The sequence below is a fragment of the Streptomyces hawaiiensis genome (assembly GCF_004803895.1).
Taxonomy (GTDB): domain Bacteria; phylum Actinomycetota; class Actinomycetes; order Streptomycetales; family Streptomycetaceae; genus Streptomyces; species Streptomyces hawaiiensis.
This window is the reverse complement of the sequence record NZ_CP021978.1, coordinates 284,637-340,987: the sequence shown is the minus strand read 5'-3', so window position 1 is coordinate 340,987 and position 56,351 is coordinate 284,637. Positions and strand designations below refer to the sequence as shown.

Annotated in this window: 51 protein-coding genes and 3 pseudogenes (1 of these 54 only partly in view); 29 read left to right on the top strand and 25 right to left on the bottom strand. The window is 69.9% G+C overall.

From position 1 onward, the window contains the following. From CEB94_RS01635 to aztA, 3 genes are all read right to left on the bottom strand, one after another. A protein-coding gene (locus CEB94_RS01635) for a Fur family transcriptional regulator (RefSeq protein ID WP_175430436.1) crosses the window boundary here: on the bottom strand, window positions 1–158 show its beginning. The gene continues 274 nt to the left of window position 1, outside the view; only the first 158 of its 432 coding nucleotides appear in the window; its start codon is at window positions 156–158; its stop codon lies off the left edge, out of view. Window positions 159–230: 72 nt separating this feature from the next. Further along, window positions 231–1,400: a GTP-binding protein gene (locus CEB94_RS01630; protein WP_175430435.1), complete on the bottom strand. Its 1,170-nt coding sequence runs from the start codon at window positions 1,398–1,400 to the stop codon at window positions 231–233. Between the two features lie 123 nt (window positions 1,401–1,523). Next, window positions 1,524–2,264 carry a zinc ABC transporter ATP-binding protein AztA gene (gene aztA, locus CEB94_RS01625; protein WP_175430434.1) on the bottom strand — a complete coding sequence of 247 codons (741 nt, stop codon included), beginning with the start codon at window positions 2,262–2,264 and terminating at the stop codon, window positions 1,524–1,526. A 16-nt stretch (window positions 2,265–2,280) separates the two neighbouring features. Between aztA and aztB the strand changes: the two genes are divergently transcribed. The 4 genes from aztB to aztD all read left to right on the top strand — a co-directional run bounded on the left by aztB (window position 2,281) and on the right by aztD (window position 6,643). Further along, window positions 2,281–3,144: a zinc ABC transporter permease AztB gene (gene aztB / locus CEB94_RS01620; RefSeq protein WP_175430433.1), complete on the top strand. Its 864-nt coding sequence runs from the start codon at window positions 2,281–2,283 to the stop codon at window positions 3,142–3,144. 4 nt (window positions 3,145–3,148) lie between these two features. After that, window positions 3,149–4,396 carry a hypothetical protein gene (locus CEB94_RS01615; protein WP_175430432.1) on the top strand — a complete coding sequence of 416 codons (1,248 nt, stop codon included), beginning with the start codon at window positions 3,149–3,151 and terminating at the stop codon, window positions 4,394–4,396. After that, window positions 4,393–5,352, top strand: a complete 960-nt coding sequence (gene aztC / locus CEB94_RS01610) for a zinc ABC transporter substrate-binding protein AztC (RefSeq protein ID WP_175430431.1) — start codon at window positions 4,393–4,395, stop codon at window positions 5,350–5,352. The genes CEB94_RS01615 and aztC overlap by 4 nt, the downstream gene beginning before the upstream one ends. A gap of 91 nt (window positions 5,353–5,443) precedes the next feature. Then, entirely contained in the window at window positions 5,444–6,643 is a 1,200-nt protein-coding gene (gene aztD / locus CEB94_RS01605) for a zinc metallochaperone AztD (protein WP_175430430.1), read from the top strand. 88 nt (window positions 6,644–6,731) lie between these two features. Here aztD and CEB94_RS01600 read toward each other — a convergent pair whose 3' ends face one another. Together CEB94_RS01600 and CEB94_RS01595 are read right to left on the bottom strand one after the other, a co-directional pair. Beyond that, on the bottom strand, window positions 6,732–9,197 hold the full coding sequence (locus tag CEB94_RS01600; protein WP_175436842.1) for an ATP-binding SpoIIE family protein phosphatase: 2,466 nt from the start codon (window positions 9,195–9,197) through the stop codon (window positions 6,732–6,734). Between the two features lie 287 nt (window positions 9,198–9,484). Beyond that, window positions 9,485–10,450 (bottom strand): glycoside hydrolase family 6 protein, encoded by a 966-nt coding sequence (locus CEB94_RS01595; RefSeq protein ID WP_175430429.1) that lies wholly within the window; start codon window positions 10,448–10,450, stop codon window positions 9,485–9,487. A 372-nt stretch (window positions 10,451–10,822) separates the two neighbouring features. Here CEB94_RS01595 and CEB94_RS01590 point away from each other — a divergent pair, with 372 nt between their 5' ends. Next, complete coding sequence (locus tag CEB94_RS01590; RefSeq protein ID WP_175430428.1) at window positions 10,823–11,836, top strand: LacI family DNA-binding transcriptional regulator; 1,014 nt, start codon at window positions 10,823–10,825, stop codon at window positions 11,834–11,836. A 155-nt stretch (window positions 11,837–11,991) separates the two neighbouring features. On the opposite strand, the gene CEB94_RS01585 is transcribed toward CEB94_RS01590, so the two are convergent. Together CEB94_RS01585 and CEB94_RS01580 are read right to left on the bottom strand one after the other, a co-directional pair. After that, a complete protein-coding gene (locus CEB94_RS01585) occupies window positions 11,992–12,669 on the bottom strand; it encodes a GntR family transcriptional regulator (protein WP_175430427.1) in 678 nt (225 codons plus the stop codon). A 106-nt stretch (window positions 12,670–12,775) separates the two neighbouring features. Then, window positions 12,776–13,456, bottom strand: a complete 681-nt coding sequence (locus tag CEB94_RS01580; RefSeq protein ID WP_175430426.1) for a haloacid dehalogenase type II — start codon at window positions 13,454–13,456, stop codon at window positions 12,776–12,778. A 296-nt stretch (window positions 13,457–13,752) separates the two neighbouring features. Between CEB94_RS01580 and CEB94_RS01575 the strand changes: the two genes are divergently transcribed. After that, on the top strand, window positions 13,753–15,030 hold the full coding sequence (locus tag CEB94_RS01575; protein ID WP_175430425.1) for an NAD(P)/FAD-dependent oxidoreductase: 1,278 nt from the start codon (window positions 13,753–13,755) through the stop codon (window positions 15,028–15,030). Here CEB94_RS01575 and CEB94_RS41835 read toward each other — a convergent pair. The 9 genes from CEB94_RS41835 to CEB94_RS01535 all read right to left on the bottom strand — a co-directional run bounded on the left by CEB94_RS41835 (window position 15,003) and on the right by CEB94_RS01535 (window position 23,868). Next, window positions 15,003–15,263: a hypothetical protein gene (locus tag CEB94_RS41835; protein WP_342789370.1), complete on the bottom strand. Its 261-nt coding sequence runs from the start codon at window positions 15,261–15,263 to the stop codon at window positions 15,003–15,005. The genes CEB94_RS01575 and CEB94_RS41835 overlap by 28 nt on opposite strands. A gap of 124 nt (window positions 15,264–15,387) precedes the next feature. Continuing rightward, window positions 15,388–16,488 (bottom strand): ABC transporter substrate-binding protein, encoded by a 1,101-nt coding sequence (locus CEB94_RS01570; protein ID WP_175430424.1) that lies wholly within the window; start codon window positions 16,486–16,488, stop codon window positions 15,388–15,390. 414 nt (window positions 16,489–16,902) lie between these two features. Then, on the bottom strand, window positions 16,903–17,637 hold the full coding sequence (locus tag CEB94_RS01565) for an SDR family NAD(P)-dependent oxidoreductase (RefSeq protein WP_175430423.1): 735 nt from the start codon (window positions 17,635–17,637) through the stop codon (window positions 16,903–16,905). A 67-nt stretch (window positions 17,638–17,704) separates the two neighbouring features. Beyond that, a complete protein-coding gene (locus tag CEB94_RS01560; RefSeq protein ID WP_175430422.1) occupies window positions 17,705–18,811 on the bottom strand; it encodes an alanine racemase in 1,107 nt (368 codons plus the stop codon). Window positions 18,812–18,938: 127 nt separating this feature from the next. Further along, window positions 18,939–19,424, bottom strand: coding sequence for a RidA family protein (locus CEB94_RS01555; RefSeq protein ID WP_175436841.1), 486 nt, complete (start codon window positions 19,422–19,424; stop codon window positions 18,939–18,941). 344 nt (window positions 19,425–19,768) lie between these two features. Beyond that, entirely contained in the window at window positions 19,769–20,800 is a 1,032-nt protein-coding gene (locus CEB94_RS01550) for a LacI family DNA-binding transcriptional regulator (RefSeq protein ID WP_175430421.1), read from the bottom strand. A 64-nt stretch (window positions 20,801–20,864) separates the two neighbouring features. Then, entirely contained in the window at window positions 20,865–21,701 is an 837-nt protein-coding gene (locus CEB94_RS01545) for an ATP-binding cassette domain-containing protein (protein ID WP_175430420.1), read from the bottom strand. Next, entirely contained in the window at window positions 21,698–22,711 is a 1,014-nt protein-coding gene (locus tag CEB94_RS01540) for an ABC transporter permease (RefSeq protein WP_175430419.1), read from the bottom strand. The genes CEB94_RS01545 and CEB94_RS01540 overlap by 4 nt, the downstream gene beginning before the upstream one ends. A gap of 134 nt (window positions 22,712–22,845) precedes the next feature. After that, the gene (locus CEB94_RS01535) at window positions 22,846–23,868 is read right to left on the bottom strand and encodes a sugar ABC transporter substrate-binding protein (protein WP_175430418.1); all 1,023 of its coding nucleotides are present in this window, start codon (window positions 23,866–23,868) and stop codon (window positions 22,846–22,848) included. A gap of 228 nt (window positions 23,869–24,096) precedes the next feature. Between CEB94_RS01535 and CEB94_RS01530 the strand changes: the two genes are divergently transcribed. The 4 genes from CEB94_RS01530 to CEB94_RS01515 all read left to right on the top strand — a co-directional run bounded on the left by CEB94_RS01530 (window position 24,097) and on the right by CEB94_RS01515 (window position 29,298). Beyond that, window positions 24,097–25,059: a carbohydrate kinase family protein gene (locus CEB94_RS01530; RefSeq protein WP_175430417.1), complete on the top strand. Its 963-nt coding sequence runs from the start codon at window positions 24,097–24,099 to the stop codon at window positions 25,057–25,059. A gap of 220 nt (window positions 25,060–25,279) precedes the next feature. Next, on the top strand, window positions 25,280–27,841 hold the full coding sequence (locus tag CEB94_RS01525; RefSeq protein ID WP_175430416.1) for a glycoside hydrolase family 32 protein: 2,562 nt from the start codon (window positions 25,280–25,282) through the stop codon (window positions 27,839–27,841). A gap of 13 nt (window positions 27,842–27,854) precedes the next feature. Then, complete coding sequence (locus CEB94_RS01520; RefSeq protein ID WP_175430415.1) at window positions 27,855–28,148, top strand: putative quinol monooxygenase; 294 nt, start codon at window positions 27,855–27,857, stop codon at window positions 28,146–28,148. Between the two features lie 292 nt (window positions 28,149–28,440). After that, complete coding sequence (locus CEB94_RS01515; RefSeq protein WP_175430414.1) at window positions 28,441–29,298, top strand: MBL fold metallo-hydrolase; 858 nt, start codon at window positions 28,441–28,443, stop codon at window positions 29,296–29,298. A gap of 60 nt (window positions 29,299–29,358) precedes the next feature. On the opposite strand, the gene CEB94_RS01510 is transcribed toward CEB94_RS01515, so the two are convergent. Further along, window positions 29,359–30,333 carry an oxidoreductase gene (locus tag CEB94_RS01510; RefSeq protein WP_175430413.1) on the bottom strand — a complete coding sequence of 325 codons (975 nt, stop codon included), beginning with the start codon at window positions 30,331–30,333 and terminating at the stop codon, window positions 29,359–29,361. Window positions 30,334–30,514: 181 nt separating this feature from the next. Here CEB94_RS01510 and CEB94_RS01505 point away from each other — a divergent pair, with 181 nt between their 5' ends. Next, window positions 30,515–31,072, top strand: a complete 558-nt coding sequence (locus CEB94_RS01505) for a TetR/AcrR family transcriptional regulator (RefSeq protein WP_175430412.1) — start codon at window positions 30,515–30,517, stop codon at window positions 31,070–31,072. 152 nt (window positions 31,073–31,224) lie between these two features. Here CEB94_RS01505 and CEB94_RS01500 read toward each other — a convergent pair whose 3' ends face one another. Next, entirely contained in the window at window positions 31,225–31,683 is a 459-nt protein-coding gene (locus CEB94_RS01500) for an SRPBCC family protein (protein ID WP_175430411.1), read from the bottom strand. A 344-nt stretch (window positions 31,684–32,027) separates the two neighbouring features. After that, a complete protein-coding gene (locus CEB94_RS01495) occupies window positions 32,028–33,437 on the bottom strand; it encodes an acyltransferase family protein (RefSeq protein ID WP_342789352.1) in 1,410 nt (469 codons plus the stop codon). Between the two features lie 837 nt (window positions 33,438–34,274). Between CEB94_RS01495 and CEB94_RS01490 the strand changes: the two genes are divergently transcribed. Next, entirely contained in the window at window positions 34,275–35,075 is an 801-nt protein-coding gene (locus CEB94_RS01490) for a COG4705 family protein (RefSeq protein WP_175430410.1), read from the top strand. Between the two features lie 208 nt (window positions 35,076–35,283). Beyond that, window positions 35,284–35,904 (top strand): DM13 domain-containing protein, encoded by a 621-nt coding sequence (locus tag CEB94_RS01485; RefSeq protein ID WP_175430409.1) that lies wholly within the window; start codon window positions 35,284–35,286, stop codon window positions 35,902–35,904. 51 nt (window positions 35,905–35,955) lie between these two features. On the opposite strand, the gene CEB94_RS01480 is transcribed toward CEB94_RS01485, so the two are convergent. Next, entirely contained in the window at window positions 35,956–37,014 is a 1,059-nt protein-coding gene (locus CEB94_RS01480; RefSeq protein ID WP_175430408.1) for a PucR family transcriptional regulator, read from the bottom strand. Between the two features lie 247 nt (window positions 37,015–37,261). Here CEB94_RS01480 and CEB94_RS01475 point away from each other — a divergent pair, with 247 nt between their 5' ends. From CEB94_RS01475 to CEB94_RS01455, 6 genes and pseudogenes are all read left to right on the top strand, one after another. After that, window positions 37,262–37,696, top strand: coding sequence for a hypothetical protein (locus CEB94_RS01475; RefSeq protein WP_175430407.1), 435 nt, complete (start codon window positions 37,262–37,264; stop codon window positions 37,694–37,696). Continuing rightward, a pseudogene (locus CEB94_RS01470) lies at window positions 37,611–38,961 on the top strand (flotillin family protein); the annotation flags it as partial. The gene CEB94_RS01475 and the pseudogene CEB94_RS01470, both read left to right, overlap by 86 nt. Before the next feature lie 92 nt (window positions 38,962–39,053). Then, complete coding sequence (locus CEB94_RS01465; protein WP_175430406.1) at window positions 39,054–39,452, top strand: hypothetical protein; 399 nt, start codon at window positions 39,054–39,056, stop codon at window positions 39,450–39,452. Window positions 39,453–39,722: 270 nt separating this feature from the next. Further along, window positions 39,723–40,208: a GNAT family N-acetyltransferase gene (locus CEB94_RS01460; RefSeq protein WP_175430405.1), complete on the top strand. Its 486-nt coding sequence runs from the start codon at window positions 39,723–39,725 to the stop codon at window positions 40,206–40,208. Then, window positions 40,169–40,288 (top strand): annotated as a pseudogene (locus CEB94_RS42115) (IS982 family transposase); the annotation flags it as partial. The gene CEB94_RS01460 and the pseudogene CEB94_RS42115, both read left to right, overlap by 40 nt. 11 nt (window positions 40,289–40,299) lie before the next feature. Beyond that, window positions 40,300–40,800: a family 78 glycoside hydrolase catalytic domain gene (locus tag CEB94_RS01455; protein ID WP_246111672.1), complete on the top strand. Its 501-nt coding sequence runs from the start codon at window positions 40,300–40,302 to the stop codon at window positions 40,798–40,800. Here the strand turns inward: CEB94_RS01455 and CEB94_RS01450 are convergent. The 3 genes and pseudogenes from CEB94_RS01450 to CEB94_RS01440 all read right to left on the bottom strand — a co-directional run. After that, entirely contained in the window at window positions 40,694–40,972 is a 279-nt protein-coding gene (locus tag CEB94_RS01450) for a hypothetical protein (protein WP_175430403.1), read from the bottom strand. The two genes, CEB94_RS01455 and CEB94_RS01450, sit on opposite strands and share 107 nt — an antisense overlap. Before the next feature lie 563 nt (window positions 40,973–41,535). Next, window positions 41,536–41,691, bottom strand: a complete 156-nt coding sequence (locus CEB94_RS01445; protein ID WP_175430402.1) for a hypothetical protein — start codon at window positions 41,689–41,691, stop codon at window positions 41,536–41,538. Window positions 41,692–41,756: 65 nt separating this feature from the next. Next, a pseudogene (locus CEB94_RS01440) lies at window positions 41,757–41,986 on the bottom strand (IS5/IS1182 family transposase); the annotation flags it as partial. A gap of 121 nt (window positions 41,987–42,107) precedes the next feature. On the opposite strand from CEB94_RS01440, the gene CEB94_RS01435 reads away from it, so the two are divergent. Next, window positions 42,108–43,355: an MFS transporter gene (locus CEB94_RS01435; protein ID WP_175430401.1), complete on the top strand. Its 1,248-nt coding sequence runs from the start codon at window positions 42,108–42,110 to the stop codon at window positions 43,353–43,355. Window positions 43,356–43,610: 255 nt separating this feature from the next. Here CEB94_RS01435 and CEB94_RS01430 read toward each other — a convergent pair whose 3' ends face one another. After that, window positions 43,611–44,351, bottom strand: coding sequence for a class I SAM-dependent DNA methyltransferase (locus CEB94_RS01430; RefSeq protein ID WP_175430400.1), 741 nt, complete (start codon window positions 44,349–44,351; stop codon window positions 43,611–43,613). A gap of 357 nt (window positions 44,352–44,708) precedes the next feature. Between CEB94_RS01430 and CEB94_RS01425 the strand changes: the two genes are divergently transcribed. The 5 genes from CEB94_RS01425 (at window position 44,709) to CEB94_RS01405 (ending at window position 51,373) form a co-directional block, all read left to right on the top strand. Beyond that, window positions 44,709–45,167, top strand: a complete 459-nt coding sequence (locus CEB94_RS01425) for a MarR family winged helix-turn-helix transcriptional regulator (protein WP_175430399.1) — start codon at window positions 44,709–44,711, stop codon at window positions 45,165–45,167. Between the two features lie 192 nt (window positions 45,168–45,359). Continuing rightward, window positions 45,360–48,059 (top strand): MFS transporter, encoded by a 2,700-nt coding sequence (locus CEB94_RS42110; RefSeq protein WP_175430398.1) that lies wholly within the window; start codon window positions 45,360–45,362, stop codon window positions 48,057–48,059. Window positions 48,060–48,225: 166 nt separating this feature from the next. Next, a complete protein-coding gene (locus CEB94_RS01415; RefSeq protein WP_246112113.1) occupies window positions 48,226–49,917 on the top strand; it encodes an MFS transporter in 1,692 nt (563 codons plus the stop codon). A gap of 67 nt (window positions 49,918–49,984) precedes the next feature. Next, window positions 49,985–50,545, top strand: coding sequence for a cysteine hydrolase family protein (locus CEB94_RS01410; protein ID WP_175430396.1), 561 nt, complete (start codon window positions 49,985–49,987; stop codon window positions 50,543–50,545). A gap of 312 nt (window positions 50,546–50,857) precedes the next feature. After that, window positions 50,858–51,373, top strand: a complete 516-nt coding sequence (locus CEB94_RS01405) for an NUDIX hydrolase (protein WP_246111671.1) — start codon at window positions 50,858–50,860, stop codon at window positions 51,371–51,373. A gap of 362 nt (window positions 51,374–51,735) precedes the next feature. Here CEB94_RS01405 and CEB94_RS41625 read toward each other — a convergent pair whose 3' ends face one another. Continuing rightward, window positions 51,736–51,864 carry a hypothetical protein gene (locus CEB94_RS41625; protein ID WP_281292489.1) on the bottom strand — a complete coding sequence of 43 codons (129 nt, stop codon included), beginning with the start codon at window positions 51,862–51,864 and terminating at the stop codon, window positions 51,736–51,738. Between the two features lie 542 nt (window positions 51,865–52,406). On the opposite strand from CEB94_RS41625, the gene CEB94_RS01400 reads away from it, so the two are divergent. From CEB94_RS01400 to CEB94_RS01385, 4 genes are read left to right on the top strand one after another with little or no spacing between them, the layout of a single operon-like run. Further along, the gene (locus CEB94_RS01400) at window positions 52,407–52,880 is read left to right on the top strand and encodes a DUF6230 family protein (RefSeq protein ID WP_175430395.1); all 474 of its coding nucleotides are present in this window, start codon (window positions 52,407–52,409) and stop codon (window positions 52,878–52,880) included. Next, window positions 52,873–53,265, top strand: a complete 393-nt coding sequence (locus CEB94_RS01395; RefSeq protein ID WP_175430394.1) for a DUF6114 domain-containing protein — start codon at window positions 52,873–52,875, stop codon at window positions 53,263–53,265. Before CEB94_RS01400 ends, CEB94_RS01395 begins: the two co-directional genes overlap by 8 nt. Further along, a complete protein-coding gene (gene uppS / locus CEB94_RS01390) occupies window positions 53,262–55,178 on the top strand; it encodes a polyprenyl diphosphate synthase (RefSeq protein WP_175430393.1) in 1,917 nt (638 codons plus the stop codon). Before CEB94_RS01395 ends, uppS begins: the two co-directional genes overlap by 4 nt. A 41-nt stretch (window positions 55,179–55,219) precedes the next feature. Next, complete coding sequence (locus tag CEB94_RS01385; RefSeq protein ID WP_175430392.1) at window positions 55,220–55,957, top strand: VOC family protein; 738 nt, start codon at window positions 55,220–55,222, stop codon at window positions 55,955–55,957. Window positions 55,958–56,351: the final 394 nt, after the last annotated feature.

Below are 56,351 nucleotides of genomic sequence, written 5' to 3'. Positions count from 1 at the left end.
GCGCGGTAGACGGTGGTCAGCCCCACCGCCACGCCGTCCGCGACCAGAGTGGCGTGCAGGGCCTGCGCCGAGACGAAACCGTCGCCGGCCCGAAGTGCCCGCAGGACCGCGGCTCGTTGCGGGGTGGGACGCCACTCGCCGCGGGCCGTTTCGTGCATGCGTGTGCCTCCCCTCGCGCCTGGAAGGCCGTCCGGGCGCCGACGTGGTGCCCGGACGTCCCGGTGATCCGGCTAGACCGCCGACGGACTCGCGTGCTGGTGTTCGAGGTCGCAGACGTCCCCGGTGTCCCACAGGGGGAAGGGGCCGTCGTCGGCGGGGGCCCGCTCGCCGCCGGCCATCAGGCACACGGCCAGGGCGGCGCGCAGGCTCGCCTCCCGCAGGCCGACACCGATGAACACGAGCTCCTGCGCGTGGGGCGCGTCGGTGTCCCGGACCCCGGACGGCTCGAAGCGGGCCACGGATCCGGCCTGTGACCACAGGCCGGTCACGCCCTCACGGCCGGCCAGGGTGAAGAAGCCCTTGGAGCGCAGCACTTGGCCGTGCGCTCCACTGTCGAGGCCTTCGGTGACGAAGGCCCACAGCCGCCCGGGGTGGAACGGCACGGAGGACCGGAAGACCAGGGAGGAGATGCCGTACTCCTCGGTCTCGGGAACGTGGTCGCCGTTGAGTTCCCGAACCCAGCCGGGCGCCTGTTGCGCGCGCTCCAGGTCGAAGCGCCCGGTTTCCAGGACGTCGCGCACACCGACCCGGCCGTGCACCGCCGGGATCAGACGGGCGGTCGGATTCAGCCGTGCCAGCACCCCGCGCACCCGGTCGGCGTCGGCATCGCCGACCAGGTCCAGCTTGTTGAGGACGAGCACGTCGGCGAACTCGACCTGGTCGATCAGCAGGTCGCTCACGGTGCGTTCGTCGTCCTCGTAAGGAGCCAGGCCCCGTTCGGCCAGGTCGTCGCCGGTGCCCAGTTCGGCGAGGAAGTTGGCGGCGTCGACGACGGTGACCATGGTGTCCAGCCGGGCCACGTCCTCCAGAGTGGCGCCGTCGTCGCGGGCGAAGGCGAAGGTGGCGGCCACCGGCATCGGCTCGGAGATGCCGCTGGACTCGATGAGGAGATAGTCGAAGCGGCCGTCCCGGGCGAGCCGGTCGACCTCCTCCAGCAGGTCGTCCCGCAGGGTGCAGCAGATGCAGCCGTTGGTCATCTCCACCAGCCGCTCCTCGGTGCGGGAGAGGGCCGCTTCGCCGCCGCGCACGAGGGCGGCGTCGATGTTGATCTCGCTCATGTCGTTGACGATCACGGCCACCCGCAGGCCTTCGCGGTTGGTGAGGACGTGGTTGAGGAGGGTCGTCTTTCCGGCGCCGAGAAAGCCCGACAGCACGGTGACGGGGAGACGCTGCGAGGGCATGGGCGGTTCCTCTGGGTCAGGAGGTCGGGCGGCGTGGATACGCCTCAGCATACGACAACGGTTTTCATGTGCGATACCTGCCGTATCCGGTGAACGGCCGCGAGGTCATGTGCCGACGGGGCCTCAGGCCGGTTGCCACATTCCGGTGAGCGCCGAGGGCGTGAGGAGTTGCCCAGGTTCTCCTTGTCCGGCCACGCGCCCCTCGCGGAGCAGGAGGCAGGCATGTGCCGAGCGGGCGGCGTCCAGGTCGTGTGTGGCGTGGATGACGGTCACGCCGTCGGCGACCAGGTCCGTCAGCAGCCCTCCTATGCGCTCACGGGCCTCGGGGTCGAGTCCGGTGGTCGGCTCGTCCAGCAGGAGGAGGTCCGATTCCTGGGCGAGTCCCTGGGCGATCAGGGCGCGCTGCCTCTGCCCGCCGGATAGTTCACCCAGTTGGCGAGGGGCGAGGTCGGCGATGCCCAGGCGCTCCAAGGCCGTGTCGACCGTGGCCCGGTCGCGGCGGGTGAGCCGACGCCACGGGCCGCGAGCGCCCCAACGCCCCATCTCCACGGCCTGCCGGACCGTCAACGGCAGAGCGTCGCCGATCGCGCCACGCTGGGGCACGAAGGCCGGCGGCCGGTTGCTGCTGTGGCGGACCGTGCCTGACGTGGGCTGGATGACGCCGGACAGAACGCCGAGCAGAGTGGACTTCCCGCTTCCGTTCGGTCCGACCAGTGCGGTGATCGCCAACGCCGGTATGTCCGCGTCGAGTTGCCGGAGCACCGGGCGTCCGCTGTAGCCGGCGGACAGGCCGGTGAGCCGCACGCGAAACGCGCTCTCGGTGGCGGCCGGCACGGGGACGTGTTTTTTGAACATGGTTTTCATTGTAGTGTGCTGCCCCATGGACTGGTTGACGGGCCCTTTCGAGGTGACCTTCGTGCAGAGGGCCCTCTGGGGCGGAGTTCTGGTGTCGGCGATCTGCGCCCTGGCGGGCACCTGGGTGGTGCTCAGGGGGATGGCCTTCCTCGGCGACGCCATGTCCCACGGGCTGCTGCCCGGCGTCGCGCTGGCCGCGCTCCTCGGCGGCAACCTGCTGATGGGAGCGCTGCTGAGCGCGGCCGTCATGACCGCGGGCGTCACCGCCCTCGGCCGCACCCCGCGGCTGTCCCAGGACACCGGAATCGGCCTGCTCTTTGTGGGGATGCTGTCACTCGGCGTCATCATCGTGTCGCGGTCGCAGTCCTTCGCGGTGGACCTGACCGGTTTCCTCTTCGGTGACGTCCTCGCCGTCCGGGAACAAGATCTGGCGCTGCTGGGTGTGGCCCTGCTGCTCGCGCTGGCCGTCTCGGTTCTCGGCCACCGGGCCTTCCTCGCCCTGGCGTTCGACCCGCGCAAGGCCCACACGCTCGGCCTGCGCCCCCGCCTGGCTCACGCCGTGCTGCTCGGCCTGCTGGCGCTGGCCATCGTCGCCTCGTTCCACATCGTGGGCACACTGCTGGTGCTGGGCCTGCTCATCGCTCCGCCGGCGGCCGCGCTGCCCTGGGCGCGCAGCGTGCGGGGCGTGATGGTCCTCGCCGCGATCCTCGGCGTCACCGCCACCTTCTGCGGACTGCTGCTGTCGTGGCACCTGAGCACCGCGGCCGGCGCGACCGTCTCGGCCCTGGCCGTGGGCCTGTTCTTCCTCTCCCACCTGGCATCCGTTCTCAGCCACCGCCGCACACGCCCGGCCGGCATCCGTCCGGCCCCGACCGACCGAAAGACCTGAGGCGATGTCCTTGTCCCTCCGAAGAAACGTCACTGCCGGGATGCCTGCCGCACTCGCGGCCCTCGCGCTGCTCACCGCGGGCTGCGGAGGGCAGGACGACAACAAGCCCGCCTCCGGGGCGGATCGAGCGACCTCCGCCACCCCGCACGGCTACGTCGCAGGGGCGCAGGAGGCAGCCGAACAACAGTCCCGGCTGGTGCTCAACGACCCGCGAACCGGTGCCACCCGCGTACTGGACCTGATCACGGAGAAGGTGCACGACGTGCCCCGGGCGAGGGGCACCGCGGAACTCACCACGGACGGCCGGTTCGGCTACTTCCACGCCGCGGGCGGTACGCGGATCCTCGACACCGGTGCCTGGACAGTGGACCACGGCGACCACGTGCACTACTACCGCGCGGCGATACGTGACGCCGGCCGGCTGCCCGCCGCGACCGGCGCGCGCGTCCGCAGCGACGCGGCCGTGACCGCAGTGGTCGACGAAAACGGCCGGGCCGTCACCTACCGCCGGGCCGGACTGGAAAAGGGGCGTGCCGACTCCCCCCGCACGCTTCCCGGTAAGCACGCGGGGGCGGTGGTGCCGTATGCGGAGCACCTGCTGACCCTCACCGACGACGGGAAGACGGCCCGGCTCGAGGTGTACGACCGTGAGGGCAGGCGCGTCGCTTCACCGCACGCACCGTGCGAGGAACCGAGCGGTGACGCCGTCACCCGGCGCGGGGTGGTGTTCGGATGTGCCGACGGCGCCCTGCTGGTCAGTGCGGACGACGGCGGCTTCACAGCAGCCGAGATCCCGTACGGCGCCGACGTGCCCGCGGGGGAGCGGGCGTCGTCCCTCCGCCACCGCGCGGGCAGCGACACGCTGACATCACCGGCCGGGGATGCTGCCGTGTGGGTCCTGGACGTCACCGAACGCACGTGGACCCGGACGGAGACCGGCCCCGTCGTCGCCGCCAACACCGCCGGAGAGGGCTCCGCGCTCCTCGTTCTGGAGACCGACGGGGCGCTCCACGGATACGACATCGCCACCGGCAAGCACCTGTCGAAGACGAAACGGCTGCTGACCGAGGTCCCCAAGACCCCCGCCGCCGACAGCACAGGGCCTCTGATCGAGGTCGACCGCAGCCGCGCCTACGTCAACGACCCCGAAGGCAGGCGCGTGTACGAGATCGACTACAACGACGGCCTGCGCATCGCCCGCACCTTCGACCTGGACATGAAGCCGGCGCTGATGGCGGAGACCGGACGATGACGGCACCGAAGCGATCCGTTCTGCGGCTGCGCCGCCTGCCGGCCGCACTCGCCGCGCTCGCCTGCGCGGGCACGGCCACCGCCTGCGCCGATGCTGACGACCGGCCCCGGGTCGTGGTGACGACCAACATCCTGGGCGACGTCACGCAGCAGATCGTCGGTGACGAGGCCGAGGTCACCGTGCTGATGAAACCGAACGCCGACCCGCATTCCTTCGGTCTCTCCGCCGTACAGGCGGCCCAGCTGGAGCGTGCCGACCTGGTGGTCTTCAACGGGCTGGGCCTGGAGGAGAACGTACTACGGCACGTGCAGTCCGCCCGTGATGCCGGGGCGGCCACCTTCGAGGCCGGCAAGGCGGTGGACCCGCTCACCTTCCAGGCCCACGACGAGGGAGGCCCCGAGGAGGAGGCCGGACAGCCCGACCCGCACTTCTGGACCGACCCGGACCGCGTGCGCAAGGCCGCCGGCCTGATCGCCGAGCAGGTCGTCGAGCACGTGGACGGCGTGGACGACAAGGCGATCCGCGCCAACGCCGACCGCTACGACGACCAACTCGCCGACCTCACCGCCTGGATGGACAAGTCCTTCGACCGCATACCCGAACAGCGGCGCGCGCTGGTGACCAACCACCATGTCTTCGGCTACCTCGCCGACCGCTTCGGTTTCCGGGTGATCGGCGCGGTCATCCCGAGCGGTACGACACTGGCCTCGCCCAGCTCTTCCGACCTGCGCTCCCTCACCCAGGCGATGCGCAAGGCAGGCGTACAGACCGTGTTCGCGGACTCCTCCCAGCCCAAGCGGCTGGCCGAGGTCCTGCGCACCGAACTGGGCGGCCGGGTCCGCGTCGTCGAGCTCTACTCCGAATCCCTGACCGCAAAGGGCGAAGGCGCCGACACCTACCTGCGGATGATGCGCGCCAACACCACCGCCATGACGGACGGCCTGACCGGCGCCTGACCCCGGCCCAAGCACCCCGGACACCGGCCGACCGGCCATCAGGCACCCACACCCGACGCCGCGCCCGCGCGGCCCAGAAAGGAACACACCGGTGGACAAGTCGATACGCAACAGAGCCCTCTCGGGCACGGCCCTCGCCCTGGCGGCTTCCGTGGTCCTGACCGCCTGCGGAGGCGAGGACGGCTCCTCGTCCGACGCGAAGGCCGAGGCCGCGCCGGGCACCAAGGCCGTAGCGGTCAAGGACCCGCTGGTCGCCACGTTCGACGGCGGTCTGTACGTCCTGGACGGAGAGAGTCTGAAGCTCGCCGACACGGTCGAGCTGCCCGGCTTCAACCGGCTCAACCCCGCCGGCGACAACTCCCACGTCATCGTCTCCACCGACGCCGGTTTCCGCGTCCTGAACGCCGCCGAGCAGGCCTTCACCGGTATCGAGTACCAGGGAGCCAAGCCTGGGCATGTCGTACGGCACGCGGGCAAGACGGTGCTGTTCACCGACGGCACCGGCGAGGTCCACGTCTTCGGCCCCGACGACCTCAAGGGCGGCGAGAAGCCGCAGGGCCGCACCTACACCTCCGCCGAGCCGCACCACGGCGTCGCCATCGAACTGAGCAACGGCGAACTCCTCAGCACCCTCGGCACCGAGGAGAAGCGCACCGGCGCTCTCGTCCTCGACAAGAACAACAGGGAGATCAAGCGCAACGAGCAGTGCCCCGGCGTCCACGGCGAGGCCGCCGCCAAGGGCGAGGCCATCGGCATCGGCTGCGAGGACGGCCTCCTGATCTACAAGGACGGCAAGTTCACCAAGGTCGACGCCCCCGACGACTACGGCCGCATCGGTAACCAGAGTGGCAGCGACGCGTCGCCCATCCTCCTGGGCGACTACAAGACCGATCCGGAGGCAGAACTGGAGCGGCCGACCCGCATCTCCCTCATCAACACCGAGACCGGGAAACTGCGCCTCGTCGACCTGGGCACCAGCTACTCCTTCCGCTCGCTGGGCCGCGGGCCCCACGGCGAGGCGCTTCTCCTGGGCACGAACGGCGCCCTCCACGTCATCGACCCGGAATCGGGCAAGGTCGAGAAGAAGATTCCCGTCGTGGACGCGTGGCAGGAGCCGCTGGACTGGCAGCAGCCCCGGCCCACGCTCTTCGTCCGCGACCACACCGCGTACGTCTCCGAACCGGGCAAGCGCAAGCTGCACGCCGTCGACATCGAGGCGGGCAAGAAGGTCACGTCCGTGACCCTGCCGAAGAGCACGAACGAGCTGTCCGGAGTGGTCACCGGCCACTGATCGTCCGGCACCGGTCCATACCACAGCGGGCCGGTGCCGCCCCACGCCTGTCCCCACGAGGTGCGCAGGGTCGGCTCACAGCCGCCCCTCACCACGGCTCGGACTGCTGCAGGGTCTGCGCGCACCAGATCGTCTTGCCGTTGGTGCTGTGCCGGGTGCCCCAGCCCTGGGTGAGCTGGGCGACGAGCAGCAGGCCCCGGCCGCCTTCGTCGAAGACTCGTGCCCGGCGCAGGTGCGGGGCGGTGTCGCTGGCGTCGGAGACCTCGCAGATCAGGGAGGTGTCGCGGATCAACCTCAGCCTGATGGGCGGTGCGCCGTATCTGATGGCATTGGTGACCAGCTCGCTGACGACCAGTTCGGTGACGAACGCCGCCTCCTCCAGGCCCCAGGCCTCCACCTGGTCGACGGCGAACTTCCTGGCGTGCGGTACCTGCGCGGTGTCGGGCTCGACGTCCCAGTCGGCGACGTGGTCGGGAGCGAGTGCATGGGTGCGGGCGAGCAGCAGGGCGGCGTCGTCCGTGCGGTCGTCGGGCAGGACCGTCTCCATCGCCGTGTCGCAGACGGCTTCCAGTGAGGTGGCCGCATGGTTCAGGACCCGCAACAGCTCGGAGACACCCTCATCGGCGCCACGCTCCCGGCCGCCTACCAGTCCGTCGGTGTAGAGGGCGAGCAGGCTGCCCTCGGGCAGCTCGAGCTCGGTCGCCTCGAAAGGCAGGCCGCCGATGCCGAGCGGTGGTCCCGGGTGGGCGGGTACCGGGGTCCTGGTCCCGTCCGGGGAGATGATGAGCGGCAGCGGATGGCCGGCGCTCGCGAGTGTGCAGCGCCGGGAGACCGGGTCGTAGACGGTGTACAGGCAGGTGGCCCCGGACTCGCCGCTCGGCTGGAACCGGCTGTCGGGCTGGAGGTCGCCGGCGAGGTGGATGACCAGGTCGTCCATGTGGGTCAGCAGTTCGTCCGGTGGCAGGTCCACGTCGGCGAGGGTGCGCACCGCCGTACGCAGCCGGCCCATGCTGGCCGAGGCGTGCAGACCGTGGCCGACGACGTCGCCGACGACCAGGGCGACCCGGGCGCCGGACAAGGGAATGACGTCGAACCAGTCACCGCCCACCTCCGCGCCGGTTCCGGCGGGCAGATAGCGGGATGCCACCTCGAGTGCCTCCTGTCTCGGCAGTCGCTGCGGCAGGAGGCTGCGCTGCAGGGTCAGCGCGGTCGTGCGCTCGCGCGAGTACCGGCGGGCGTTGTCGATGGCGACGGCGGCCTTGGCGGTCAGTTCTTCGGCGAGGATCAGGTCGTCGGCGGTGAAGGCCTCGGGCCGCTCGCTGCGGGAGAACGCGACGACGCCGAGCAGCGCGCCGCGCGCCCGGAGCGGGACGGTGATCCTGCCGGTCAGCCCATCGACGGTGATGGTCTCGTCGATCAGCGGGTTGCCGGGCGGCCAGTGGGCCGGGTCGGCGGCCAGCCCGGGTCCGAAGGCCCATTCGCCGCCCTGGCCGGGTTCGCCGGCGAGCTGAACCATGGACCTGCCCGTGGCCATGCAGCGGGCGGCGACGGAATCGGGAGCGCGGGTGATCCTCAGGGGGTGCCCGGAAGGCCGGTCGGTGTCGCTGCCCTCCTTGGCGCCGTGCTCGGCGGCCCGGGTGAGCGTCATGGTGTCGCCGGGGATGTGCGCGGGGGAGGAGGGCGGTTCCTCTCCGCGCAGCACTTCGTCGAAGAGATCCACGGTGACGAGATCGGCGAATCCCGGCACCGGGGTCCTGGCCAGCTCCTGGGCGGTGCCGATGACGTCGAGTGTCCGGCCGATGCCGCCGGTGGCCTCATTGAGGATGAGCAGGCGCTGCCGGGCCCAGTACTCGGCGCTCATGTCGAATCCCCAGTTGGCGACCGCGCGGACCGTGCCCTCGGCGTCCCGGACGGGCCACATGCTGGTGGCCCAGGCGTTGGCGTAGTTGCTGCCGAGCGGGCGGAAGACGGTGATGAGGCGCGCGGGCTCGCCCGTCCTCGCGACTTCGGCGAGCGCGTCGGTGTAGGGCTTGTCGTCCCTTTCGGGAAACAGCGAGCGGTCGAATTCGGGAAGCACCTCGCGGTACTTCTTGCCGAGCACCTGCTCCTCGGAGTGCGCTATCACCCGGCCCGAGGAGGCGTTGATCCACTGGAACCGCAGCTCAGGGTCGTAAACGCCCAGAGCGAAGGGGCACTGCTCGAAGGCCCGGTCGGCGATGACCGGGCGGCGTCCCCAGCGCTGGACCGTCACCACGTGTCCCAGCGCCCGCCCGTCGGAGCCGGACAGCGGATGGGCCGCCACCACGGCGTCCACCGTGGAACCGTCCCGGTGACGCAGGCGGATGAACTCCGTGGGGTGGGGGCCGGGGTCGGTGCCGTAGCTCCCGGGGAAGCCGGCTGGTGGGGGGTCGGCCAGCAGGCCGGTCACGGGGCGCCCGACGGTGTCCTCCGCCGTCCAGCCCAGGAGTAGTCGCCCTGCCTCGCTCCAGCCGCTCACGACGCCGTCCGGGTCCACGACGACAGCGGCAGTGGGGAAGTCCCGCTTCCCGGCCATGTCCACGCGTCACACCTCCGTCCGGACAGCCGTGCCCCCCAGGGCTGGTTTCCAGCGGCTGTTTCCAGCCTAGATCCGCCCCCGCTGCACGGCGCTCCGGCCGCCGCAGGAGCGCCAGCCGGCGGGGGCGGTGCCTGCCGAGGAGGCGTGCGGGCCGCCTCCGGCAGACGATCTGCCGCACGCTCCGCGGCGCGAAGCAGACCACCTGGGGACGCGGCCCGACAGCGGTGCGCGGCGCGGAGAGCGCCTGCAACCGGAGCCGAAGTGGCGGTGAATCCCCTCCGGGTTCAGTAGCCGTAGATCATCTTGTAGGCGACCTCGGGAAGGAACTGCCCGGCCGAGGAGCCGCCTCCGACGCCGCAGTTGCCGTCGGACTCGCCCGGAACCTTGATCCACAGGAGCATCTCGGCGCCTCCGCCCAGCTGGGTGGGGGTGCCGATACGACGCCCTGAGGGGTTGCACCACTGGCCGTTGGAGCCGTTGCCGTTGCGGCTGGTGTCCACGACGAACGGCTTCGTGTAGCCGTAGCGGGAGCTCAATTCACGGTTGACGGCGTTGCCGTAGACGGTGTTCTCGGCGGTGGGGATGTAGTTGGAGACGTTGAGTGAGAAGCCGTGGGCCTGCCGGACGCCGGCTTCGTGGAGGCGCCGGGCCATGGTCGCCGCGTCGGCCCAGCGCGGGTTGCCGGCGTCCATGTAGACCCAGGTGTTGGGGGCCTGGCGGCTGAACTCGGCGAGGGCGCCGGTGAGCATGCCCTCGCGTTCGTCGATCTGGGCCTGGTTCATGCAGCCGTAGTCCCCGAGGGAGTCCGGTTCGAGGATGACCACGGCCGGGCGGTTGGCGACCCCGCCGGCGAACTGGGCGATCCAGCTCCGGTAGGCGGACGGCGAGGCGGCTCCACCCGCGGAGTGCCCGCCGCAGTAGTCGCGGTTGTAGATGTTGTAGGCGACGAGAACGGGCAGTTTGTCGACGCGGTCCGCCGCTCCCGCGTACGCCCCCGCGGCGGTGCCGATGGCGCCGCTCCAGGAGCCGAACCAGCGGGCCGTCGGGGTGTTGGCGATGGAGGCGTTGATCGCGGCGGCGCGGCCGTCGCCGGGGTTGGCGGCCGCCCACCTCTTCGCGCTGGAGTCGGGGTCCGCGTAGAACCCGTTGGTCAGGGCGGTCGGGTCGGCCGCGTGGGCGGACGGTGCGGCGGCGAACACCAGTGGCAGAGCGATGAGTGCTGCGGTCAAGGCGTGGAACCTGCGGCGCATGACTGAACCTCGATTTCCTGGCAGGGGGTGCGTCGCACGCTCTGGTCCCGAGCGGGCGACCTGGGCAGAGAGGCGGTGGTGCAGCCTGACTTGGGAGCGCTCCCACTGGAAGCGGTCCCAATAGCGCTGGAGAATCGATCGGGGTGTGCTTGGTATGGTGTTTCCGGGTGGTTGAGCTGTCAATAGCCGTTACGCAAACCGTAGTGGATGGCGAGAACGAACTCCTGAGGCACAAAAACTGGAAGCGCTCCCAGTCAGTCAGCGGCGACGCTTCATCCTGTGCCCCACGGCCTTCCTCAAGCGGCCGGTGGCATGGGCCCGCGCCGGGGTGAGACGCTTCCCGTCCGGTCGTGAGAGAAAGGCTCGTGGTTCATGGCACAAGCTGCGCCGCGTCGGCAGCCGACGCTCGACGAGGTGGCCGAACGCGCCGGCGTCTCCCGCTCCGTGGCCTCCCGCGCACTCAACAACGCTCCGCATGTCAGCCGTGCGAAACGGGAAGCGGTCGAACGGGCTGTCCGGCAACTCGGCTACGTGCCCAATCCGACCGCTCGTGCTCTGGCCACCTCTCAGACCGGAGCGGCGGCCCTGGTCGTCTCGGGGGAGGATCCGTCGATCTTCGCGGACCCGTTCTTCGCCCAGGTGATGGCGGGGGCTTCGCAGGCTCTCGATGAGGCCGACCTCCATCTGATGCTGTGCCTGGCCGCTTCCGACCGGGGCCGCAAGCGAGTGGAGGAACTCTTTCGGTCCAAGGGTGCGGACGGCGTCATGCTGATGGCGCTGCGCGAGGACGATCCGCTGGCCGCCATGGCCGAAGAGGCGGAGATGCCTGTCGTGTTCGGAGGCCGCCCGGTCGGCCCGGCTCCCCGGTGGTACGTCGACGTCGACAACGTGGGTGGAGCGCGTGAGGCGACCGCGTACCTGGTTTCTCGCGGCCGGACCCGCGTGGCTGCGATCTGCGGGCGTCTGGACACCGAGGCCGGGCGAGCCCGCTACCGCGGCTACCGGGACGCCTTGTTGGCGGCCGGCCTCGATCCACTGCCGCCGCAGGAAGGGGACTTCACCGAGCCCAGCGGAGCCGCCGCCATGGCCGTACTGCTGGAGAACCACCCCGAAGTCGACGGGGTGTTCGCCGCCAACGACAACATGGCGGCGGGGGCGCTGCGCACGCTGCGGGCGGCAGGCCGGGCGGTCCCCGACGACGTCGCTGTCGTCGGCTTCGACGACCTGACCGTCGCCCTGGTCGCCGATCCGCCCCTCACCACCGTCCACCAGCCCATAACCGCCCTCGGACGAGAGATGGCGCGCATGCTCGTCACGGTCGTCAACGGGCAGGACCCCACCCCGCTGATCCTGCCCACACGCCTGGTCATCCGCTCGAGCGCCTGACCCGCACGGACGGTCGGGGTTCATGCCCTGGTTCAGGTACAGGTACCGGAGCAGGCAGGAGGGGATGGTGAGTGTCTGGTCGTAGCCGGCCCGGAGCATTGTCGATGCACCGCACATGTCCTCCGGGTGTGGGTCGACAGACCCTGGGAAGCCTCTCAGACCCGGTCGCCGCGTTCCCCGATGCCTTCGGCATGGCCTCGCAACGCTGACTGGAAGTGCTGCGCCAGTTCCTGCTTGAACGCATCCGTGTCGCCTTCCAGTGCGACTGCGGCCAGCCTCGCGTGCTCGACGGCGATGTCGCGCAGGTCGCTGTACGAGGGGTGGTCGACCAGGAGGTAGAGGCGCAGCTTGGTCTCCCAGCCGTTCCAGAGGCTGCGCAGCGTGCCGTTGCCCGACAAGTCGTAGAACAGCCTGTGGAACTGAAGGTGCGCATCGACGCTGGCCGGAATGTCGTTCTTCTCGATCGCGCGGTGAAGCTCCTCTATCGTCTGCGTCAACCTGGACCGCTCCGGCCCCCGGAGCGCCTCGATGGCGAGCTCCGCGGCATATGGCTCGACGAGCAAGCGGATCGAGGCGATCTCGGCGATCTCCTGAGCGCTGACCTCGACGACGAACGCCCCCCGGAACGGGACCTTCACGACCAGGCCCTCCTCCTCGAGCCTGGTCAACGCCTCGCGCAGCGGGGACCGGCTGATCCCGAGGTCCGTCGCGATGTCCCTCTCACGCAGCTGTCCGCCGGGAGGCACGGTCCCGTCGAGAATGGCTCCGCGCAGCACGCGGTAGACACCCTCCGGGGTCGTCGTCCGCTCCAACCCGCCGAATTTGGGGTCCATCCCGGTCACCTCTCTGGTCGGTTGTCGACCACAAAGGCTACAGCTCGTCCATGCCGCACAGCGCCATCGGACCGGACCCCGAACAGGGCGGTGGAGGCCCCTGCGGTCAAGGGCGCGGCAGGCCCAGGAGGACCGGCAGGTCGGCGATGTCGGTGATCCGCTCGTAGCCGAGCCACGGCTCGTCGGGCTCGAAGCCCCGGTCCATGTAGACCGTGTGCGTGATGCCGAGGCCGGCCGCGGAGCGCAGGTCGTACTTCGGACTCGCCGAGACATGCACGATCTCGTCCGGTGCCGCCCCCAGTTTGTCCAGCATGTACTCGAACGCGCGCAGCCGGGGCTTGTAGACACCCATCTGCTCGGCGGTGATCACGACCTCGAAGGGCGCCCGGAGGTTCTCCACCAGCTGCGCCGCGAACGCGTCGTCGCTGTTCGTCAGGATCACCAGGGGGTACACCTCCGCCAGTCTCCTCAGGGCCTCGGTCACTCCCGGGTAGGGCGTCCACGTGGGAATCTCCTCGTACACGGCCTGGCCGTCGCCCTCGCGGTACTCCACGCCGAACCTTGCGCAGGTCCGCACCAGTGCGTCCGTGACGATCTGGTGGAACGGCTTGTACTCGCCCATGCACTCGTCGATCCGGTATTGGTTGCCGGCTCGGGTGAAGTCGTCGGCGAGCTCCGGCGGCAGTCGGTCCCCCAGTACCCGACGGATCGCGTCTCCGATGCGGAAGTGGATCAGGGTCCCGTTCATGTCGAACGTGACGAACTTGGGCTTGACGTCAAATGTCATGGCGGTCCTCCAGGGTTTGTCGTCCAGGGCTTTCAGTGACGCCTGGGCTGATGGTCGATTGTCGACCATCCGTTTGTGACTGTCAATGACGCGGAGTCGCTACCGACCCAGTCCGGCCTCTTGTCGATTGTCGACCATAAGTATATGGTCGACCACTGTCAACAGGCCCCGAACTTCCCCTCAAGCTTCCTCCGCCGGGACACCGAGAAGCTCATGCACGGACGGTGGTACTTGTGAGGGGCCTGATCCACGTGCGTCCAGAGCGGCTGACGGCACTGGCAGGAGAGAGCAGCGACATGAAGTTCACCCCCTATTGGCTCGACACCGCTCCTCAGGGGCCGGACCGTTCCGGGTCGGACATCGGCGGGCGCGTCGAGGTGGCGATCATCGGGGCCGGGATGACCGGCCTGTCGGCGGCACTGCACCTGGCCCGGAAGGGTGCGAGCGTGCACGTCTTCGAGAGGGACACGGTCGGCTTCGGGGCATCGGGCCGTAACGGCGGCCTGGCCACCACGGGCATGTCGATCGGCTTCCGCGACGCGGTCTCCCGCTACGGCTTCGACACCGCCAAGGCCTATCTGCTGGACTATCACGACGCCGTCGACACCCTTGAGCAGCTCGTCGCGGACGAGAGCATCGACTGTGACTTCGCTCGTACGGGCAAGTTGAACCTGGCGTCCAAGCCGGCCCACTTCGACGGTCTGCGCAAGACCCACGAGATCATGTCGGGCCGGCTGGGGCTGGAGACCCGTCTGGTGCCCAAGAGTGAGCTCAGCTCGGAGATCGGCTCCGGCTCTTTCCATGGTGCGATGGTGGAGGCCAGGAGCGCGGGGCTGCACGTCGGCAAGTTCACCAGGGGTCTCGCCGAGGCCGCCGCGCGGCTCGGTGTCACCCTTCACGAGCAGGCACCGGTCGAGAAGATCGGCAGGCTGGGTGGCACGAAGCACCGGCTGGTCACGCCGCGCGGCACCGTCGAGGCCGAGCAGGTGCTCGTGGCGACCAGCGGCTACACCGGCCGGCCGTTCCGCTGGCAGCAGGTCAGGATCGCGCCCGTCGGCAGTTTCATCATCGTCACGGAACCGCTGGGCGAGGACGTCTGCGACATGCTCCTGCCGAACCGGCGGATGGCATCGACGTCCCTGAACCTGCTGAACTACTTCCGGATCACTCCGGACCACCGGCTGCTGTTCGGGGGCCGCGCCCGGTTCGCCGGGTCCGACCAGCAGTCGGACGCGAAGAGCGGACGCATCCTGCACAAGGCGATGACCGAGGTCTTCCCGCAGCTCTCGAAGACGCGCGTCGACTACTGCTGGGGCGGGCTGGTCGACATGAGCATGGACCGGATGGTGCACGCCGGCGAACAGGACGGACTGTTCTACTCGCTCGGCTACTCCGGCCACGGCGTCCAGATGGCGACCCACATGGGCAAGCAGATGGCCGAGTACATGAACGGGACACCGACCGCCAACCTCTGGCGCGACCTGCCCTTCAAGCGCATTCCCGGACACTTCGGCCCGCCCTGGTTCCTGCCCTTCGCCGGCGGCTACTACAAGTTCAAGGACCTCATCAAGTAACACGGCCGGTGGCCGTCCCGTACGCCGTCGACGACATCCTGAACATCGACGCCCACAGCGCGCACGGTGCGGTCGAGGCCGAGGGCTGCTCCGACGCGTCGGCGCCTCGGCCTCGAGGCCGGTCCCCTGTTCGCCTTTGGGGATCCGGCCCGGACCAGCAGCATCAGCGTGGTCGTCCTGCCGGAGCCGGACGAGCCGAGGAAGGTGACGAACTCACCCGCCGCGATCTCCATGTCAACATCGTCCACGACCGTCGTGTCGCTATAGGACCTGCGCAACCTGGGGTCACCGAGAGGGACTTACCCGTCAGCGAGTTGGAGCCCCGGGGCCAGGGCCGCGGCGAGAAGTGTGGTCCGCTCAGGCATCGGCCCACTCCTGCCAGCGCCTGGTGACCGCCTCCTGGTTCTTGTCCCACCAGGCCACATCGGCGTCGAACCCGGTCTTGAGGTTGTGGGGCGAGGTCGGCAGCGTGGCCAGGACATCCTCCGAGAGCAGCTTGGTGGCGGCGGGGACGACCGGGCCGTGCGGGAAGAGCTTGGCGAAAGCGGCCTGCACCTCGGGACGCAGCGAGAAGTCGATCAACTGGTAGGCCGCGTCCGTGTTGCCCGCGCCCTTGGGAATGCCCCAGCCGCTTGTCATCCTGCGGGCCTCGTTCCACTGGTAGGCGACCGGCATGCCCTGCTTGATCAGCTCGTCCGCGCGGCCGCCCCACAGGCTGGTGGCCACGACTTCCCTGCGGCCCAGCAGCACCGCCGGGAGGGCGCCGGTGTTCCAGAACTTCTTCACCTCGCCGCGGATCCGCGACATCGAGGCGAACGCCCGGTCCACATCCAGCGGGTAAAGCTTGTCCAGCGGAACCCCGTCGGCCAGCAGCGCGAACTCCAGCTCGGGAAGGTCCACTTCCGCGCTCTGCAGCGAACGCGCGCCGCTGAAGGCATCCGTGTTCCAGAAGTCCGCCCAGCTCTTCGGGACACGCTTCAGGCTGTCCGTGCGGTAGGCCATCACACTCGCCCACACGTTCTTGCCGACCGCGTACTCCGGCAGGTTGTGCTCTGCGATACCGGCACCCTTGACACTCTTCAGCCGGTCATGGTCCACCGGCTCCAGGCACTCAAGGCGCGCCATCTTCTGGAAGATGAGCAGGCTGTTGTCCATCAGGTCGACCTGCGGCCGGCCCTGCCTGACCTGGGCGATGATCTGCGCGGACTGGTAGTTGACCGTGGTGACCGTGATGCCGGTCTCCTTGGCGAACGGCTCGTAGATCCCCTTGGTGAGAGCGTCGTTGTAGGCACCACCACTGTTGCTGACGACGAGTCGCTTCCGGCCGCCGCCACTCGACGACGAGCTTCGGCTTTCGCCGTTGCCCATGAGGGAGCCGCATCCGGTCACTGCCGAGGCAGCGGCCAGAGCGCCTGCGGTGCGGAGTACGGTTCTGCGTCCTATCCGGTTGCCTTCCATGGCAAAGCTCCTGGAGATCGCTGGGGGATACGGAAAATCCGTAAAGGGGGGGCTTGGGGCTTGGGGCGCCGTAGGCCGGCGGACGGAAGCGCGCGGGGCCATGAGAAGGGAAGGGCCGAGCGAGTCCGGGGAGGGGAGATCACGCGGGGATGTGCGATGGTGCCGCACGCTGGGTGCGGTCAGTTCGATTGCGGCGATCGGCGTACGCGCTCCACATCCGCGCGCAAGCCCGCACCACCGCGTGGAGCGCGACGTCCATACGTCGGTCTCCTGCGGCATGCGCTCGATCACGTGGTCGAGCGGTCATGTTGCCGTCGGGGCCGTCGGGGCCGTCGGGGCCGTCGGGCCGGAAAGTGACGGACGACAGGCCGTCCAGCCGGTGCTGGATGCTGGTCGTGACGCCCGGCACGTGTGTCAGAAGGCGGTGTACCCGCCGTCGACGGGGAGGACCGCCCCGGTGATGTACGACGACTCCGATGACGCGAAGAAGAGGATCGCGTCGGCGACCTCTTCGGGGGTGGCGAGGCGTTGGAGCGGAATCTGGGTCTCGCGCTCGCGGCGGTAGGCCTCGGGGTCGGGGCTGCGTCGGATCGCTGCTTCGATGGTCGGAGTGGCGGTCAGTCCCGGGGCGACGACGTTGACGCGGATGTTGCGCTGGGCCCATTCGATCGCCGCGCCCTTGGCGAGCATGATCAGGCCTCCCTTGGCGGCGGAATACAGGACTTCCCCGGGCTTGCCGACCATGCCGAGCCGTGAACCGACGCAGACGAAGGAGCCCCCTTCGGAGGGCATCAGCGGCGCGAAGTGCTTCATCACCAGGAACGCGCTGAGCAGGTTGCTGTCGAGCACGCTCTTCGCGTCGTCGTAGGACATGTCGGTGAGCGGGCTGCTTGCCTGCAGACCGTGGTTGAGGACGACGACGTCGACGGTGCCGAAGGACTCGGCGGCCTGATTGGCCAAGTCCTCCACGAACGCCTCGTCATTGAGGTCTCCGGGGACGTACAGATCGGCGGGCTGGACGGTGTCGGGTTGTTCCTTGCGGCCGGTGAGCAGCAGTCGTGCGCCCTCGCGGCGGAAGTGGGAACTCACTGCCTCCCCGATGCCACCGCTGGCGCCGGTCACCAGGGCCGTGACGTTCTTGAGTCTCATGTCGGGCACTCCTTTACGGTAAGGACGGTTGGGTTGCGGGATCGGGTACGAGGTCTCCCGGGGCCGGTCAACTGAGGAACCCGCGGGCGTCGACCGGCCATCGCCGCAGGGACGTGCCCGCACTGTCGGTGACGATCAGCTCTTCGAAATTGACGACGATCGGGCAGACGTGGTTCGGCACCACGGGCACCACGGTGCCGACGCCGGGGCGGAACTCGCCGCCGGGGACAGCGAGGAATCCGTGGTACTCGTTGAGCTTGGACAGGACGGCCTTCGTGCCGGGGACCCGACCGTAGCCGCGCTCGTTGCTGCCTTCGCGGCTGAGGGCTTTAGTGCCTGCATCGAGGATGACCTGGTCGGGGACCCAGTCGCTGACCACGGTGGCGGCGACGAACAGCGCGATATGATCGTCGGTGCAGGAGCCGAGCCGGGTGTTGTTCAGGTCGCCGAAGACATACTCGCCGGGACGGATCTCGGTGATCACGCCGCTGGTGGAGAATTCGACGGTGGGTGTGGAGCCGGCGCTGACCACCTCTGCGGTGATCCCGACACCGGCGAGGCTGCGTACCGCGGTGGTGAGCGCGGCGTCCTGGTCCAACGCGGCGCGCTCGCGCGCGTCCCGTCCGGAGCTGCCGTGACCTGGATAGGTGAAGACGCCCACCGGCACCAGGCCGCGTTTGCGGGCGGCGAGCGCGAGGTCGCCCGCGGCCTCGGGCGGCGCCCCGGAACGACGGGCACCACAGTCGACCTCGACGACGACCTGCAGCCTGTCCGGTTCGTCTTTCATCGCGTCGGCGAGGGCCTCGATCGCCGCGGCGTTGTCGACGCCGACCCGAAGCCGAATGGACCGGGCGAGGCGGCGGATGCGGTTCCCCTTCGTTCCCGCGGGCCAGACCGGGTAGGCGAGGAAGATGTCGTCGAATCCGGCCGCGGCGAAGACCTCGGCCTCACCGACGTTGCCCGCGGTGATTCCGACCGCCCCGGCCTCGATCTGCCGTCGGCCGATTTCCACACACTTGTGCGTCTTGACGTGAGGCCTGACGTCGAAGTTGTGCTGGGCGGCGAAGCCCTGCATGCGGGCGATGTTGTCCTGCATGACGTCGACCAGCACGATCGGCGCGGGGGTGTCGACCCGCTCGACCAGAGCGTCGAGTACTCGCTGGAGCCGGTTCACGCTGCGCTCCTCTTGCTTGTGTCCGGGGATTGAACGAGGGGCGCGCGGATGCCGACTCCCTCGAATGCCGGCGTGCGCAGCCCGAGGCATCACGCGCGCTCACGCTTCACCTGCGTCGCGCCCTGCCCTATGCGGCAGTGCAGACCATCTGGATTTCGACCGGACTGTTGCGCGGCAGCCCGGCGACACCGATCGCGGTGCGAGCATGCCGTCCGTTTTCGCCCAGCACCTCGATGAGCAACTCACTGGCCGCGTCGGCGACCCGCGACTGGAGACCGAAGTCCGGTGTACTGGCCACGAAGACCAGCATCTGCACGATCCGGACCCGGTCCAGATCTCCCACCGCCTGCACAGCGGCGGCGAGTGCGTTGAGCACGGCATGGCGTGCGAGCTCCCGTGCCGTTTGCAGTTCGACGTCCCGGCCGACAGTGCCCTGGCCCAGCAGCTCGCCGTCCCTGTAAGGCAGTTGGCCCGAGATGTGGATGGTGGAGCCGACCGTACGGTGGTCCACGTAGTTCGGGTTACTGCCGAGGTTGGGAAGGTCCAGGCCGAGGGCCTGGAGCCGATGTGTTGGCGAGCTGGTCGGAGTGGCCGAACCCGCAGGGCGGCTCACTGCGCCGCGGCCTTGGTCGGCGCGGGACACGAGCCGCCGCGGGTGGCCCCGAGGACCCACTTCATAGGTATCTGGATCATCTGTGCCCGGTTCTCCTTCTGAGCTACGGGGTGGGCGGAAAGCCGCGCGGGGGCTCAAAGCGACCCTCAAAGTCACTTCGATTGTCGTTTGTCGACCATCTGCAACGGCAATCGCTCCGTGTGATGGCTCAAGATAGCCGCCTGATTGTCGTTTGTCGACCATCTCGTCGACCGTCACTCACTGAGCGCCCCGGACGCTCCGCAGCCCACCGCTGATGGCGGACTGTTCCTCGCCGGTCGCGTGGACCTTCGGCTCAGTGCCGGTTACGCCTTCCGCCCGCCGGCTGCCGGTTGTTCGCCGGATCCGCGGACGATCAACCGGGTGGGCACAGTGATGGTGCGCGCACGGGAGCGGTCGCCGTCGAGCCGGGCCAGGGCGGTGGTCGCCGCTGTTCTGCCGATTTCCTCCGGGTTCTGTGCGACGACGGTCAGTGCCGGTTCGAGCGCCTCGGCGAGCGAGACGTCGTCGAAGGCGACGAGGGCCACGTCCTTGCGCTTGCTGCGGGCGAGTTCGGCGACGATGCCCAGCGCCATGATGTTGTTTCCGGCGAACAGGGCCGTGGGCGGGTCGGCCAGCTCGAGCAGCTTGGAGGTCGCCCCCTCGGCGCCCTGCTGGTCGTGTGCGTTGGCGACGAGCGAGCGGTCGTAGGGGATGTCGGCTTCCTGCAGGGCCGAGCGGTAGCCGACGAGGCGCTCGCGGCGGGTGTAGAGCTTGGTGGGCAGGTCACCGATGAAGCCGATGCGCCGGTGTCCGTGGGCGATCAGGTGGGTGACGCCGTCGTGGGAACCGTCACGGTTGGAGCTGACGACGCCGTCCGTGGCCAGGCCCGCTCCCGGGCGGTCGATGAAGACGACGGGCAGGCCCGCGGCGCGGTGGGTCTTGAGGTGGGAGTGGTCGGCGCCGACGGATGGCACGACCATCAGGACGCTGACGCGTCGGGCGAGGAACTTGTCCGTCAGCGAGCGCTCGCGGCCGGGATCGTCCGCGGAGGAGCCCATGAGCAGGGTCAGGCCACGGTCGCGGACGGTGTCCTCGATGCTTCTGGCCACGGCTCCGAAGAACGGGTTGGCCAGGTCGGGGATGACCAGCCCGACCGTGGTGTCGGGTCCGCCCACCCGGATGTTGCGGGCCATGAGGTTCGGCTGGAAGCCGAGCTTGGCCACGGCGGCGAGCACCTGTTGCCTGGTCTCGGCCGAGGCGGGGCCGTCCTCGTTGAGGACGCGGGAGACGGTCTTGGCGCTGACGCCCACTTCTCGGGCGACGTCTGCCAGGGTCGGGCGGCGGTTCGCTGCCATGGAGGAAACAGTCTCCTGTGCTCGTCGGTCCCGGCCGCGGCCTCGGCCGGAACCTGTGAGTGCTTCAGTTGGCCTGGACTCCGGCGGCCTTCGCCGCTTCGGAATCGGCTACGACAGTACCTCCGGCCGCATCGACGGTGAGCGCGCCGGTCATGATGGCCACGACCTCCGCCATGGAGTAGTCGGAGGGCTTGATGACGGCAGCGCGCCGGCCCAGCCGGTGGACGTGGATCCGGTCGGCGATCTCGAAGACGTGCGGCATGTTGTGGCTGATCAGCACGACCGGCATGCCCTTGTCCCGGACCCGGCGGATGAGGTCCAGGACCTGACCGGACTCCTTGACGCCGAGGGCGGCCGTCGGTTCGTCCATGACGACGACGCTGCGCGCCCAGGCGACGGAACGGGCGACCGCGACAGCCTGCCGCTGTCCACCGGAGAGCGTCTCGACCGACTGTGTCAGCGAGCGCAGACCGATCTTCAGGTCGGCCATGTGCTCGGCGGCCTCCTGACGCATGCGCTTCTTGTCCAGCATGCGGAAGACACTGCCGAGGACGCCGGGGCGGCGGAGCTCGCGCCCCAGGAACATGTTCGACGCGATGTCCATGGAGGCGGCCACGGCGAGGTCCTGGTAGACCGTTTCGATGCCGTGGGCGCGGGCGCTCTGCGGACCGGAGAACTGGATGGGCTTGCCGTTGAGGCGTATCTCGCCCTCGTCGGGGACCACCGCGCCGGTCAGGGCCTTGATGAGGCTGGTCTTGCCGGCTCCGTTGTCGCCGATGACGGCGAGGACCTCGCCGGGCATCAGGTCGAAGTCGGCGCCGTCGATGGCGGTGACGTGGCCGTAGCGCTTGACGAGACCGCGGGCCTGGAGGACAGGGGTGGGGGAGGGGGTGGCGGTCATCGGGCCTTCTTCCGGGAGATCTGGTCGACGGTCACCGCGAGGATCACCAGGACGCCGGTGATCAACGTCTGGTAGATGGACGCGACGCCCATCAGCTGCAGGCCGTTGCGGAAGACACCGACGATGAGGACGCCGATGAAGGTGCCCAGGACCGAGCCCCGCCCGCCGAAGAGGCTGGTGCCGCCGAGGACCACGGCGGTGATGCTGTCGAGGTTGTCGGTCTGCCCGGCCTGGGGGTCGCCGACGCCGGTGCGGGAGATGAGCAGCAGGGCGGCGATACCGTAGAGGAGACCCGCCGCGGTGTAGACGCCGATGGTCAGGCGGGAGGTGCGGATGCCGTTGAGCCGTGCCGCTTCGGGGCTGTTGCCCAGGGCGTAGACGTGCCTGCCCCAGCCGGTGCTGCTCAGCGCGTAGGCGAGGAGCAGGAACAGGACGATGGTGACCAGGGAGCCGTAGGTGATGTCGGTGTGGCCGAGGGGGAAGGTCTGCCCGAGGGCCGTCAGCGGGCCCGGCAGGTTGGTGACCGTCTGTTCCTCGGAGTAGATGTGGGTCAGGGCGAACGCCACGTTGAGCATGCCGAGGGTGACGATGAACGGCGGCAGCGGGATCTTCTGCACCAGCAGGCCGTTGAGCAGCCCGAATCCGCCGCAGACGCCGATGCCCAGGGCGATGGCGACGAGCGGGGGCAGGGAGCCCTCGGCGGCCATCCTGGCGATCACGATGCTGCCGAAGGCCATGACGGCACCGCACGACAGGTCGATGCCCGCCGTGAGGATGATCAGGGTCTGGCCGATGGCGAGGGTGCCGACGACCATGACCTGCTGCACGATCAGCGAGAAGTTGCCGCCGGTGAGGAACTGTTCGGTCGAGAAGGAGAAGAAGGCACAGGCCAGGAGGAGGGCGACCAGGGGGCCGGTGGTCGGTGCCATGAGCAGTCTGCGGGCCGTGGTCGGCGCTTTGAGCCCGGCGTACGGCGAGGACGTGCTCGGGGGCGTGGACGTGGCGGTCATGCGAAGTCCTTGTCGGAAGACAGAAGTCCGTGTCTCTCCTTGCCGGAGGACAAGGGAACGAGGGGCGGCCGTCCCCGGCCGGGGAGGAGGGGGGCCGGCCGCCCTGCTGAGAAGGCGAACGGTCGTCGGGGGACTCAGCCCCAGCAGTTCTCCAGGCCGTAGCCGGTGTCCTTGGACGTGACTCCGTCCTGCGCCTTGTCGGTGATCAAAGTGACGCCCGTGTCGGTGTAACCGGACGCCTTCTTGCCGTCCTTGGCGTACGTCACGACGGCCTTGACACCCTCGGCCGCCATCTTCAGCGGGTACTGCTGGGACGTCGCGGCGATCTTGCCGTCCTTGACCGCCTGGGTCCCGGTGCATCCCCCGTCGACGGAGACGATCAGCACGTCCTTCTCCCGGCCCTTGGCCTTGAGCGCGGTGTACGCGCCCAGGGCGGCCGGTTCGTTGATCGTGTAGACGACGTTGATCCCGGGTTCCTTCTGGAGGCAGTTCTCCATCGCCGTCTGGCCCTTGGACTGATCGCCGCCGGTGTCCTGAGCACAGGCGACGTCCTTGTCGGTGGCGCCGAAACCCTTGAGGAAACCGTTGTGCCGCTGAACGCCGACGGACACACCCGGCGCGAGGTCGAGGGCGGCTATCTTCGCGGTCTTGCCCTTCATCGCGGCCTTGGCGTACTCGCCGATCAGCTCGCCGGCCTTGAGGTTGTCCGTGGCGAAGAGGGCGTCGACCGCGCTCTGCGGCTCTGTCGGGGTGTCCAGGGCGATGACCAGAACGCCCTTGGCCCGGGCCTTCTCGATCGCGGGCACGATGGCCTTGGAATCGCTCGGCGTGATCAGGATGCCCTTCACGCCGGAGGCGACCATGTTCTCCACGGCCGTGACCTGACCGGCGTTGTCGCCGTCGAACTTGCCCGCCGCGGTCATCAGCTGCACACCCTCGGCCTTCGCGGCCTTCTCCGCACCCTCCTTCATCTTCACGAAGAACGGGTTGGTGTCGGTCTTGGTGATCAGGCCGACCTTGACATCGCCCGAACCGGCGCTGGATGAGCCCGACCCGGAACCGGAGCCGGACCCGCAGGCAGTCAGCGTGAGGGCCGCGACGCCTGCGGCGGCGGCCGCTCTGAGGAGGGAGGAGGACAGACGAGTGGTGCGAGGCATGATCGACTCCTGAGGTAGGCGAGCGGCGCAGGCCACCCGAGGTGTCATCGTTGACTTATGTCATCGTTGACACTGCATGGCGAGGATGATGGACTCCCTCTCCCGGAAACGTCAATGCCTTGCGCTCGTCACAAATCGACAACGCTCGCGGCCGTCCCCTCCGGGGCAGTCCGGCAGCCGCACCACGACGCCCGGTGTGCCCGTACGTTCGCCAGAGAAGAGCAGCCCATGAGCCCGCGTCAGATCACCGTCCTGGGAGAGTGCGTCGCGGACGCTTTCGCCCAGCCCGCAAGCACCTCGAACGAACTCGCCCTGCGTGTGCTGCCCGGCGGCGGGCCTGCGAATACGGCAGTGTCACTGGCCCGGCTCGGCACCCCGGCCCGCTTCCTCGCGCGGTTGTCGGACGATGTGTTCGGGCGCCTGTTCCGCGCCCATCTGGAGACGTCGGGAGTGGACCTGTCGAGCGCCGTGACGGCCGCGGAACCCAGCACGCTGGCTGTGGCGGAGCTGGACGCTCGGGGGCAGGCCGCGTTCTCCTTCCACGCGCAGAACACGGCCGACTGGCAGTGGACGGCCGGGGAGCTGGCGCAGGTGGATCTGTCGCGGACCGCCTGCGTGCACACCGGATCCCTGGCCCTGGTTCAGGAACCCGGGGCGGCGGTGGTGGAGGAGTTCCTGGCGGCGGCCGCCCCGCACGCGACCATCAGCATCGACCCCAATGTCAGGCCGCTGCTGGTGCACCCCGACGTCTACCGTGCCCGGCTGACGCACTGGTGCGGCCTCGCCGACGTGCTGCGCCTGAGCGAGGACGACCTGGAACTCCTGCTGCCGGGCACACCGCCCGAGAAGGCCTGCGACATCTGGCACGCCGCCGGGGTGCGGCTCGTGGTGATCACACGGGGCGCCGACGGCGCCCTGGCCTCACTCGCCGGCGAACGCGTGCATGTTCCTGTCGTGTCGACGAGCGTCGTCGACACGGTCGGGGCGGGGGACTCCTTCACGGCGGGGCTGCTGCACCACCTCGGTGCCCAGGGCCTGCTCGGTGGCCGCCTGGCGGAACTCCGCCTCGACGATGTCGCACAAGCCTGCCGTTTCGCCGCCCGCGTCGCTGCTCTGACCTGCTCGGTCGCCGGTCCCAACCCCCCGTGGCAGTCCCATCTGGAGCAGCTCGCCGCGGCCGATCGCGCATGACGGGCGGGCCACTCGCGCAGCGGGCATGCCGCCTGACCCGTTGACGCACCGGCCGGATTGCGTCCATCATCATGCCACTCGATGTCATCGATGACACAAGTCAACGATGACACCCCTCCTCGGTGCCCTGGACGACGTGCCGAGAAGGCGTCACTCCACGGTCGGTTCCGCGCCGGGCGTCCGGCTCCGCCGCGCGGACGGCCGCAGTACAGGAGACCCCATGAGCTCAGGACGTGTATCCCGGCATGCCCGCACTCGGATGATCGCGGCGGTGGCGACCGTCTGCGCCCTGTCCGCGGCCCCACCGGCGCCTCAGGCCGTCGCTGCCGACACCTCGCCGTACTCCGAGACCTACCGGCCCCAGTTCCACTTCACCCCGGAGAAGAACTGGATGAACGACCCCAACGGCCTGGTCTACTACAAGGGCGAGTATCACCTCTTCTACCAGTACAACCCCAACGGCGATTCCTGGGGCGACATGTCCTGGGGGCACGCGGTGAGCAGGGACCTCGTGCACTGGAAGGAGCTGCCGCTCGCCTTGTCGCACGACGACAAGGAGATGGTGTTCTCCGGCAGCGCGGTCGTCGACCGGAACAACACCACCGGCTTCGGCACCAAGAAGAACCCGCCCATGGTGGCGATCTACACGAGTCTCGACAAGGGCACGGGCATCCAGGCCCAGTCGCTCGCCTTCAGCACCGACCGCGGCCGCACCTGGACCAAGTACCAGGGCAACCCGGTCCTCGACATCGGGTCCAAGGAGTTCCGCGACCCCAAGGTCCAGTGGTACGAGCCGACCAAGAGCTGGCTGATGACGGTGTCGCTGTCCACCGAGCACAAGGTGCGGTTCTACTCGTCGAAGAACCTCAAGGACTGGGAGCAGCTCAGCGAGTTCGGGCCGGCCGGCGCGACAGGCGGCGTGTGGGAGTGCCCCGACCTGTTCCCCCTCGCGGTCGACGGGGACAAGAAGAAGATCAAGTGGGTCCTGGTCGTCAACATCAACCCCGGCGGCATAGCGGGCGGTTCGGCCGCCCAATACTTCATCGGCGACTTCGACGGCACAAAGTTCACCGCCGAGGACAAGGGGACCTACACCCCGCCCACCGGCACCGTGATGCAGGACTTCGAGGACACCGGCTTCGGCGCGTGGACGGCCACCGGCACCGCGTTCGGCGACGGACCGGCGGCAGGGGCAGTGGCCGGGCAGGGAACCGTCGGGGGCTTCGACGGCAAGGGCCTCGCCAACAGCTTCCACGGAGGTGACGCGGCCACCGGCGTCCTCACCTCACCCGAGTTCACCGTCGGCAGCCGCTTTCTGAACTTCAAGGTCGGCGGCGGACGGCACCCGCACGAGTCCGGGACGCTCCTGGAGCAGGGGGACCCGCCCGCGGGGACGGTCCTGGCCGACTTCGAAGGCGGTGGCTACGGCGACTGGACGACGACCGGAGACGCCTTCGGCTCGGCACCGGCCACCGGCACCCTCCCCAACCAGCAGGAAGTCTCCGGCTTCCTGGGCGGCGGCCTGGTCAACAGCTATCTGAACGGCGACTCCACCACCGGCACCCTCACCTCGCCGGAATTCACCATCGACAAGGACCATGTCAATTTCCTCGTCGGCGGCGGCAACCACCCCTCCGGCACCGCCGACCCCACCGCCGTCGAGCTCCTCGTCGACGGCCGGGTGGTGCGCAGCGCGACCGGAAAGGACGCCGAAGCGCTCAACTGGGCCTCGTGGGACGTCAAGGACCTCGCCGGGAAGAAGGCGCAGATCAGAATCGTCGACGACAACACCGGCGGCTGGGGCCACCTCAACGTCGACCACATCATGCTGTCCGACACCAAGGCCCAGCCCGTCTCCCAGGAGACGTCCGTCAACCTGATCGTCGACGGCCAGGTCGTCCGCAGCGCCACCGGCTCCAACAGCGAGACCCTGGACTGGGCGTCCTTCGACATGCGTCCCTACGCCGGCAAGAAGGCACGGATCCAGATCGTCGACAGGAATATCGCCGGCTGGGGCCATATCCTGGCCGACCGGTTCACCGCCGCCGACGCCCCCGCCAAGTCCGTCGTACAGCGAGCCGACTGGGCCGACTACGGCAAGGACTACTACGCGGCCGTGTCCTGGGAGGACGCACCGGGTGGCAAGCGGTACATGGTCGGCTGGATGAACAACTGGGACTACAGCGGCGCCATCCCCACCTCACCCTGGCGCGGCGCGCAAAGCGCACCGCGGGAAATGGCGCTGCGCACCATCAACGGCCGAGTCCGGCTGACCAGCCGGCCGGTCGACAGCCTGGAGTCCCTCCGCGAAAAGCGCCCGGCGACGGCGTCAGGCGTCACGGTCAGGAGCACCACACAGCCCCTGATCGGCCCCGCGGCCAAGGGCAAGGCCCTCGACATCGAGGCGACTTTCTCCCTCAAGGACGCCGAACGCTTCGGCCTGAAGGTACGCACCGGAGCCGGGGGCGAGGAGACCGTGATCGGCTACGACGCCACGACCCAGGAGCTGTATGTCGACCGCACCCGCTCCGGTGCCGTGGACTTCAACAGCACCTTCCCCGGCGTCCAGACCGCGCCGCTGAAGGCGAAGAACGGCAAGGTGAAGCTGCGGATCCTCGTCGACTGGTCCTCCGTCGAGGTCTTCGGCGGCAGCGGCGAAGCAGTGATCACCGACCAGATCTTTCCCGACCCCGCCAGCCAGGGCGTGCAGCTGTTCGCCGAGAACGGCTCGGTGAAGCTGGACCGAGCCCGCGTCTGGCACCTCGACTCCGCTCACGACTGACAAGGACACCCGCATGACGAAGACCCTGCTCGCCGAGTTCACCGCCCGCGAGGGCGCGGAGGACGAGGTCGCCCGCATGATCGTGGAGTACGCCGAGAAGGTGCGTCAAGAAGAGGGCAACGTCACCTTCGACGTGTACACCAAGGCGGCCAGCCCTCGCGCCTTCTGGATCTTCGAGGCGTACCGGGACGAGGACGCCTTCCAGGCACATCTGAAGGCCCCGTACGGCGGCCCGTTCAACACCGCCCTCGCTCCGCTGATCGAGGAGGACGCGTCGGTGCTGACCTTCCTCGACGCGGTGAACTGACGTCCCGTGGCCCCAGTGACCTGAGGTCGGCCGGGCCCGCTGGGCGGGCCCGGCGCTGCCGCATCCACTCCATCGGTCCCCGCGTCGCTCCCAGCAGCGGCGTTCGCGGTGAGAGGCGTCAGCCAGTGGATCTCCAGGTCCTGGGCGGCCGTAGACACCGACCGGCCACCCGCGCGGGCGGCCGGGTCTGCCGCGTGACCGGCCGTGCGTGAGCGGGCACGCCGGACGGCGGCGATCATCACGGCATGGGGCGAGCCACCACCCGCGTGCACGGCATGGCAGGATCGCGGTCATGTCCCTCAGCGTGCCCAGCCTCCGGATCGGCTCGACCGAGATCATCGCCCTCGCCGACGGTGAGGGCCCGTTCTTCTCCCCGCGCGTCGAAGCCTTCCCCGAGGCCACGGCCGCTCAGTGGGCCGAAGTCGACCGCTACGACCCGGGCGCTGTCGACGCCGAGGGCCGCTGGTGGCTCCAGTTCCGCGCGTACGCGATCCGCGGAGACAAGGGCGTCACCGTCGTGGACGCCGGGATCGGTCCGGCGGACGGCCCGGCCGCCTCGTGGGCGCCCGTGCCCGGCGTGCTCCCCGAGTCGCTCGCCGCCGCGGGCATCGACCCGGCCGAAGTCGACACCGTGGTGCTCACGCATCTGCACACCGACCACGTCGGGTGGGCGGTCGTGACCGAGGCGGCCGTCCCCTCAAGGGGCGGCGCGGTGGCCGCCGACGCTTCGACCGGCGGCCGCCGCCCTTACTTCCCGAACGCCGAATACCTCCTCCAGCGGGCCGAGTTCGACGCCCTCGACGCGCTCAACCCGCAGCTTCGCGAGACCCTCACCGATCCGCTCGCGGCGGCCGGTCGGCTCCGGCTCCTCGACGGGGACACGCCGCTGCGCGCCGGGCGCGCGGTCGCCACGCCCGGACACACGCCCGGTCATCAGAGCGTGCTGGTCGCCGACGGGCGCGAGCTGGTGCTCGTCACCGGCGACCTCCTGGTGCACGCGCTCCAGCTGCTCCACCCCGAGCTCGCTTACTCGCACGAGACCGACCCTGAGGCGGCCAGGCACTCAAGGGAGCGCATGCTCGGCCGCGAAGCCGCCACCACGTTGCACCTGGCGACGCCGCATTTGACCGAGCCGTTCGTCTCGGCGTGATCGCGGCCGTCCGGCGCAGGGCAGCGCCACAGCGCTCCTGAGGCCGCCCCTCCAGAGGAATCACACAGGCGGTTCGGCGGGCAAGTAGCGCACGCTGGTGAGCTGTTCCGAGAGCACCCACAACTGACGGGCCGTGACCAAGTCCTGGATGGCGTGTTCCCGGCTGCGGAGGGCCGGCTCGCCACGGAGCTGGAACGGCCCGTCGGGCACGACGTAGCTCCCCCCTGGCAGATCAGGGACGGTTGAGGCGTACAGGGAGGTCTTGGCGCCCTCTGGTGTGGGGCGGAAGGCGAGGCGCAAGAGCAGGCGCGTGAGGATCCCGTATGCGCGGCCCCGGGTGCTGTTGGCGCCGCCGGTGAGCACATGGGAACGTGTGAGTCCGGGGGCGACAGCCATGCTGCGCAGCCTGAGCCCGGCGGCATCGGCCCTTCGCTGCAGTTCCATGGCGAAGTAGAGATTGGCCCGCTTGGACTGTACGTAGGCGAACACCGCTCGGTAGCGGTGCTCAGCATTGAGGTTGGCCATGTCGAATCGGGCGAATCGCTGACCCTCGCTGCTGACGGTGACCACGCGCGGGTCCGGGGCGGCCAGCAGGTGAGGCATGAGGAGGCCGGTGAGCGCGAACGTGCCGAGGTGGTTGACGCCGAACTGGGACTCGAAGCCGTCGGCGGTCCGCGAGAACGGCACCATGGCGATGCCGGCGTTGTTGACCAGCAGGTCGAGCCGGTCGTGGCTCCAGCCCTCGGCGAAACCGCGGACGGACTTCAAGTCGGCGAGATCGAGCAGGCGCAGTTCGACGCGGGCGTCGGGGACTTCGGCCCGCAGCCGCTCCACGGCATCCTGCCCGCGCTCGCGGTTGCGGCATGCCAGGACGACATGGGCGCCGCGGCGGACGAGCTCGCGAGCGGTGACGTACCCGATACCGCTGTTGGCGCCGGTGACCACGGCCAGTCGCCCCGACTGGTCGGGGATGGAGTCCGGCGACCAGCGGTCGCGCAGTGAGGCTCGGGCGGCAGCCCGGGAGTCGCGGGTCATGGGAACCTCGATCTGTGGGTCAGGGGTGCCTGCGGGCGCGCGAGAGCGCAGCCACATCGCAACTGAAGGTTGCGATAGCCTGATCCTGTCGCTTGTTCCACCAGTAACGCAACCAGGAGTTGCAATGGAATCTGTCGGGTCGCCCTCAAGGCGTGCCCCCGTTGTCGGGCGAGGCAAGAAGATGCGCGCCGCCGTGCTGGAGGCGGCCATCACCGAGCTCACGCAGACCGGGTATGCGGCGCTGACCGTCGAAGGCGTCGCCCGACGAGCCGGTGTACACAAGACGACGATCTACCGGAACTGGAAAGACGCTGACGGCCTTGTCGCCGACGCGCTCGCCAGTCACTTCGCCGCAGACATCCCGATCCCCGACACCGGGGCGGTGGAGAGTGACTTGCGCGCGCTGGCCCGCTCCCTCGTGGCCACCATGACCACGCGAACAGGCCGGGCCCTGCTCACCACCGTCCTCTCGGACGCCGTACGCATCCCACGGCTCGCCGAAGTCAAGCACGCGCTCTTCGACGACCGGTTCCGGCGGGCGGAACCCGTCGTCACCCGAGCCATCGAGCGCGGCGAACTGCCTGCGGACACCGACCCTGCCGAACTCCTCAAGACCCTTGCCGCGCCGATCTACTTCCGGCTCGTGTTCACCGGAGAGTCGGTCGACGAGGCGACCGCAGACAGGGCCGTGCGGGTCGCACTGGCTGCCGCGCACGCCCGGGCGTTGCCGGCGGTCTGACCACGGGCCTGGACACGCGGCGTCAGCCCGTCATGGGTTCACCGGCCGGGCGGCGGGACGGCCCCGCGCTGCAACCGCGAACGTGTCGATGGTCATCACCTGGACGGGCGCTTCAAAGACGCCACCGAGGTGCTCACCACGGGCCCGGAAGGTCAGTGCGGCTGGATCGCCGCTTCGGCCGCTGCCTTGATCCGGGCACCGAAGGCGGGGGCATCCTTGCGGGCGGCGGTGAGCGCCAGGCCGACGAGCAGCTTGCCGAGCCCGTGGCCCTCCAGAACGTTGTGGAGACGGACCCGCGTCCTGCCGTCGGCCAGCGGCTCCAGGTCGTAGCCGCCTTCGGCGACCGCCACGCTGTTCTTGGACACCTCGGTCCACCTGATCCGCGCCGGGGCTTCGAGTTCGGTGATACGGAACTCCCTGGCTGTCTTCACCCCGGCGTCCTTGACCGTGCTGCGGAACACCGTTCCCACGGCGGTCGGAGTCTCGGGAACCCGCTCGATCCTCAGCACACGAGGGCTGAACTGCGGATCGTTGCGCCCGTCGGCGAGGTAGTCGAACACCGCCTCGACGGGCCGGTCGATCTCGATGGTCGCTTCAAACTGTCCTGACATGAGCGCTCCTCGATCACTTGGTCCGCCCGGACGCGAAGGGCCGTCAGTCCGCCTTGCCGTAGCGGCATCGAGACCCTACGGGAGTGCCGGACATCCCGCGAGGCGACAAGCAGGGCCACCAGGATGCGGACCGCTTGGCCGGACCACGTCTCAACGGTTCCGTGCCGCTCCCGGGACGAGGGGCGCGCCGAGAGCGGAGGACCTCGTGAGGGCCTGAAGCGCGGAAAAGAGCCTGGGCGCCAGACGGGTGGCCACTGCTCCGTACGCCACACCGCATATCAGGGAGACGAGCAGGGCCGACACGGGGGAGTGGTCCCGCAGGTGGGGATGGACGTGGAAGTGCGTCAGATAGATGTAGAGCGAGCTGCCCTGCCAGGACGCCCGCCAGCCGGTTGACCGGGTCGATGCTGGGCGGGACCGGCACCCAGAGCAGCAGGACGAGGCCGCCGACGACGATCGATGTCCGCAGCGTCTGCTCCCCGGGGAAGAGACCGGGCACGGTGACCAGCGCGACCGCGGTCAGCACCAGCCGCTGTCCCGCCGTACGAGCTCGGGCCGCCGCCCAGCCCAGCGCGAAGAGGAAAGAAGACAACGGTGGGGCTCAGATGGAAGCGGACATGCGCGAGGCCCCAGGGGTCGTAGCGCCCGATGAGTCCCAGGGCGACCAGTGTCAGCGCGAAGCCGAAGGGGTTGCGCCGCTCCGTGCGGTGCAGCCAGGGGATCGCCAGCAGAACCGCCAGCCCGGCCAGGAAGTAGACCAGCGCTTCGACGAACCAGTAGCGCCACTCCGGGTCGGAGTCGTCCTGTTCGAAGAGGCTGTTGGCCAGCACGACGTTGGCCAGGTCGTATTCGCGGGTCAGCAGCAGCGCGAAGGCGATCCACACCATGCTCGGAACGGCGATGCGCGCGATGCTGCGCCCCATCCTGCGCGGGCGCTCCCGGCGTTCGCCGACGGAGAGGTGGAAGCGTGCGAAGTTGTACCCGGCGACGCCGAGCAGGACGTGGGCGCCGCCCTGGACGAGGAAGACGGGGATGTGCGAGCCGACGACGAGGGCGATGCCGATCGCCCGCAGGGCGATGCCCGTCTCCAGCGTGCGCCGCAGCCCGCGCCGTGGGGTGGTCTCCGGCGTGGGCCGTGCGGTGCGCGGGGCCCGCAGCCGGCGGATCGGCGTGGTGTGCCAGTCGGCGGGCAGCACGCCCAGGGCCTGCCCCAGCCGCAGCGACATCTCGACGTACGAGAGTGAATCGCCGCCCAGGCTCACGAAGCTGCTGTCCTCGGTGACGTCGGTCCGGTCGAGGATCTCGGCGTAGAGGGCACAGAGGTCGTCGCCCGGTGCCGGTGCGGGTGTCCGCGCCCCGCGGGCCAGCCGTCGTACGGCCTCGTAGTCGGTCTTGCCCGAGGCGAGCCGCGGAAGCTCGGACATGAGCCGCACACGTATCGCGCGCGGCGGCAGACCGCGGCCTTCTGTCACCAGACGCCGGACGGCCACCGCGTCGGCATGGGCCGTGCGGGCCGCGATGACAGCCAACGCGTCGGCATCACCCACGCACGCGGCTTTGATGCCGTGCCCCTCCAACGCGGCCTCGACCCGGTGCGGGTCTATACGAAAGCCGAGGATCTTGATGAAGCGGCTGCGACGCCCCACGATCTCGTACAGCCCGTCGGGGGCGCGCCGCGCGATGTCCCCGGTGGGCAGTTCCTCCAGGGTGCGGCCGAGGGCGAGGTCGGCCGGGGTCTCGGCGTAACCGAGCATCACGTTGGGGCCCGAGTAGACCAGTTCGCCGGTGTCGGGTGATCCGATGCCGTCGACCGGACGCAGCCGGAAGGAGCCCCCCGGGATCGGTACGCCGATGGTCTCCGGGCGCTCGTGCGCGAGTGCCGGGGGCCAGGTAGGCCATGCGGGCCGTTGCCTCGGTCTGCCCGTACATCACGAACATCTCCCAGCCGGACCGTCGGCCCAACTCGGCGAAGTGGGCGACCCGTTCGGGTGGCAGGCGTCCTCCGGCCTGGGTCACGTAGCACAGGTGGGGCAGCCGCATGTGGGCGAAGTCCACCCGGTCGAGCAGGTCGAAGGTGTCACTGAACAGCGCAAATGCAGACCAGGTCCAAGCGACGTTCGGACACTGGCAAGCAGCTCAGGCGGCAACCAGTGAGGCGTGGGTCCGGCTGACGGCACGCAAGATCTCGTCTCGGTTCTTCGCTCGCTTGATCCATACCGGAAGGCAGGCCACCAAGGTCATCTTCTGTCCGGTGTCGTACCAGGGTGCTCGTTCCCGCAGCGAGGCCTGGACGAAACGACGGATCACCGCACAGTGATCAAGCTGATGAAGTCGTACTCGGTGCTGCGCGGATCCGAGAACCGACCAGAGAACGAGGCCATGCGGTGAGTATGCAACTGCCTTGCAGAACAGCGCATCCCGAAATAGGACGGCGCGGAAGCCCGGTGTCCGCTTCGGTACATTCCATGAGGCGATCGTGACACGTGGGCGGCGTCCCTGCTCCTGAGAGTGGGCAACGTCTGAACAAAAAGCAGCAAACTATAGCAAAAGACCCTAGAGGACGGGCAGTTCACCGTGTCATCGTGCGGGCTATGACGACGCAACCCCTCCTCGACGACCGGGACGACCGGCACCTCGACCCCCCGGGCGCCCTGGTGAACAAGGTTCCGGAGGTGACCGCCTACTTCTGGATCATCAAGGTGTTGACCACCGGCATGGGGGAGACGGCCTCCGACCTCCTGGCCCGGGTGCTCGGTCCGATACCTGCGGTCGCACTCGGCGCGCTGGCCCTGACGGCCGCCATGGCCGTCCAGTTCACCTGCCGCCGGTACATCGCCTGGGCCTACTGGACCGCCGTCGTCATGGTCAGCGTGTTCGGCACGATGGCGGCCGACGTCCTGCACGTCGGCCTCGGCGTTCCCTACACGCTGTCGACGCCCCTCTTCCTCACCGCATTGGCCGCCGTCTTCGGTCTCTGGTACGCGAGCGAGCGCACGCTTTCCATCCATGCCATTCACACCCGGCGCCGCGAGGCGTTCTACTGGGCGGCCGTCCTGGCCACGTTCGCCCTAGGCACAGCAGCGGGTGACCTCACCGCCACCGCCGGCCTCGGCTACCTCGGTTCGGTCGTCCTCTTCGCCGCTGCGATCTGCGTGCCCGCCCTGGCGCATCGCTGGAGCGGCCTGAACGCGGTGGCCGCCTTCTGGTCGGCGTACGTCATCACCCGCCCCCTCGGCGCCTCCCTCGCCGACTGGATGGCAGACGGCCGCTCCCGCGGCGGGCTCGCACTCGGGCTGGAACCAGTCACCCTCGCGTGGACGGTCGCCATCGTGGGCTTCGTCGCCTACCTGGCCGCATCGCAGCGCGACAGGCGCGCCGGCGCCGCGGCCTGACCGGGCGCGCCCGCCGGCGACGTCGGCGATGGAGCGGATGCCGCCGAGGAGCACGAGCCGCCGAGCGCGGCGAATCGGGAGTGCCAGGGCAGCCATGTGCACGGCTGCCGCCGCGACGTAAGACTTCCGTCATCCGAACCGGGGTACACACCGCCCGCGCGGCCCGTTGAATAGAAGCGTGAGGGAGCACTCAGGAATCGAGGCGGGCATGGGGCGTGGACGGAAGAGGCCGGGCAGGCGGTTGGCCATCGGGGTACTGGTGGTGTCGGTCACCGGCGTCGGCTTGGGGCTGTACTGGTTCCAGCCGTGGAAGGTGTGGCAGGACGAAACCGTGCAGGAGGCCCTGCCGGGCGCCGTGGCCCCGGCGGCACCTCCGGCCGGAGCGTCCTCCGCGTCGCCTTCCCCGGCCGGAGCGTCCTCCGCGTCGCCTTCCCCGGCCGGAGCGCCCTCCGCGTCGCCTTCCCCGGCTCCCCGGCCCCGGACGCTGGCGGGCGGCGCATTGATCAGCCACGAGCACGCCACCTCGGGCAGCGTGAAGCTCGTACGGCTCTCCGACGGCTCCCATGTCGTACGGCTGGAGGACCTCGACACCAGCAACGGTCCGGATCTGCGCGTGTGGCTGACCGACGCGCCGGTGAAGGAGGGGCGGGCCGGCTGGCACGTCTTCGACGACGGCGCGTATGTCAGCCTCGGCAAGCTCAAGGGCAACAAAGGCAGTCAGAACTACGTCGTGCCCGCCGACGTCGACCCGTCCCGGTACACCAGCGTGAGCATCTGGTGCGACCGCTTCGACGTGTCCTTCGGCGCAGCCGAACTCGCGCGCTCCTGACGTCCTGCGTCGGGGCGCGTCAGAGCTCCTCACGTCCTGCATCGGGCCGCTTCAGAGCTCCTCGGCGGGCCAGTCCAGCAGCCGTGCGCCGATCACCGCGGTCTGCAGCATGTAGCGGTGGGCCGGATCGGCCGGGTTGGCGCCGGTGAGCTTGTGGATGCGTTCCAGCCGGTAGGTCAGGGCCCGCACGCTGAGGGTGAGACGGCGGGCCGCCTCGGCGGCCACACAGCCGGAGTCGAAGTAGGCGGTGAGGGTGTCCAGGAGGGGCTGGGCGCCGCCGCGGGCCGTGGTGAGCGGGCCGAGGGCGGCGAGGACGAGTTCGGCCATGGCCTGCCGGTCGCGGGTGAGGACGGGGTAGACGAGCAGGTCGGCGGCGCGCAGGACCGGGTCCTCCAGTTCCAGGCGCTCGGCGAGTTCCAGGGCGTTGAGCGCCTCCTCATAGGAGTGGACGACCCCGCCGGGGCCCGGCTGGGGGCGGCCGATGGCGACCCGGCCGCCGTCGGTGGCCGCATGGGCCTGCTTCGCGAAGTGGGCGAGGACCTCGTCCTGAGGGCCCGGGGCGATGCACAGCAGCCGGCCGTCCTTGGTGGTGAGCAGGATGCTGCGGTCGCCGAAGCGTGAGATGAGGGCGCGTTCCACCTGGCGGGGGACGGGATCGCCCTCCTCGTAGGCGGTAGGGCCCTCGGCGACGGCGACGGCATGGGCGTGCGAGAGACGCAGACCGAAGCGTTCAGCACGTTCGGCGAGGCGTCCGAGATCGCTGCGGCCGTAGAGGAGGTCGTCGATGAACTCGCGGCGTGCGGCCTCCTCCTGCCGTACGGCCTGGCGCTGAGCCCGCTCGAAGCCCTCCGCGAAGGCGTCTGTCACCTGCTGTACGGCGGCCAGGACGCTGTCGGCCGACGCGGGGCCGGCCGGCCAGGCCGCGCGTGCGGCGGTCAGATGGGCGCTGACCAGGGCCCGCAATCCGTGGCCGGCGTCAGCCGCCTGTTCCCCGAGCGTCCGGCGGGAGGTGAGTTCCTCCCGGGTGAGACGCCGACCGGTGGCCGCGACCTCGGCCAGTATCAGGGCGTAACCCGCCAGATACTCCTCTGGAATCTCCAACTCCGCCATGGTGCCCCCGAGTTCTTGACGCGCCGCTGACGGCTTCTTGGCGGCCGACCGGCATGCTGACCCTAGACAACATTGCCGAGAACCGGCAATGCGCAGGCCTGCGTCGGCGATGCAGGATGGGTTGCGGGGAGCACTACAGGGGATTTCGGTGCCGGACACCGGCAGGTGTCCGGCACCGGAACCCGGAGCGAGCGGTGCGCCGCCGAGCACGGTTGACGGGCAGTGCCGACGGGACGGGGGGTTGGGCATGCGGACGTTGCTTTCGGTAGCCACCGGCCCGCCCACGATCCTCCTGACCACCGCCCTCGTCGTGGTGATGTGCTTCTGGCTCCTCGTCGCCGCGGGCTTCACCTCGGTCGGCAGTTTCGACGCGGACGCGAACCTCCGCGCCTGGGGCATGGACGGCGTACCCGTGGCAGTAGCCGTCTCCACGCTGACGGCCGTGGCCTGGTTCCTGAGTGTAGGGAGCGTCCTCCTGCTGGCCGTGTGCGCGCCGCCGTGTCCCGCCACCGGGCTGCTGCGCATGGTCCTGCCCATCGCGGCCCTGCCCGTCGCGTGGCGGCTGACCTGCCTGTTCGTACGGGCCCTGCACCCGGATCGACTACCTGGAGCAGACGCCGGTCGCCCAGCTCGACCCGGCCAACGTCCTCGACGCCCAGGGCATCCGCAAGATCACCGATGAAGAGGCCGAGACGGCACGGGTGATGGAGGAGGAGCGGCTGCGGGCACAGGGTGCCTTCCTGGCCACCGAGGAGAAACTCGGTGTGCAGCGCGAGAACCAGGCCCGCGAGGTCGCCGTCGCCGCGAAGAACCGTGAGCGGGTCATCGCCATCGAGAACGAGCGCATCGAGAAGGACCGGCTCCTCGAAGTCATCGGCCGGGAAAGCGAGACGCAGCTGACCCGGATCGCCGCCGAGAAGGAGGTCGAGGCGGAGAAGCGGGACATCGCCGAGGTCATTCGCGAGCGCGTCGCCGTGGACCGGACGGTCGCCGAGCAGGAGGAGTCCATCAAGAGGCTGCGGGCCGTGGAGGAGGCGGAGCGGCAGCGGCAGGCCGTGATCATCGCCGCCGAAGCCGAGGCGCAGGAGAAGCTGGTCAAGGACATCAAGGCCGCCGAGGCCGCCGAACAGGCCGCCACGCACCGCGCGGCCGAGGAACTGACGCTGGCCGAGGCCCGGTTGAAGACCGCCGACCTCGACGCGCAGGCCAAGTGCCGCCTCGCCGAGGGCACCCAGGCAGAGGCGGCCGCCGAAGGGCTCGCCGCCCTCCAGGTCCGGGACAAGGAAGCCGACGTCATCGAGAAGGCCGGCCGCGCGGAGGCCGTCGCCACCGAGGCCCGGCTCCGGGCCGAGGCGGAAGGCGCGCAGGCCCAGGCCCTGGCGGAGGCCGCGGCCATCGGCGAGAAGCTCAAGGCCGAAGCCGAGGGGCTGACCCAGAAGGCCGCCGCCATGGCCGCACTCGACGACGCCTCACAGGGGCACGAGGAGTACCGGCTGCGCGTGCAGGCGGACAAGGAGATCCGCCTCGCCGGGCTCGACGTGCAGCGGCAGGTCGCCGAGGCACAGGCAACGGTGCTCGCCACCGGTCTGGAGAACGCCGACATCAACATCGTCGGCGGCGGGTCGGTCTTCTTCGACCGGCTGATGTCCTCGATCGCGCTCGGCAAGAGCGTCGACGGGTTCGTCCAGCACTCCGATACCGCCCAGGCACTGGCCCGGCCCTGGCTGGACGGCACCTCCAGCTTCACCGACGACCTGGGCCGCATCCTCGGCTCGGTCTCCACGGCCGACGTACAGAACCTGACCGTCTCGGCGCTGCTGCTGAAGCTGATGAAGACCGGCGGGGCTGACTCGGGGCAAGCTCCAGCAGCTGCTCGACCGGGCCGGCGAGCTGGGCCTGGCGGACAAGCCGCTCACCGCCCTGAACGGCAGCGTCGTTCACGCCTGACCCGCCCCTTCGGTCCGGAGCCGCCGCACAGGGGACGGCGGCTCCGGGCCGTGTTCCTCGACTTCCCGAGAGGCATGCCATGACGACCGGCCATGACACCGGCACGCACGACCACGTGGACACGGGCGCGTACGAGGTGCTGCGCCACCGCCTCAGCGCGCAGGTCGCCGAACTCGCCCGCCGCGCCGAGGCCCGTCGGCGTCAGCACCGGCAGCCATCTACGCGTTCTGCTCGCGACGGTCGGGACGGCCACTGTGTGGTGCCTGCTGCTGACGGCTGCCGGTCTGGTGCTGCCGCTGATGTTCGCAACCCACACACCCGGCCTCGCGGACCTGGCGCTGGGGGCCGCGGCCCAACTCACCTGTGCCTTCACCGGCATGGCCATCGGACAGGTCTGCTCACCGCTGGTGTTCCGACGGCAGGGCTACGCGCTCGTCCTTGCCCTGGCGGGCGAGTACCAGTTCGGTGCCCGGTTCGCGGTGGGGCGCTGACCTGGACGGGGAACTCGTGGGCCAGGCCCCGGTAAAGCTCGTCGACCTCCGCCTTGACCTTCGGGTGCCAGCGGAACTGTTCAGCGATGCCCTCGGTACGTACGGCCGCCTGGTCGTGCATCGGGCCGGGCCGGACAACGGAGACGAATGCCTTGCGGCCGGGATGACCTGCGCTCGGGCGGCGGGGACGTGCTCCTCGATCCTGTCGATCCGCAGGTCCACGCCCCCTGCCCGTGAGGACCTTCGCCTGTACCGGTCAGGGCGCCTGCCATGATCGTCATCATGGGGATACACATCGCACCGGCCGCGGTGGCCGACTTCCACCAAGTCCTGACTGATCACCCCCGCTACTGGGGCGAACGCGACCTTCGGGCGCTGCACCTTCTGGCCCTGGTGCAGGAGTTCGGTTCCACCTGTTTGGTTGCCCGGGCCGAGGACGGAATCCGCGGGTACATCTTCGGGTTCGTCACCCCGGACGGCACCGGGTACGTGCATCTGATCGCCACGCGCGATGACGCCCGTGGCACCGGTCTCGGGCGTCGTCTGTACACGGCGTTCGCCGAAGCAGCCGCACGTCACGGTGCTCGGAGGTTGAAGGCGATCACGTCAGTTGGGAACACCGGCTCGATCGCCTTCCACCGCAGCCTCGGCTTCGACACGAAGACCGTCGACGACTACAACGGCCCCGGCCGCGCCATGGCCGTCTTCCAACGGGACCTGCCGCTCAGGACGAACCGGTCCGCGTCGGCAAAGTAGCCCGTGTCCGCCAGTGGATCGAGGCCGTCATCGACACCTTCAGGGGACAGCTCAGCCTGGAACAGCACCGGTCAAGATCCGCTACGCGGAGGTGCTCAACAAGAACGGCACCCTCTACACCGACAACTTCCGCAGCGCCAAGGTCACCGACCGCTACGTCTTCGCCGAGTCCGGAAAGGTGACCTACGAGCCCACGTTCACCCAGCACGGGTTCCGTTACATCGAGATCACCGGAGTGACCGAGCCTCCCTCGCTCTTTGACGTCAAGGGCGTCGTGTGGGGATCCGACCTCCCCACCACCGGCACCCTGAAGACCTCGGACGGCATGCTCAACCAAGTCACGTTGAGGCGGCGGGCCGACTCGGCGCCGGCCAAGCCCGGATCGGCGTGCACCGGTCGCGGAACTGGATCGCCGGCACACCAGGGGAACAAACGTACTCAAACCCTGACGTCATCTTCAGCTTCGAGCCCGCCCAGCAGGGACGTCACCCAACGGGTTCGATACGGAGGATCGCGGCGGTGTCGAGGATCTCGACGACCTTCAGGCTCATGGCGTCGTTCATGGTCGCGGCGGGCCCCTCGCCGCAGCTGAACCGGACGCCGCCGTTGCCCTCCGAGGACACGCCGCCGCCACCGGAACAGCCCGACACGCTGTAGCCGGACCCCGTCAGCGGTGCAGCCATCTCGACCTTGCCGCCGGTGATCGCCGTCACCTCGATCGGCCCGAGCCCGTACTTTTCCGGCACTGTCACGACGTCCCCCACGGCGACCTCGATCTCACATCTCCCGTCCGCGCACGGCCCGGTAGGCGCGGGCGATGGCGTGTCCGTCTCCGTGGGAGCCGGCCCGGGACCCGACGCCGTTGCCCCTGAGCCGGACCCACCGGGCCGACCCTCGGCCGGGGTCTTGTCGGAAGAGTCCGAGGAACACGACGTGAGAGCGGCGAACACGAACGCGACGACAACGGCGGTGGATGACGTTCTACGCATCATGACCGCCATTGAACCGCGCGCGACCGGGATCCGCCGCCCTCGTGCCCCTCCTGAGCCCTCTTCGTCCACCCGAACGCTCGCCTCTCGAACTTCCTGGCTGGTTCCGACACCCAGCGTCGACTTGACACTCACCACCAGCGTCAGTGACGACGGGATCGGCCCGGACGCTCGCGCCGGCGCGGGGACCGGCCTGGCCTCGGTCGCCGAACGGGCCACAGGGATCGACGGCCTGGCCACCCTCGACACCGGCTCACACGGCACCGAAGTGCGGGTCGCTCTGCCCATCACCTGCGGCGGCGGGCGGGGCGCGTGTGGGCTCGGGTGGTGCGGCGTCCTCACCGCCGCTGGTCGGTACCACGCCGACGGTGGCCGAGACCGACACCCGCGTCGCGCTGCCCACCGAGCTGGGCCTGGTTCGGCACCGGCGGGCGGGCGAAGACGGTCGCCGCCGACCACCCGGGGTGCTCCACGATCCACGTCCGGCTCGCCACCCACCGGCCGTCATGGCTTCGCTGTTCCCAGCGGTGTATGGACCGTTGCCGAAGCATCAGCGCTTCGAGATCGTGAAGGCGCGCGGGCGGCCTTGTCCGTCGCAGGCGAGGTGGATCTTCGGGGTCAACCCGCCGCCGGACCGGCCGATCGCCTCGCCCGGCAGGACCCCCTTTTCGGATCAGGCCGCGTGCTGGTGCGCCTGCACGGTCGTGGAGTCCACGCATACGACGGTCCAGTCGACGGACCGACGGCGTCGGAACGCTGTTGGACGTGGGCCGGCAGCCGGTCCCAGGTGCTGGCGTGGACCAGGGTGTCGGCCAGGCTGCCAAGGAGTGGGCAGCCGCCCCCTGGCCCGGTGCCGTGCCGCCCTAAAACCCGTTGACGGGCGCGCCGCCCAGTCCTGACGATCAGGCGCATGTCTGCCGTCCTGGCGCCTCTGCGCCACCGCCCGTTCCGTCACCTCTTCATCGGTACGACGGCCAACCTGCTCGGCAACGGAGTGGCGCCGATCGCCCTGGCCTTCGCCGTGCTCGACGCCACCGGCTCGGTCGGCTCGCTCGGGTTGGTGGTCGGCGCCCACTCCCTCACCAGCATCCTCTTCCTGCTGTACGGCGGGGTGTTGGCAGACCGGCTGCCGCGCGGTCCGCTGCTGGTCGGCAGCAGTGCGGTCAGCGCCGCGAGTCAGGCGGTGATCGCCGCCCTGGTCCTCACCCACAGCGTCGCCATCCCCCTGCTCATGGTGCTCGCCGCGGTCAACGGGGCGTCGAGTTCCTGCTACCAGCCCGCCGCCCAAGCGCTGCTGCCCCAGACCGTGCCGGCCGAGTCTCGTCGCGCCGCCCTCGCGCTCTCCCGGATCGCGGGCAGCAGCGCGATGATCGTGGGCGCCTCGCTGGGCGGCGTACTGGTCGCCGCGGTCGGCCCCGGCTGGGGCCTGGCCGTCGACGCGCTCAGCTTCGCGCTCGCCGCCGCGTCCTTCGCGCTGGTCCGCGTTCGGGTCGCGCCGCCCGGGCCCAGCCCCGGCCTGGTGCAGGAACTGCGCGTGGGCTGGCGGGAGTTCACCTCCCGCAGCTGGGTGTGGGTGATCGTGGTGGCCTTCTGCTTCCTCAACGCCGGAATCACCGCCACGTTCACCGTCCTCGGCCCGGCCGTCGCCGACACCACCGGGATCGGCCGAACCGGCTGGGGCATGGCCGTCGCCGCGTCCTCGCTCGGCACGGTCGCCGGCGGCGTACTGTCGCTGAGGTGGCGGCCCCGGCGCGCGATCCTGGTCGGCTGCGCGCTGGTGGGCCTGACGGCGATGACCCCGCTGCTGCTCGCGCTCGCCCCGTACACCTGGGTGCTGGTCGTGGCCAACTTCGTGGCGGGCGTGGGCGTGGAGCAGGCCGGCGTCGCCTGGTACGCGACCCTCAACGAGCAGATCCCCGAGGACCGCCTTGCCCGCGTCTACGCCTACGACGACCTCGGCTCGTACCTCGCGCTCCCGCTCGCCCAGTTCACCGCCGGACCCGCCGTACTCCTCCTCGGCCTCCATGCCACCCTCTACGCGGCCGCCGCGCTCATCCTCCTCGCCACCCTCGTCATGGTCGCCACCCCCTCCATCCGCGCTCTGGCCCCGAAGACCGCAGAACCGCTGCCCGCCTCCGAAGATGCGGTGCCTCGCTGAGCTCGACTCCGACGCGTAAATAGCCACAGGCAGGTGGCCTTCGGGCACCATGGTGCGCCCACCGGGCCCCTGCCCGCTGGGTTTCGTTCCGGTGGTTCACCCGCCCAAGACATGCCCGCTGCCTGCAGGAGCTTTCTCTGCACTATGTCGAGCGAAACCAGGTGGATACGCACCTACGACTCGGGAAGCCTCCACCGCCGTCGCTCTTTTCACCGCGCCCGGCCTGGCCGATGGGCGGGACCAGGAGGGGCAGCCTCAGGCCGGCTTGCGCCACACGGAGATGTGCTTCGCGGAGTCCTGGGTGAAGGGCGCTCCGTTCCAGTCCGCGACGCGCCGTTCCAGTTCGAGCCCCGCGATCCGTGCCATCAGGTCGAGCTCCGCCGGCCATGCGTACCGGTGGCGGGAGTTGCCGCGGCGGTAGCGGCCGTCGTCGCCGTCGCGGGTGAGGTGGTGCGAGACGAGGATCTGCTCCACCAGGTCGAAGGTGTCGAACCCTATATGCCGTTCGGAGACGTCGAACGGCACAGCGACCTGCCCGGGCGGCAGGAAACGCAGCGGCGGCACGCCCACCTCGATGACGAATCGGCCGCCCGGCGTCAGGTGACGTGCGGCGTTGCGGAAGCACTCGACCTGCTCGTCCTGCGTGAGCAGGTTCGTGATCGTGTTGTAGACGAGATAGACCAGGGTGAACTCGCCGGGGATGACGGTCGTGGCCATGTCTCCGACGACGACCGGGAGCATGTCCTCGTCGATCTTGCGCCGCAGGACCGCTGCCATGTGCTTGGACAGTTCGATTCCCACAACGGGCACGCCACGTTCCCGGAGCGGGACGCCCACTCGTCCGGTTCCGATGGCGAACTCCAGTGCCCGGCCGTCTCCGGCGAGTTCGGCGAGGAAGGAGAGAGTCGGTCCGAGAACAGCGGCCGAGGACATCTCGTTCTCCTCGGCGTCGTAGCGGTCGGCGGTCGCGGAGGTCCATAGCTCACTGCTCGTCACGGGCGGCCACTTTGCCGGGCGTGGCGGGGAGCCGTCCACCAATTTACGACCATGGGAAAGATCGTTGGTTGTCAGGGCTCACGACCCTGCGCACCTCCAACGACGAGTACGCGCCCGACGGTGGGGCGGCGTGGGCACGGGACGCGACAGCCTCGCCCCGCAGATCCGCGTCCGGTCGGTCGACATGGACCGGCCCGAAGCGCTTGCGTCCGCTTCTCGAACGGACCGAGTCCGCACGAAGAGCGTGACTCCTGTCCACAGGTCCGGTGACCGTTCACCGGGGAGCCGGCGACGGTCTTACCCGATTTTAATAGGGAACCTATATAGGCACGTGATATGAATCGAGGGGTGGACGAGATGGAACCGGAAGAGATCGCCGGAGCGTTGGCCGACGTCGCGGGCGCCGTGGCGCGGAGCCTGGTGGACCGTCGCGGCATGAGTTTCACGACCGCCTCCACGCTGGGTCGGCTGGAGCGGGAAGGGCCGACCCGGCTGACCGCGCTGGCGGTGGCGGAAGGAGTCGCTCAGCCGTCGATGACCCAGCTCGTACAGCGGCTGGAGAACCAAGGACTGGCCGCACGGGTCAGCGACCCCGGCGACGGGCGGGTGACGCTGGTCGCCATCACGGACGCGGGGCGTGAGGTGCTGGCGGAGCGCAGAAGGGAGAGGAACGCGAGGCTGGTCCGCCGGCTGGCCGCGCTCTCGGAGGAGGAGCGGCGAGACCTGGGCTCGGCGCTGCGGATCGCCCTGCCACTCGTGCGGCGGATCGTCGACGAGTCAGCAGGCCCGGGCGGCCATCCGGACGACATCGCCTGACCGGGAGGCCGGCCGCCGCCACGAGCCGTCGAGTCTCCGTGCCGCCCGGAGCGGACGGACGTCCACCGGCGTTCGACGCCCGCGCTCCGTCCGCCCCATGTCCGCCCCGGGACGTCACCAGCCGTCCGTCGCGGATTCGAAGTCGGTGGGAGCCCGCGGGCCCTCACGGAAGGCATCAGAGAGAGCAGCCCCATGGCCACTGAGGAATCGACCCACGGCACGGCCGGCACAAGCGCCGCCCGGCAACGCGGACGCAGCGCATGGATCGGCGTCGACCACCCCCGATACAAGTGGGTGGCACTGACCAACACCACACTCGGCATACTGCTCGCGACCATCAACAGCTCGATCGTGCTGATCTCCCTGCCGGGAATCTTCACCGGCATCCGGCTCGATCCGCTGCAGCCGTCCAACGTCAGCTATCTGCTCTGGATGCTGATGGGCTACATGCTCGTCACCGCCGTGCTGGTGGTCGCCCTCGGCCGGCTCGGCGACATGTGGGGCCGGGTCCGCATCTACAATTCCGGCTTCCTGATCTTCACCCTGACGTCGGTCGTCCTCTCCCTCGACCCCTTCCACGGAGGGAGCGGGGCGCTGTGGCTGATCGGCTGGCGAATCGTGCAGGCCGTCGGCGGCGCCATGCTGATGGCCAACTCCGCGGCCATCCTCACCGACGCCTTCCCGGCCCGGCAGCGGGGCATGGCCCTGGGCGTCAACATGGTCGCGGGCATCGCCGGTTCGTTCCTCGGCCTGGTGCTGGGCGGGGCACTGGTGACGTGGAACTGGCGCTCGGTCTTCTGGGTCAACGTGCCGATCGGCCTGATCGGGACGGTGTGGGCGTACAAGTCACTGCACGAGACCGGTGTGCGCACGCCCGGGCGAATGGACTGGTGGGGCAACATCACCTTCGCCGCCGGACTGACCGCGCTGCTCGCGGGCATCACCTACGGAATCCAGCCCTACGGCGGCCACACCATGGGCTGGACGAACCCCTGGGTGCTGGCAGGGCTGATCGGCGGCGCGGTCGTACTCGCCCTCTTCTGCGTGATCGAGGCGAAGGTCGCCGAACCGATGTTCCCGCTGAGCCTGTTCCGGAACACCGCCTTCGCGGGCGGCAACGCGGCCGCTCTGCTGGGGGCCATCGCCCGCGGCGGGCTGCAGTTCATGCTCATCATCTGGCTGCAGGGCATCTGGCTGCCGCTGCACGGCTACGACTACGCCGACACCCCGCTGTGGGCCGGGATCTACATGCTTCCGCTGACCATCGGCTTCCTGGTCGCCGGCCCCGTCTCGGGATACCTGTCCGACCGGTACGGTGCGCGGTTGTTCGCCGCCGCCGGGTTCGTGGTGATGGCCGCCTCGTTCGCCGGACTGCTCGCCCTGCCCACCGACTTCGGCTACGGGATCTTCGCGCTGCTGATCTTCCTCAACGGCCTCGGCGGCGGCCTGTTCGCCGCCCCCAACACGTCCATCATCATGTCGAGCGTGCCGCCCGAGGCCCGCGGCGCCGCCTCGGGCATGCGCGCCACGTTCCAGAACGCCGGCATGGTGCTGTCCATGGGCGTCTTCTTCTCGCTCATGGTGGCCGGGCTCTCCGGTTCCCTGCCGCAGACGCTCAGCTCCGGCCTGACCGCACAGGGGGTGCCGGCGCACGCCGTGCATGCCGTCGCCCAACTCCCTCCGGTGGGCGTCCTGTTCGCCGCCTTCCTGGGCTACAACCCCATCCAGAACCTGCTCGGTCACAGCATCCTCGGCCAGCTGCCGGCGGCCAACGCCGCGAAGCTCACCGGCCGGGAGTTCTTCCCGCACCTCATCTCGTCGCCCTTCCACGACGGCCTGGTCATCGTCTTCTCCCTGGCGATCGTGATGTCCCTGGCCGCCGCGGCCGCCTCACTGATCCGCGGGCGTGCCGGGGCGGCATCCGCCACGGCCACCGAGGCGGTCTCCCCGTCGCCTGCCACGGCCACCGAGGCCGCCTCCCCGTCGCCTGCCACAGTCGCCGAGGCGGCGTCGCCCGCAACAGCTGCCTCCTCGTCGGTCGCCACGGTCGTCGAAGCCGCCTCCTCGTCGCTCGCCACTGCCGCCTCCCCGTCGCCCCCGGCGAGCGCCGCCGCGACCGGCGACGCGAGCACCCCCACCGTCGTCTGCCGGGTGGAGAACCCCGCCGCAAACCCCATCGCCGCCGCCACGCTCACCCTCATCGACCGTCGCGGTCACCAGACGGCCCGAGGCCGCACCGGTGAGGACGGCGGCTGCGTCCTGCCCCGGCCGCGCCCAGGCACCTACACACTGGTCGTGGCGGCAGAGGGCCACCGACCGCGGGCCGTCGAACTCGCCGTCGCCGACCAGCCGTCCCCCTGCACCGTGACGCTGTCGCGCGCCACGGGCCTGCACGGCACCGTGCGGGACGCGAGCGGTATACCGGTGACCGAGGCGACCGTCGTGGTCATCGACCTCCCCGGCGACATCGTCTCCACCGCGACGACCGGTTCGGACGGCGGCTACGCCCTCCTCGGCCTGCTCCCCGGCCACTTCACCCTTCAGGTGAGCGCGTACGGGCACCGCCCGGCGGCCATACCGGTCGAGGTCGGCCCGAGCGATGCCACGAGGCACGACGTGACGCTGTGCGCCGCCGGTGCGCTCGCCGGAACCGTCCGACACGGCCCCACGGGTCGGCCCGTCGCGGATGCCCGCATCACCCTGCTCGACACCGACGGCATCCCCGTCGCCACGGCCGTCACCACGGACGACGGCGTCTACACGCTCACCGGCCTCGCCCCCGGCGCCTACACGCTCGTCGCCGCCGGCTACCCGCCGGTCTCCTCCACCGTCGTACTCGACCGCGCCGACGCCTCGACCGTCGACCTGGAACTCACCCAGTGCACGGAGTGACCCGTTGAACGCGCACGCATCCGAAGCCCCTCGCCGGCCCGCGCCCGGGGGATCAACAGGCGGCGGCCCGCTCGCCCGCCTGGCGCATCGCCGGAACACGCCCCCGGACCCGGGATACAAGTGGGTCGCCCTGTCCAACACCACGCTGGGCGTGCTGATCGCGACGATGGACGCGTCCATCGTGATCATCTCGCTGCCGGCCATCTTCCGCGGGATCGGACTCGACCCGCTTGCCCCCGGCAACATCGGCTACCTGCTGTGGATGATCCTGGGCTACCTGCTGGTGTCGGCGGTGCTGGTCGTCGTCCTGGGCCGGCTCGGCGACATGTTCGGCCGGGTCAGGATCTACAACCTCGGATTCCTGATCTTCGCCTGCGCGTCCGTCGCCTTGTCACTCGACCCGTTCCGGGCCGGCGCCGGCGCCCTGTGGCTGATCGTGTGGCGCATCGTGCAGGCGTTCGGCGGTTCCATGCTCACCGCCAACTCGGCGGCCATCCTCACCGACGCCTTCCCGGCCCGCCAGCGCGGGATGGCACTCGGCATCAACCAGATCACCGCGCTCGCCGGCCAGTTCCTCGGGCTGCTCGCGGGCGGCCTGCTCGCCGCGGTCGACTGGCGTGCGGTGTTCTGGGTGAGCGTGCCCGTCAGCGTGACCGGCACGGTCTGGTCGTACCTGAGTCTGCGCGAGACGTCCGCCGGAAAACGCGGCCGCATCGACTGGTTCGGCAACGTCACCTTCGCTGCCGGCGCCGGCATCCTGCTCGCGGGCATCACCTACGGCATCCAGCCCTACGGCGGCAGCGCCACCGGCTGGGGCAACCCCTGGGTGCTCACCGGCCTGTTCGGCGGTGCCCTGCTCCTGACACTGTTCTGCCTGGTCGAGAGCCGCCTCGCCGAACCGATGTTCCAGCTGTCCCTGTTCAAGGTGCGGGCCTTCGCCATGGGGAACCTGGCCGCCCTGCTGACCGCGATCGCCCGCGGTGGCCTCCAGTTCATGCTCATCATCTGGCTGCAGGGCATCTGGCTCCCCCTGCACGGCTACGACTTCGAGGACACCCCGCTGTGGGCCGGCATCTTCATGGTGCCGCTGACCGTGGGTTTCCTGATCGCCGGCCCCCTCTCCGGCTACCTGTCCGACCGGTTCGGCGCCCGCCTGTTCTCCACGACGGGCCTGCTCCTGGTCGCCGGCTCCTTCGTCGGTCTGCTGGCGCTGCCCGTGAACTTCGACTACGGACTGTTCGCAGCCCTGCTGCTGCTCAACGGCCTGGGCCAGGGCATGTTCTCCTCGCCCAACACCTCGTCGATCATGGGAAGCGTGCCGGCCGAGTACCGGGGCGTGGCCTCGGGGATGCGCTCGACGTTCCAGAACTCGGGTACGGCCCTGTCCATCGGCGTGTTCTTCTCGCTGATGGTCTCCGGCCTGGCCTCGTCGCTGCCGTCGACGCTCAGCAGCGGCCTCCAGGCCCACGGCGTGCCGGCCGCCACGGCCCACCAGGCCGCTTCGCTGCCACCGGTGAGCACACTGTTCGCGACGTTCCTCGGCCACAACCCCATCGGCCAACTGCTGGGCTCCGGCGGCACATTGGGGCAGCTGACCGCAGCCCAGCGCGACACCCTGACCGGCCACACGTTCTTCCCCGAGCTGGTTTCCGGCCCCTTCCACCACGGGCTGACCATCGTCTTCACCGTCGCCGCGGGCATGGCCCTCGTCTCCGCGCTCGCCTCGGCCCTGCGTGGCCGCCACGAGCCCACCGACCGGCCCGCCCCAAAAGCCGGACCGACCGCGACGGCCGGACCCGGCCGCACGGACTCTCCCGCGGACGGCCACCCCGCACCGCCCCACCGGCCGACCCGGTGACCGTCCGCCCCACACACCGGACCCGCACTCCGATTCAACGGGTCCACCTCACGAAAGGACATCGAACATGGCCCACAGCGCCCTGCTCGTGATGGACGTCCAGCGGTCCATCGTGGACCGCTTCGACGACGGCAGCGGGTACCTGGCACGCCTGCGCGACGCCGTCGGCGCCGCCCGGGCGGCAGACCTGCCCCTGATCTACGTCGTCGTCGGCTTCCGCCCGGGCCATCCGGAGATCAGTGCCCGCAACAAGACCTTCGGCGCCGCCGCACGGTCCGGCGCGTTCACCGCCGACGACCCGGGCAACGAGATCCATCCCGACGTCGCCCCCCGTAGGGGCGACATCGTGGTCACCAAACGACGGGTGAGCGCGTTCGCGGGCAGCGACCTCGAGATGGTGCTCAGGGCGGGCGAGATCGACACCCTGGTCCTCACCGGCATCGCCACCAGCGGAGTCGTGCTCTCCACCCTGCGCCAGGCGGCCGACCTGGACTTCGGACTCACCGTCCTGTCGGACGGGTGCCTGGACCCCGACCCCGAGGTGCACCGCGTCCTCACCGAGAAGGTGTTCCCGAGGCAGGCGGACGTCCTCTCCGTCGCCGAGTGGACCGGCACGCTCTCGGTGTGAGCCGGCGCTGTGCGTGCGTTCACCGCTGCCGCGAAGACACGTGGCAGCGCCCCGCCGCCGACGAGATGAGAGGTACGGGCGCGGGCGCGCTCCCGAATCCTGACCAGTCGTCGAGGGTGTGCCTGGTCCGCGGAGCTCGGACAGTCTCGCGGCGGCCGGCCGCTGTCCGACCCGCGCCCTGGGCGAACCCCGCATACCGGGGCCGGGCGTGAGTTACCGGCATCAGCACAAGCGGGGGCCACCCGCGTCGCGGTGTCTTACCGCCGTGGTCGACTCGGAGTTTCCGGGCAATGGACTGGGAAGCATAACGAGGTGTCTGACTCCACGGTCCCCTCGCTCGTAGTCGACGATCGAGGCAATGCTGTGGCCGCCTTCGCCCGCGGGGCAGAAGGAACGCCACCGTGTGATGCGCCACTGCCCGCGGCGCTTGTCGCCGTCTGGCACGCCGACCGGGTCCTCATGGTCTTCGATCGATTCCGTCAGCGCTGGGAACTGCCCGGCGGGCGCATTGAGGAAGGCGAATCTCTTCGGCAGGCAGCCACACGCGAGTTGCTGGAGGAGAGCGGCCAGGAGCCCAGCGGGCCGTTACAGTTCATCGGCTACGCACGCCTCGTACTGGCGCCCGACCGGCGAGTCGAGTACGCGGCATTGTTCGCAGGCTGCATCACCGATGTCCGGGGCTTCCGCGCCAACGAGGAGATCGCTGCCATCCGCTGGTGGGATCTCCGGGAAGCCCTCCCAGGAGGTGTCCAGCCTTTGGACGCCTACCTCGCCCGACTCACGCGCGAGTCGGGCTCCGGCATCTCCCACCGTTCACGGCGGTGTTGAAACTCAAGCCCAGGGGTTGACGAGCTTGTCGACCGGCGGGTGGAGGCATCTACGGGCTGCCAGCCTTCCGTGGTCCTACATGCGCCCCGAGGTCAGATGCCGGACGAGTGGTTCAATCACCGATCCGCCAAGATGCCCGTCGGTATTGTCGCGCCCTTCGCCTTGTCTCCTGCGAGAAGTTGGTCGGCGTAGCCGGCCTCGGTCCACACTGGCCTTGGTCTGCCAGAGCGTGGCCTCGCATGCGGCATGGCGAGAGCACCAAGATCCCACATCGGCTCTGCGGCCCGGCCCGGCCGCAGAAGGTGCTCGAGCACGGGCGACGCCCGCATCGGCTCGGACCGCGCCACGGCAAGGGCGCGGGGTCAGGCGGCGCTCTTCTTACGGCGGCGCCCGGCGCGGGCGAGAGCGTCGACGAGCTCCTCGTGGCTCATCTTCGGTCGACCGGGAACGTCGTGTTCAGTGGCCCGCTGGTACAGCTCCGCCTTGCTCAACTGCCGCAACTCCCTCTTGCCCGCACCGCGCTGGTTGCGGGAGTCTGCCGATGCACGGCCCGTCCTTCGGCGGCACCTTGCGGGCGGCGGTCTTCTTCGCCGCCCTCGTGGCAGGCTTCCGTGCCGTCTTGCGCGCCGGGTCCGACTGCTTCGGCTTCCGCCCGGCGGACTTCTTCGGGCCGCCGCGGGCTTGGTCGATACTGCCCTGCGACGCCTGCATCAGGTCGACGACCGTGGCCTGGGCAACGGGCAACTGCCGCTGCCCACACCACGCTTGTGCTCACGCACGCATCCGCAACGAGGCCGGTGGGTGAACGTCACCAGGAGAGGCCGGGGTGGCAACCTGCTGCGGGTCGTATCAGCCGATGGTGGGTTTGGCGGTACTTCGGTCCGGGCCGGTCGTTGGGCCGGTCGTGATCGACAAAGACCTTCCCGTGACAGGCGTCGGGCGGACAAGCCGCCGGCGGTTCGCTCTGGTGCTGACTCCTCTGCTCGGCGGTGCTTGCGTTCTGTTGGCCGGGAGCGCAGCGGGGGCCGTCTCCATGGCGTTCGCGGGGGAGGTTCCGGTCACGGTGCATGCCGCGCGGGTGTCCGCATCGGGTGTGTCCGCCTCTCCGTCCGCCTCGGGCCGTGGCGGACTGCTGCCGGCGCTGGCCACGCGTATGGAGCAGGCCACCATCCAGGACGCCTGCGTCACCTCCACCGCCCACCTTCCGGTCGTCGGTGCCGTGACGGCCGTCGTACGGATCGAGCGGGCTTCCGCCTCCGGCCTGACGGTGGAGGCGGGCAAGGCCACGGCCCGGTCGGTGCAGCTCTCCGGCGCGAAGTTCAGCACCCCGCAGGGCTCCCTTCAGCGGCCCACCGGCCTGTTCACCGTCGGCGCGCAGAAGGTCAGCGGCAGCATGGTGACCACGCAGCCGCACGCCTTCACCGCCGGGACGATCACGTCCCGGGGTGTCACCATCGAGCTGCACCGGGGTGCAGGCGGCTGCGAGGGGGAGCGGCCCGGTGAGTGAGGCGATCGGGCCGGGTCGGCGGTCCGGCTGGCGAGGATGGCGACGGAGCCGCCCGTTCGCGGCGGGCCTGCTGCTGGGGCTCGGCGGGCTGGAGTTGATCTGCGTCTCCTGGGTCGGACTGGGCTTTCTGCGGTTCACCGGCACCGCGGGCGCCGCCTCGTGGGCCCTGGGTTCCCTGTTCGTCGTCGCCGGTGTGACGACCTGGCGCAACCCGGCCCTGCGCTACTTCTCCGGCGTCCTGGCCGCCGTACTGTCCCTGGTCAGTCTGGTCGCCGCCAACCTCGGCGGCCTGCTGCTGGGCTTCCTGCTCACCGCCATCGGCAGTGCCCTGGCCCTGGCCTGGGTCCCCCAGCAGTCGCCTGCGGCTCCACAAGAGGAAACGTGAAGTTGAGGTATCCCGCCGTGCTCTCGGCCCGTGTCTATCAGCAGAGCGGCATCCACGACGCGGCCCTGCGTCGCGGCTACGAGGCGTGCCGCCGCTCCACCCGCGCGACGGGTGAGATCGAGTACGCCGTCTCGCAGTTGCTGCCACCGCCGCTGCGTACCGCCACCTGGGCCCTGTACGGCGCCGTACGGGCCGTGGACGACCTGGCCGACGCGGCCGACGCGGTCGGCAGCGGGGCAGAATCCGGCGAGACGGATCGGGAGCGGGCCGGCCGGCTGGAGGCATGGATCGCGGCGTTCGACGCGGACCTGCGCGACGGCCGCAGCACCGATCCGGTACGGCAGGCGCTGATCCACACCATGCGCACCTGGAACCTGCCACCGGGGTTCCTGCACACGGTGTTCGAGGAGCTGCGCCAGGACGTCCACGGGCGGCAGTTCGCCACCTGGCAGGAGTGGCGGCGCTACAACAGCCTCGTCAACATCCCGTTCTGGCTGCGCGCGGGCTCACTGCTGCTACGTGCCGCCGGCCTGTCCGCAGAGCCGGAGAGGATCGCCGCAGGGGTGCCCGAAGCGGCAGCGGCGTGGCAGACCGCCGTCGACGGTCTCTATCTCACCGACGCCCTCGTCGACCTCTCCGACGATCTGACCCGCGGCCACGTACCGCTGCCGCAGGAAGCCCTGGACGAGGCCGGCGTGGACCGGGCGGACCTGCTGGCCCGGCGTGCCACCTCCGAGTTCGAGGAACTGACGCGCCGCCTGGCCGACCGGGCCCGCACATGGCTGGACCGCACCCCACTGCCGCCGGTGCTGCACCCGGCCGTCGGTGTTGCGCTCGGCGTCTACACCGACCTGTACCGGCTTCGCCTGAAGGCCGCCGCCGACGCCCCCGCCGCGCTGCTGCACCGCCGCCCCACCCTGCCCCGAAGCGCCCGGTTGCGCCTGCTGCTGCCCGCCCGGGCCAAAGCCACGCTGGCCTGGGGCCTTTTCCCCTTCCCCATTCAGCCCTGCCCGCAGCCACAACCCGTCGCGGCAGACAGAACCGAACGGCACGGACTGGCCGAAGAAGTGCGCGCACTCGCTGTCCGGCGGCGCCCGGTCGTCCCTCCGACACCCCACCCATCCGGAGCCCGCCCACCCCAACTGCCCGCCGAGGCCATGCCCCGCCACGTCGCGATCGTCATGGACGGCAACGGCCGCTGGGCCACGGCCCGTGGCCTGCCCCGTACCGACGGCCACCGGGCGGGCGCCGACGCACTGATCGACGTCGTGCACGGCGCCCTGGAGATCGGCCTGGAGTACCTCACGGTGTATGCGTTCTCCACCGAGAACTGGAAGCGTCCCGCCGGAGAACTGCACGCCCTGATGTACGAAATCCCTCAGCACCTGCGTCGGCTGACGGACGACGCCGAGCCACTGAACGTCCGCGTGCGCTGGGCCGGAGAACGCTCCCGCCTGCCGGCCGACGTCATCGAGACACTCGTCGAGGCCGAACGGACCACCCACGACCACACCGGACTCACCGTGACCATGTGCGTCAACTACGGGGGCCGCGCCGAGATCACGACAGCCGCGGCGAAACTCGCCAAGGAGGCGGTAGCCGGAAGGGTCGACCCCGGCTCGCTCTCCGAGCACGCCTTCGGCCGATACCTGCACGTCCCCGAACTGCCCGACGTCGACCTGCTGCTGCGCACCGGCGGCGACCAGCGCACCTCCAACTTCCTTCCCTGGCAGGCCACGTACGCCGAGCTGCTGTTCCTCGACACTCCCTGGCCCGCGGTGGACCGCCGTGACCTGTGGCACGCGATCGAGCAGCACGCCCGCCGCACCCGCCGCTACGGCTCCGTCCCCCGCCTCCCGGCCCAGCCCAGCCCTCTTGAGCGGACAGGGAGCACCGACCACGTGAGCCAGTAGTGGTTCCTGGACGGCGGACTGGAGCTTCTAGGATCTGCGGCGTGGCAACAAGACTCGTGCAGATCAATATGAAGGCCCACGACGACTCCGTGCTCGGCCGGTTCTGGGCGGAGGCACTCGGTTGGGGCGTCGACAGCGAGGGACCCGGCGTTACCAACCTCGAACCCGTGAGTTTCGCCTACCCCGACCCCGTGGCCGTCTGCATCGACATCGTCGCCCGCCCAGAACCCAAAACGGTGAAGAACCGGGTGCACCTCGATCTGGCCACCACCTCGACCGCCCATCAGGCGGAGGTGGTCGCGCGCTTGAGGGATCTCGGTGCGACCCTCGCCGACGTGGGTCAGGGCGAGGTCCCCTGGACGGTCATGGCCGACCCGGAGGGCAACGAGTTCTGCGTCCTGGAGCCCCGCCCGATCTACCAGGACACCGGGCCGATCGCCGCGGTGGTGGTCGACTGCACCGACCCACGCGGGATGGCCCGGTTCTGGGGCCGGGCGATGGACTGGACACTGCACGAGGTCACCGACGACCACGCGTCCATGCGATCCGCCCAAGGTGTCGGCCCCTACCTGGAGTTCCTCCGCACCCCCGACACCAAGAGCGGGTGGAACCGCGTCCACCTCGACGTCTCCCCCTACCCCGGTGACGACCTGGAAGCAGAAGAAGCCCGACTGCGCGCCTTGGGCGCCACCGACCCTGGTATCGACCAGAGCGCAATCTCCTGGACGGTCCTGGCCGACCCGGAAGGCAACGAGTTCTGCCTCCTCACTCCCCGCTGACCTGGAGCAGCGGCTCCGGCCCGTTTCGGGTCGGCGGCGAAGACCTCGTGACGCCAGTGCATGCGAGCAGGTGTGGGGTAATTCCCGATCAGGGCGTGGCCGCTTTCAACGAGCCTCATCAAGATGAGCTCCCTCGGAGCGATGCCGCCCATAGCTGTCCCTTCATCGGCCGGATCCAGGAAATCCCAAAATTCCCGAGACTCCGCGAGCTCCGCGGTAACCCATAACGAGTGCGACGCCCGATGAGGGAATCTTCACATGCTGCCGATCCCTCGCAGTTGGGCGCGTTCCCAAACGCGTGGCAGCCCATGCGGACAGCGACGCGTAATCAGCCGAGTGAGTGAAGTGCATTGGTAGTGAGACGGCGCAAAAAGAAGTCCCTTCCCGCGCCCCT

What these genes read in the sequence shown, in the direction of transcription:
- CEB94_RS01510 (WP_175430413.1), bottom strand. Translation starts at nt 30,333, where the DNA reads ATGACCCGCGACTCCCGGGCTGCCGCCCGAGCCTCACTGCGCGACCGC.
- CEB94_RS01525 (WP_175430416.1), top strand. Translation starts at nt 25,280, where the DNA reads ATGAGCTCAGGACGTGTATCCCGGCATGCCCGCACTCGGATGATCGCG.
- CEB94_RS01415 (WP_246112113.1), top strand. Translation starts at nt 48,226, where the DNA reads ATGGACGCGTCCATCGTGATCATCTCGCTGCCGGCCATCTTCCGCGGG.
- aztC (WP_175430431.1), top strand. Translation starts at nt 4,393, where the DNA reads ATGACGGCACCGAAGCGATCCGTTCTGCGGCTGCGCCGCCTGCCGGCC.
- CEB94_RS01465 (WP_175430406.1), top strand. Translation starts at nt 39,054, where the DNA reads ATGACACCGGCACGCACGACCACGTGGACACGGGCGCGTACGAGGTGC.
- CEB94_RS01570 (WP_175430424.1), bottom strand. Translation starts at nt 16,488, where the DNA reads ATGGAAGGCAACCGGATAGGACGCAGAACCGTACTCCGCACCGCAGGC.
- CEB94_RS01565 (WP_175430423.1), bottom strand. Translation starts at nt 17,637, where the DNA reads ATGAGACTCAAGAACGTCACGGCCCTGGTGACCGGCGCCAGCGGTGGC.
- CEB94_RS01435 (WP_175430401.1), top strand. Translation starts at nt 42,108, where the DNA reads ATGTCTGCCGTCCTGGCGCCTCTGCGCCACCGCCCGTTCCGTCACCTC.
- CEB94_RS01530 (WP_175430417.1), top strand. Translation starts at nt 24,097, where the DNA reads ATGAGCCCGCGTCAGATCACCGTCCTGGGAGAGTGCGTCGCGGACGCT.
- CEB94_RS01490 (WP_175430410.1), top strand. Translation starts at nt 34,275, where the DNA reads ATGACGACGCAACCCCTCCTCGACGACCGGGACGACCGGCACCTCGAC.
- CEB94_RS01630 (WP_175430435.1), bottom strand. Translation starts at nt 1,400, where the DNA reads ATGCCCTCGCAGCGTCTCCCCGTCACCGTGCTGTCGGGCTTTCTCGGC.
- CEB94_RS01460 (WP_175430405.1), top strand. Translation starts at nt 39,723, where the DNA reads ATGATCGTCATCATGGGGATACACATCGCACCGGCCGCGGTGGCCGAC.
- CEB94_RS01545 (WP_175430420.1), bottom strand. Translation starts at nt 21,701, where the DNA reads ATGACCGCCACCCCCTCCCCCACCCCTGTCCTCCAGGCCCGCGGTCTC.
- CEB94_RS01515 (WP_175430414.1), top strand. Translation starts at nt 28,441, where the DNA reads ATGTCCCTCAGCGTGCCCAGCCTCCGGATCGGCTCGACCGAGATCATC.
- CEB94_RS01590 (WP_175430428.1), top strand. Translation starts at nt 10,823, where the DNA reads ATGGCACAAGCTGCGCCGCGTCGGCAGCCGACGCTCGACGAGGTGGCC.
- CEB94_RS01575 (WP_175430425.1), top strand. Translation starts at nt 13,753, where the DNA reads ATGAAGTTCACCCCCTATTGGCTCGACACCGCTCCTCAGGGGCCGGAC.
- CEB94_RS01595 (WP_175430429.1), bottom strand. Translation starts at nt 10,450, where the DNA reads ATGCGCCGCAGGTTCCACGCCTTGACCGCAGCACTCATCGCTCTGCCA.
- CEB94_RS41835 (WP_342789370.1), bottom strand. Translation starts at nt 15,263, where the DNA reads ATGGAGATCGCGGCGGGTGAGTTCGTCACCTTCCTCGGCTCGTCCGGC.
- CEB94_RS01495 (WP_342789352.1), bottom strand. Translation starts at nt 33,437, where the DNA reads ATGCTCGGTTACGCCGAGACCCCGGCCGACCTCGCCCTCGGCCGCACC.
- CEB94_RS01615 (WP_175430432.1), top strand. Translation starts at nt 3,149, where the DNA reads ATGTCCTTGTCCCTCCGAAGAAACGTCACTGCCGGGATGCCTGCCGCA.
- CEB94_RS01505 (WP_175430412.1), top strand. Translation starts at nt 30,515, where the DNA reads ATGCGCGCCGCCGTGCTGGAGGCGGCCATCACCGAGCTCACGCAGACC.
- CEB94_RS01410 (WP_175430396.1), top strand. Translation starts at nt 49,985, where the DNA reads ATGGCCCACAGCGCCCTGCTCGTGATGGACGTCCAGCGGTCCATCGTG.
- CEB94_RS01500 (WP_175430411.1), bottom strand. Translation starts at nt 31,683, where the DNA reads ATGTCAGGACAGTTTGAAGCGACCATCGAGATCGACCGGCCCGTCGAG.
- aztB (WP_175430433.1), top strand. Translation starts at nt 2,281, where the DNA reads ATGGACTGGTTGACGGGCCCTTTCGAGGTGACCTTCGTGCAGAGGGCC.
- CEB94_RS01520 (WP_175430415.1), top strand. Translation starts at nt 27,855, where the DNA reads ATGACGAAGACCCTGCTCGCCGAGTTCACCGCCCGCGAGGGCGCGGAG.
- CEB94_RS01600 (WP_175436842.1), bottom strand. Translation starts at nt 9,197, where the DNA reads ATGGCCGGGAAGCGGGACTTCCCCACTGCCGCTGTCGTCGTGGACCCG.
- CEB94_RS01480 (WP_175430408.1), bottom strand. Translation starts at nt 37,014, where the DNA reads ATGGCGGAGTTGGAGATTCCAGAGGAGTATCTGGCGGGTTACGCCCTG.
- CEB94_RS01550 (WP_175430421.1), bottom strand. Translation starts at nt 20,800, where the DNA reads ATGGCAGCGAACCGCCGCCCGACCCTGGCAGACGTCGCCCGAGAAGTG.
- CEB94_RS01585 (WP_175430427.1), bottom strand. Translation starts at nt 12,669, where the DNA reads ATGGACCCCAAATTCGGCGGGTTGGAGCGGACGACGACCCCGGAGGGT.
- CEB94_RS42110 (WP_175430398.1), top strand. Translation starts at nt 45,360, where the DNA reads ATGGCCACTGAGGAATCGACCCACGGCACGGCCGGCACAAGCGCCGCC.
- CEB94_RS01580 (WP_175430426.1), bottom strand. Translation starts at nt 13,456, where the DNA reads ATGACATTTGACGTCAAGCCCAAGTTCGTCACGTTCGACATGAACGGG.
- CEB94_RS01485 (WP_175430409.1), top strand. Translation starts at nt 35,284, where the DNA reads ATGGGGCGTGGACGGAAGAGGCCGGGCAGGCGGTTGGCCATCGGGGTA.
- CEB94_RS01400 (WP_175430395.1), top strand. Translation starts at nt 52,407, where the DNA reads ATGGCGTTCGCGGGGGAGGTTCCGGTCACGGTGCATGCCGCGCGGGTG.
- aztA (WP_175430434.1), bottom strand. Translation starts at nt 2,264, where the DNA reads ATGAAAACCATGTTCAAAAAACACGTCCCCGTGCCGGCCGCCACCGAG.
- CEB94_RS01425 (WP_175430399.1), top strand. Translation starts at nt 44,709, where the DNA reads ATGGAACCGGAAGAGATCGCCGGAGCGTTGGCCGACGTCGCGGGCGCC.
- CEB94_RS01535 (WP_175430418.1), bottom strand. Translation starts at nt 23,868, where the DNA reads ATGCCTCGCACCACTCGTCTGTCCTCCTCCCTCCTCAGAGCGGCCGCC.
- CEB94_RS01475 (WP_175430407.1), top strand. Translation starts at nt 37,262, where the DNA reads ATGCGGACGTTGCTTTCGGTAGCCACCGGCCCGCCCACGATCCTCCTG.
- CEB94_RS01540 (WP_175430419.1), bottom strand. Translation starts at nt 22,711, where the DNA reads ATGACCGCCACGTCCACGCCCCCGAGCACGTCCTCGCCGTACGCCGGG.